The sequence below is a fragment of the Kitasatospora sp. NPDC022856 genome (assembly GCF_055561235.1).
In genome coordinates, this window is sequence record NZ_JBVHHE010000001.1 from 283,235 (window position 1) to 339,965 (window position 56,731).

Genomic DNA, 56,731 nt, shown 5'->3' on the forward strand with positions numbered 1-56,731 from the left:
GGAGCCGGCAGCGGGGTGGGGCGCGCCGTGGCCGTGGAGCTGGCCGCCGCCGGGTGGCTGCCCGTGCTCGCCGGACGGCGGGAGGAGCCGCTGCGCGGGACGGCCGAACTCTGCGCGGCGGCCGGACCGGGCGGCGGGGCGGCCGTCGTGGTGCCGACCGACGTCACCGACCCGGCGGCGGTGGACGCGCTCTTCGCGGCGGCCGCCGAGCCGTTCGGCCGGGTCGACCTGCTGTTCAACAACGCCGGGACGTTCGGCGCGCCCGCCGCGGTGGACGAGCTGGACATCGCCGAATGGCGGGCGGTGGTCGACCTCAACCTGACCGGCGCCTTCCTCTGCGCCCGGGCCGCGTTCCGGCGGATGAAGGCCCAGGACCCGCGGGGCGGCCGGATCATCAACAACGGCTCGATCTCCGCGCACGTGCCGAGGCCGCACTCGATCGCGTACACCGCGACGAAGCACGCCGTCACCGGGCTGACCAAGTCGCTGTCGCTGGACGGGCGTCCGTACCGGATCGCCTGCGGGCAGATCGACATCGGCAACGCGGCGACCGAGATGACGGCGGCGATGAGCACCGGCGTGCGGCAGGCGGACGGGCGGATCGCGGTGGAGCCGACCATGGACGTCGCGGACGTGGCCCGCACCGTGCGGCACATGGCGGAGCTGCCGCTGGAGGCCAATGTGCAGTTCGCCACGGTGATGGCGACCGCGATGCCGTACATCGGACGCGGCTGACCCGGGCCGCAGGGGCACCCGGCCGACGCGGGCCGCGGGGCACCCGGCGCTACTCGTCGTGGGAGTGGCGGTAGCGCCGTCGGCCGCCGGTCTCGTCCAGCCGGTAGACGCTGGTGGTCGGCCAGTACTCGCCGGCCTCCGCGGCGGGCAGTTCGGCCCGCAGCACCATCCGCAGCGAGGGCGGCGGAGCCGCGGCGTGGACCCGCTTGCGGTGACCGTCCCAGCGGCCGCCGCACAGTTCGACGTCCAGGACGGCGGGGGTGGTTCTCATCCCGTGATGCTGACAGCGTTCACCCGCACCGGGGCGGCGAAGCGGCGGGATCCACTCGCCCGGGGTAGTTGCCGGGCGGCGCGCTGACGGCCGCCCGGGGAGGGTGGCACGCTGACGGCCGCCGCCCTCCCCGACGCAGGGCGGAGGGTGGCGGCCGTCGGCGCGGGTCAGCCGCGCCAGGTGTCGTTCAGGACCAGGCCGCCGGAGGCCGGCACCGTCGCCGTGCGGTTGGCGCCGGACTCCCAGGTCACGGCCCCGGAGGCGTCCTTCCGGACGTACTTGTACTCGAAGGACGTGCCCGCCGGCATCGTCACGTCCAGCTTCCAGACCGGGTACGCGGCCGAGGAGAGCGGCAGCGCCCGGGCCGGGTCCCAGCCTCCGAGCGCGGCCGTGCCGCCGACCACGAAGATGTTCTGCCCGGGCACGGTGGTCGCGTTGACCGCGAAGGAGGCGCCGCCGCTCACCGGCGTCCCGCCGCCGGAACCGCTGGAACCGCCCGAACTGCCCGCGCCGCCGGGAGCGCCCACGTACAGCGCCACCGCGTCGCCCGCGCCGACGGTCGCGGTGAAGCGGCCGTCCGAGCCGACGGTGTAGGACGGGCCGCCGCAGCCGCCCGCCGCCGGGTCGCCGTGCTGGACGTCGCAGTAGGAGCCGGCCGGCAGCGAGGTCTGGAAGGTCTGGGTGACCGGCCCGCTCTCGCGGTTGATCGCCACGAAGCCCTTGCCGCCGCGCCCGAAGGCGATCGCGTTGTTGCCGTTGGACCACCAGTTGGTGATCCCGGTACCCGCCACCGCGTTGCGGAAGCCCACCATGTTGGCGACCTGCCGCCAGGCGTGGGTGCAGTTCCAGCCGTCGCTGTAGCAGGCGTTGACGGTGCCGCCGTTGGGCGGGCCGTCGTCGTGGCCGGAGAAGGCGTAGCCGGAGTAGACGTTGGGCGAGCCGTAGGGGTCGGCCAGCATGAAGACGTTGGCCAGGGTGTAGGCGGAGCCGTCCTTGTAGGTCAGCGTGGAGCCGTTGCGCTCGGTGTCCCAGTTGTCGACGAAGGTCCGGGCCTTGTCGCCCGGCAGCAGACCGGAGCCCCAGGAGGCGAGGTCGGCGATCCGGCCGCCCTGGAAGGCGCTCTTCAGCCAGGTGCCGGAGCGGAACTCGTCGACGTCGCCGGTGCCGGTGTACTCGGTGGGCTGGATCGGCTCGCCCGCGCCGTAGATGACCTCCTGCACCCAGTACGCGTTGGGGTTGGCGGTCTTCGCCTTGATCGCGGCGAGGTCGGCGGCGGCGATGTGCTTGGCCGCGTCGATCCGGTAGCCGTCGACGCCGAGCGAGGCCAGGTCGTTCAGGTAGCCGGCGATGGTCTGCTGGACGTAGGAGCTGCCGGTGTTCAGGTCGGAGAGGTTGACCAGTTCGCAGTTCTGCACGTTCGAGCGGTCGGCGTAGTTGCTGATCGCGGTGCGGCAGGAGTGGAAGTCCTGGTCCTGGTAGTACCCGGGGTAGGTGTACTTGCTGTAGTTGGTTCCACCGGTGCCGGTCCCGGAGCCGGCCGACATGTGGTTGATCACCGAGTCGGCGATCACCTTGACGCCCGCCGCGTGGCAGGTGTCGATCATGCTCTTGAAGGACGCCCGGTCGCCGAGGCGCCCGGCTATCCGGTAGCTCACCGGCTGGTAGGACGTCCACCACTGGCCGCCCTGGATGTGCTCCTGGGGCGGCGAGACCTCGACGAAGCCGTAGCCCTTCGGGCCGAGGGTGTCGGTGCAGGCCTTGGCGACGGAGTCGAAGCGCCACTCGAAGAGGGTGGCCGTGACGTCCTTGCCGTTGCCGGGTGGGGCGGCCTGGGCGGTGGGGGCCGCGGCGAAGGCGGCGGTGAGCGAGAGCGCGAACGCCGCGGAGGCGGCGAGCGCGCCGGCCGTCCGGGCAGGCCGGCGGACGGGGGCGGTGGTGACCACGATGTCTCCTGGGGGCTGGGGTGGGGCAGCCTGGGGTACCGCGCGTGAAAGGTTGCTGAAACTTGCAGGAAACTTGCAGCGCTGAACCTAAGGTCACACTGAGAGCCCGTCAAGGCCTTGGGAACAACGTTTCCGCAGCCCCGGAAACCTCGTATGCGACCTTCCACTCGTCTCGCGGCGCGGCGATGCCCCCGCGCGGTCTCGCACGGGGGCATCACCGTAGTGTCTCCAGGGCCGCTCAGGGCCGCTCAGGGCCACTCAGCGCCGCTCAGGACGGCGGGGCGGGCCTCAGACGGCGTCCGGCCCGCGCTCGCCGGTGCGGACCCGGACGACGGTCTCCACCGGCACCGCCCAGACCTTGCCGTCGCCGATCTTCCCGGTCCGGGCGGCCCGGACGATCTCCTCGATCACCTGGTCCGCGTCGGCGTCCTCGACCACCACCTCGATCCGGGCCTTGGGGACCAGGTCGATCCGGTACTCGGCACCCCGGTAGACCTCGGTGTGCCCGTGCTGGCGCCCGTACCCGCTGGCCTCGGTGACGGTCAGTCCGTGCACCCCGATGGCCTGCAGGGCGTTCTTGACCTCGTCCAGCTTGAACGGCTTGACGATCGCGGTGATCAGCTTCATGCGGAGGGGGTCCTGTCGGAGGAGTGCGTGAGCACGGTGGTGGCATGGGCGGTCGTACCGTGGCCCAGGACGCCGTGATCGTACGCGGTCTCGGCGTGCACGGCGAGGTCCAGGCCGGTGAGTTCGTGCTCCTCGTCGGCACGGAAGCCCATCACCCGGTCGACCGCCCGCCCGATCCCGTACGTCATGGCGAACGCGTAGACGGCGACGACGGCCACCGCGGCCAGCTGCTTGCCGAGTTGGCCGAGGCCGCCGCCGTGCAGCAGCCCGACCGGGCCGCCGGTCATCGCGGCGCTGGCGAAGAGGCCGATCAGCGCGGTGCCGATGACCCCGGCGACGAAGTGCACACCCACCACGTCCAGCGAGTCGTCGAAGCCGAAGCGGAACTTCCAGCTGACCGCGTACGAGCAGACCACGCCCGCCGCCAGCCCGATCACCAGCGCACCGAGCAGGTCGACGCTCCCGCAGGAGGGGGTGATGGCGACCAGGCCGGCCACCGCGCCGGAAGCGGCGCCCAGGGTGGTGGCGTGGCCGTCCCGGCGCTTCTCGACCAGCAGCCAGCCGAGCAGCCCGGTGCAGCCGGCCGCCTGGGTGTTGAGCAGCGCGGACGCGGCCAGGCCGTTGGCGCCCAGCGCCGAGCCCGCGTTGAAGCCGAACCAGCCGAACCAGAGCAGGCCCGCGCCGAGCAGCACCAGGGGCAGGTTGTGCGGGCGCATCGCCTCCTTGCGGAAGCCGATCCGGGGGCCGAGCAGCAGGGCCAGGGCCAGTCCGCTGGCCCCGCAGTTGACCTCGACCACCGTGCCGCCGGCGAAGTCGAGCGCGCCGAGCTTCGACAGGATCCACCCGCCGGGCGCGAACACCCAGTGCGCCACCGGGACGTAGACCAGCAGCGTCCAGACGGCGGTGAAGGCGACCCAGGAACCGAACCGCGCGCGGTCCGCGATGGCGCCGCTGATCAGCGCGGCGGTGATGATCGCGAAGGTCAGCTGGAAGGTGGCGAACAGCACGGTGGGGACGTGGCCGGTGAGCGAGGAGGGGGTGATTCCGGCCATCCCGAGGTGGTCCAGGCCGCCGATCAGCCCCCAGCCGCCGACGTCCGGGCCGAACGCGAGCGAGTAGCCGGCCAGCAGCCAGACCACGGTGACCACGGCGATGGAGACGAAGCTCATCATGATCATGTTGAGCACGCTCTTGGTGCGGACCATGCCGCCGTAGAACAGCGCCAGGCCGGGGGTCATCAGCAGGACGAGTGCGGTACTGGCCAGCAGCCAGGCGGTGTCTCCGGTGTCGAGGCCGGGCGACGGGTCAGCCAGGAACATAGGGGCGTGCCTTCCCACGGGCCCGCGCCAGGGAGGAGCGCGGGTCGGTTGGGAGAGTGTCGCGAGGGCGGATTTCTGGTTGCGGACGGACACGTTTCGCCCGTGTTTCGTGTTGCCAGGCGGTTGCCCCGCGGTTGCCGGTCCGTTTCCGGAAGCTCACGCCCCGTGCCCGCCGGGCGGGCCCCCGGACGGGCCGCCCGCCGCACCCACGACGCAGGGCCCGGCAGCCGTGGCTGCCGGGCCCTGCTCCCTGTCCTACTTGGTTCTACTGACCGCCGGAGCGGGTCAGCTGGTGGCGATCGAGGTGTCGTCGATCACGAAGCTGGTCTGCAGCGAGGCGTCCTCGGTGCCGGCGAACTTCAGGGTGACCGTCTGGCCCGCGTAGGACGAGAGGTCGAAGGTGCGGAGCTGGTAGCCCGCGGCGGCGTCCACGTTCGAGTAGGTCTTCAGCGCGGTGCCGTTGACCGTGACCGCCAGCTTGTCGTACACCGTCGAGCCGGTCTCGGCCGTGTCGATGTGCAGGTAGAAGCTGAGCGAGGCCTTGCAGCCGGCCGGGATGGTCACCGTCTGCGAGAGGTTGTCCGAGTGGGCGGAGCCGTAGCCGTTCAGCCAGGCCTTCCAGGTGCCGCCGTGCGCGGCCTGCGAGGCGCTGTTGTCCACGACACCGCTGGAGGCGGTCCACGGGGCGGCGCTGCCGGTCTCGAAGCCGGCGTTGCCGAGCAGCTGCGCCGGGGTGCAGCTGCCGCCGCCGCCGGAGACGGTCCAGGTGAAGCTGGTGGAACCGGTCTTGTTGGCGGCGTCCTTCGCGGTCACGGTCACGTTGTACGTGCCCGCGGTCGTGGCGGTGCCGGTGATCTTGCCGCTGGAGCTGATCGACAGGCCGGTCGGCAGGCCGGTGGCCGTGAAGGTCAGCGGGGCGGTGCCGCCGGTGGCGGCGATCTGCAGGTTGACCGAGCCGTTGAGCGCGGTGCTCTGGTTGCCCGGGCTGGTGACGGTGACGCCACCCGGGTTCGGAGCGGTGCCCACGTTGACGCCCGCCCAGGCGGTGCTGACCGCGTTGAGCTCGGCGCTGCCGGCGCCGTACAGGTCGGTGGCCGCCTTCTCCGTCGCGGTGCGCGCCGCGGCGTAGTTGGTGGTGGAGGTCATGTAGGTGGTCAGCGCGCGGTACCAGACCGCCGCCGCCTTGTCCCGGCCGATGCCGCTGACGGCGATGTTGCCCTGGGTCGGCGAGTTGTAGCTGACGCCGTTGATCACCTTCGCGCCGCTGCCCTCGGACAGCAGGTAGAAGAAGTGGTTGGCGACACCGGACGAGTAGTGGACGTCCTTGTTGCCGACCGTGGAGGACCAGTAGTCGGCCGAGCCGCCGTCCTTGGAGGGCTTGTCCATGTAGCGCAGCGGGGTGCCGTCCCCGTTGATGTTGATCAACTCACCGATCAGGTAGTCGGGGTTGTCGGTCGGGATGTTGGCGTAGAACTCCACCATGGTGCCGAAGATGTCCGAGGTGGCCTCGTTCAGGCCGCCGGACTCACCCGAGTAGTTCAGGTTGGCGGTGGCCGCGGTGACGCCGTGGCTCATCTCGTGGCCCGCGACGTCGAGCTCGGTGAGCGGGTGGGTGTTGCTGTCACCGTCGCCGTAGGTCATGCAGAAGCAGGAGTCGTCCCAGAAGGCGTTCACGTAGTTGTTGCCGTAGTGGACGCGGCTGTAGGCGCCGACACCGTCGTTGCGGATGCCGTTGCGGCCGAAGGTGTTCTTGTAGTAGTCCCAGGTGGCCGCGACGCCGTAGTGGGCGTCGACCGCGGCCGACTCGCTGTTGGCGACGGTGCCGTCGCCCCAGCTGTCGGTCGACTTGGTGTACAGGGTGCCGGTGCCCGAGGTCCCGTGGTTCAGGTTCGTGGTGTACATCCCACCGCGAGCCCCGTCCTTCATCTGGTACGAGGAACCCGACTGGGTCGTACCGATGGTGACGTTGCCGACGAAGACGCCCTTGCCGGTGCCGGTCTGGATGCCCTCGAACTTCTGGATGACCTGGCCGGAGGTCGCGTCGGTGACCACGTGCAGCTTGCTCGGGGTGCCGTCGGCCTCGGTGGAGGAGACGACCGTCTCCCACGCGAGGCGCGGGCTGTTGTCGGCGGCCCAGACCACCAGGCGGGGCGCGGACTCCAGCGCGGCGCCCGACTCGGCGGCCAGCGCGGCGGACTGCGCGGCCGGCGCGGCCAGCTTCGGCGTGGTGCTCACGCCGGTCAGCGGGGCGGTGCTGGCGCGGTCCACACCCTTGGTCGCACCCGTGGCGCTCTGGTGCACGACCAGGTCGCCGCCGAGAACCGGAAGGCCGTTCAGCGTGCGCTCGTACCGCAGGTGGCGGGTACCGTCGGCGTCCTGGGAGACGTCCTTGGTGACCAGCTTCTCCTCGCTGCCCAGGCCCAGGGTCTGGGCGAGGGCGGCGGTCTGCCCGGTCGCCGAGGCGATCAGCTGGGCACGGCTCGCCTGCTGGGCGGCGACCGCGGCCGGCGCGTCCGGGGTGGCGGCCTGCGCGATGACGGGGATGCCGGTCACCAGAAGCGCGGTGGAGGCGGCCATGACAACCGCTGCCTTCCGAGCCTGGGTGTAACGGGACATGCGGACTCCTTTTCCGACCGACGCGGGGTGCGCGTGCGGTGGAGAGAACCTGGCCGCAGGGTTGCGGCGCAGTGGGGGCCCCCGCCGCCGGGTGCGCGGCGCGGGTGCGGTTGCGGAGCAAAGACCGAGCAGTTGCTGGCAGGAAGAGGCGCTGAACCTGACCTGGGACAGCCGCACCGGGGGGTGGGGCCCCCTCGTCTGCAGCCGGGGGAATCGTGGCAGTAAACGAGCCGTGAATGACAGATGCATGCCACTGATTGGCCGATTAGCTACCGGGACCGTTCATCCGTCGGACCCCCGTCCGTGTTACAGGCGCGGGAACTACCGACGACGGTTTTCATCGCCACCCGAAAGGTTCGATCACTTCCGGCGGGCACTGACCAGCGCTCAGGGCCCGCTCGGCGTCAGCATGGCGGACCTCACTGCCGGGCGGATCCGTCACCTCACCTTTCCGGCCGTGCCAACGACGGTTTTCGGCCACTCGCGCGCCGGGCACCGGCGGGAAATACCACGGCCCCGCGCCGCCCGAGGGCGGTGCGGGGCCGGGTACGGCGGAGCGTCAGTTCTGGACGAAGACCGCCACGGTGCGGCCCGGCACGGTGAAGGTGCCGGTGGCGGCGGCGAAACCGGACTGCCGGACCACCGGATCGGCCCCGCCCGCCTGGACCGGGTGCAGCGCCTGCGCCGTCCCCTTCAGGGCGGCCACGGTCTGGCTCTGCGCGGTGGGCGTGGCGTTGAACACCACGGTGACGCCCTTCTGCGCGCCGGCCAGCCCGGTGCCGTCCAGGTGCAGCGTGATCACCCCGGGCGTCTCGCCGGGCGTGCCGGAGAGCGGGTAGGAGAGCCGCTGCTGGACGGCGGCCAGGGTGGGCAGCGAGAACAGCGGCGAGCCCTGCTTGATCCGCAGGAACTGCTGGTACTGCGCGGTGGTCGCCCGGATGTCGGCGGCCCCCATCGCCAGCTTCGGATCGGCCAGCAGCGACTTGGCGGCCGGCCACATCTCCTTGTTGTCGGCCGCCGTCGGCACGCCGCGGCCCCAGCCGTTGCCCTGCGCCGGGTCCCACTGGATCGCGTTGAACCAGTCGCCCGAGTCGTAGGAGTTGGCGTCCAGCGACTTGGAACGCAGCAGGTCGGTGCCGGCCTGGACGAAGCCCGGCCCCTGGGTGAGCGCGGTCAGCGAGAGCGCGAGCGCCTGCATCCGGGCCCGGTCGGCGGGCGCGGTGGCGGCGGGCAGCTTGTAGGCCAGCGCGTCGAACAGGTCGGTGTTGTCGTGCGCGTCCACGTACTCCACCGCCTCGCCCGGCACGGCCGCGTACCCGGTCGGGGCGCCGTTGTAGTCGACGCCCGCGCCCGTGACGGCCCGGCCCGCGCTGTCGGTGAACGCGTAGCCGGCCAGGTTGCCGGTGAGCGCCACCTTGAGCTGGTCCATCTGCTTGAGCAGCCGGTCCTTCTGCTCCTGCGGCGTGCCGTTGGCCGGCGAGCCGTTGGGGTCGGAGTACAGGCCCGAGGCGAAGCCCTGCTGCGGGGCCGAGGAGAGCTGGAAGTTGCCGCCGCGCGCCGCGTCCCGGATCCGGTCGTCGAAGGTGGCGATGCCGGTGCCGGCCATGTTCAGCTGGGTGGCCTGCGCGAAGCGGGCGTCATTGGCCACGACGCCGAAGTTCCAGCCCTCGCCGTAGAGGAAGACGTTCTTCCCGTCGACGCCGTCCGAGTCCGGTGTCATCCTGCGCAGTGCGGCCTGCACGTCCAGCATGGTGGACCTGGGATCCAGGCCCATCAGGTCGAAGCGGAAGCCGTCGACCTTGTACTCACGCGCCCAGGTGGTCACCGAGTCCACCACCAGGCGGTTCATCATGGCGTGCTCGGGCGCGGTGTCGGCGCAGCAACTGTCGGTCGTCACCTTGCCGTTGGCGTCGAGCCGCTGGTAGTAGCCGGGGACGACCCGGTCCAGCACCGAGTGCTCGGCCTGGCCGGCGGCGGCGGTGTGGTTGTAGACCACGTCCAGCACCACGCGCAGCCCGGCCTGGTGGATCGCCTGCACCATCTGCCGGAACTGCACCGTCCGGGCGGTGCCCTCCGGGTCGGTGGCGTACGAGCCCTCCGGCACGTTGTAGTGCAGCGGGTCGTAGCCCCAGTTGTAGGCGTCCTCGGCGGCGACGGCCGCCACGCACTCCTGCTGCCGCTCGCTGTCCGCCGCCAGGGCCTTGAGGTCGCAGGCCGGCAGCTTCTGCTGGGCCCGGTTCTCCCGGATGGTGGCGATGTCGAAGGTCGGCAGCAGGTGCACGGTGGTGACGCCGGCCTGGGCCAGCTCCCGCAGGTGCCGCATGCCGGCCGACTGGGACTCGGTGAAGGCCAGGTAGGTGCCGCGCTCGGCGGCCGGCACCGTGCCGTCCTCGACCGAGAAGTCCCGGACGTGCAGCTCCTGGATCTGCTGCTGCGCCGGCGGGACGGCCTTCGGGACGGTGTGGTCGTCCCAGCCCTTGGGCTTCAGCGCCTTGGCGGCGAGGTCGGCGACCAGGCTCCGCCCGGAGTCGGCGGACAGCGCCACCGAGTACGGGTCGGTGACGGTGTTGACCACCAGCTGCTGGACGGACGGCGCCCAGACCTTCACCTGGTACAGGTAGTACTTGCCGTCCAACTCGGCCTTGTCACGGACGAGTTCCCAGACACCGGTCTCGTCGTCCAGCTTCAGCGGGACGGTCTTCGGGGTGCCGCCGGCCGGTCCGTCGAAGAGCTGGACGGAGACCTCCCGCGCGGTCGGCGCCCAGACCGACAGCGCCACCTTGCCGTTGTAGTAGGCCGGTCCGAAGTCCACCCGGCCGGCGCGGCGGGCGTACAGGTCGTCCAGCACGCCGGGGGTCTGCACCCCGGTCGCGGCCAGCGCGGCGCCGCTGGGCAGGTGCTCGGTGAAGAGCAGCTGGCTGCGGAGCGCGGCGGGCACCCGGGCCGCGTCGCGGGCGTCCACGGTGAAGGCCCGGTAGCCGGCCAGGTGCGGGAAGGCGGCCTTCTGGGCGTCGGTCAGCCCGGCGGCGGGGGTCAGCCGGATCCACTGCCCGGCCTTGCTCAGCACGCCCTTCTCGGCGCGGATGCCGCCCTCGGGGTCGTACACCAGCTGGGCGCTGGTGCCGCCGGCCAGTGCGGCGTCGTTGGCGCCGTACCCGGCGGGCACCACGACCGTGCGGGCGTCGATCCACTGGGCCTTGGCGGAGCCGGGGTCCAGCTGCGAGGCGGCGGCGGCGTTCTGCGGGAGCAGGTAGCCCTCCCGGCCGCCCAGGATCCAGACCTCGTGGCCGTCGGCGGCGAGGTCCAGCGACTGGTCGGCCGGCAGGTCCTTGTCGTTGCCCCGGTGCAGGACGTAGCTGAGGCTGGTGGCTCCGGGGGCCAGCGGCACCTCGAAGACGGCACCGAAGGCGTCTCGGCGGACCGGCAGCAGCGGGTTGCCCCAGTCGGTCGGGGTGGCGGCGCCGGTCCAGTCGTGCAGGCCCCAGCCGGTGTAGTCGCCGTCGGCCCGGTGGTAGTGGATGACGGCGGTGCCGGCGGGCTGGGTGTTGGCGGGCCCGGGGTTCGCCGTCCGGACGGTCGGGTCACCCTCCTTGAGCCAGACCTCGCCGGTCGCGCCGACGTCGAGGTGGCGGTCGGTGTCGACGTCCTTGACGCCGTCCTTCTCGACGACGAAGCCGACGTCCGAGGCCCCTTCCTTCAGCTTCACGTAGGCGAAGGCGCCGTAGGCGTCCCGGCCGGTGAAGCCGTGCCCGGCGGGCCAGGGGGTGGCCTCGCCGTCCGCGAGGTCGCCCCAGGCGTAGAGGTTCCAGCCGTCGTAGTCGCCGTCCTCGCGCTGGTAGTGCACGACGGCGTACGGGCGGGCGGTGGCGCTGGGCGCCGGGGCGGGGGCGGGGGTGCCGGTGGTGAAGCTGCCGGTGGCCGAGCGCAGGTGGCCGCTGGAGTCCTGGACCACGGCCTTGTAGCGGACCACCGTGCCGGGCTGCACGGCGCCGAGGTCCTGGGTGACCCGGTACGTCCCGTTGTCGGCGGTGCCGAGGGTCCGCCAGGGCGCGTCGCCGATCTGCGCGGCGAAGGTGACCCGGTCGAAGCCGCCGCCGTCGACGTCCGCGCCGACGGTGGCGGTGCCGGTGGAGCCGTCGGCCGGCGTCCGCAGCGCGAGCTTCGGCGCGGCCGCGACCGGCGCCAGCTTCCCGGCGGCCTTGAACACCACCGAGGAGAGCGCGGGCACGGTGACGGTGACCGCGCGGTCCGCGCCACTGGTCAGCCGCTCCCCCGCGGCCGGGTAGATCCGGTCGAAGCCCTGGCCGGCCGAGAAGGTGTCCAGGGTGACGGTCTTCGCCTCGGCCGCGTTGTTGACCGCGACCAGGTACTCGACCTGCTGCCCGGCGTCGATCCGGGAGAAGGCGTAGACGCCCGCGCCGTCGGCGGCGTGCCGCTCGATCTGGGCGCCGTCGGCGAGGGCCGGGTGGTCCCGCCGCAGCGCGGCCAGCCCGGCGATGCCCCGGTAGAGCTCGCCGTCGCGCCCGTAGCGGTCGGCGGAGCCGGAGGGGCCGCCGAGCACCCGGTCCGTGTTGTAGGAGGGGGTCCGCGAGGCGAAGAGGTCCTGCCGGGCGTCCTTGTCGCCGCCGGCGCCGGTGAAGCCCTGCTCGTCGCCGTAGTAGACGACCGGCTGGCCCCGGGTGAGGAACTGCAGCTCGGAGGCGAGCCGGTCCTTCTTCAGCAGGGTGGCGTCGTCGGCGCCCGGGTTGTCGCCGAGCAGGAAGGACCCGAAGCGGCCCATGTCGTGGTTGCCGAGGAAGGTCGGCAGCTCGTAGGCGTCGGTGTCGGCGGTGGTGTAGCGGTAGTCCTGCCCGTACACGTCGGCCAGGCCGCGGGCCGAGCCGCCCTGCGAGACGTAGGAGCGGGCGGCGCTCTGGAACGGGAAGTCCAGGGTGGCCTGGAGCCGGCCCTTGGTGACGTACGGCGAGGTGACCGCCGGGTCGCTGGAGAGGACCTCGCCGAACATGAAGAACTTCTTGTTGCCCTGCTTGGCGGCGAAGTCCTTGAGCGCGGGCGCCCACTGCTGCCAGAAGGCCATGTTGACGTGCTTGACGGTGTCGACCCGGAAGCCGTCCACGCCGGCGTCCTTGACCCACTGCTGGTAGACCTTCTCGAAGCCCTGGACCACCTTGGGGTTCTGGGTGTCGAGGTCGTCCAGGCCGGAGAAGTCGCCCTCGGTGGCGGACTCGCCGACGAAGGTCGAGTCGCCCCGGTTGTGGTAGAGCGCGGGGTCGTTGAGCCAGGCCGGGGCCTTGGCGGCGGTGTCGGCGGGCTTGCGGAAGACCGGGCTGTAGGGGAACGAGTCCTTGGTCAGCTTCGGCCAGGCGGCCGGGGAGCCGGCGCCCGCGTCGGCGACGGCGGTCTCGTCGACCGGCCGGCCGTCGGCGTCCAGCACCGGGTAGGCCCCGGTGGAGCGGTAGCCGTACTGCTGCTGCGCGTAGTCGATGACGTCGGCGGTGTGGTTGGTGATGACGTCGAAGAAGACCTTGATGCCCTTGGCGTGCGCCTTGGCTATCAGCTCCTTGAGCTGCTCGTTGGTGCCGAAGTGCGGGTCGACCTGGGTGAAGTCGGTGATCCAGTAGCCGTGGTAACCGGCCGAGGCCTGGTCGCCGGCGCCCTGGACGGGCTTGTTCTTGAAGATCGGGGCCATCCAGATCGCGGTGGTGCCGAGGTCCTGGATGTAGTCGAGCCGCTGGAGCAGGCCCGCGAGGTCGCCCCCGTGGTAGAAGCCCTTGTCGGCCGGGTCGAGGCCGTGGTCCAGCCGGCTGCCGGTGATGCCCCCGGTGTCGTTGCCCGGGTCGCCGTTGGCGAAACGATCCGGCAGGACGAAGTAGAACTGCTCGCGGGAGAGGTCGTGCCGCCCGGCGGTGGCGGCCAGCGCGGCGTCCGAGGGCGGGCCGGGCGGGGACGCGGCGAAGGCCGCGGGAGCCGCGCCGCCCAGGGTGGCGGCGGTCAGCGCGGCGGCCAGCAGCACGGCCGTGCGGCCGGGTCTGCGGATCGGGGTGGTGCTCCGTCGGCGTGTGCGGCGGGGCGGGACATCGGCCACTGAGGGCTCCCTTGCGGGGGTAAGGGTGTCGAGTTGCCAGGACGCTAGCGGCCTGCAATCTGTTTCAGCAAGATGCAGAAAGGGTTTCGGTCCCGGAAATTTCGGGCCCCAGGCGTGCCGCTGCCCGACCCCGATTGCGCCACCCGAGGCACTCGGCGTGAGAATAGGACGTATGCCCGTCCCGCCGGTTCGTACCAGATCCCACAGCACCCCCTACCCCGGTGGGAGCAGTCCCCTAGCCCTCAAGGGGGACAGTCGGTGAAGAATCCACTTCCAGAGGATGAGCAGACGGCTACGGGCCGTCTGGCAGACTTCTCGTCCATGGGGGAACCGACCGAGATCCAGCAGACCGGCGCCGAGCGCGCCGCGGCGGCGCACGGTGGCGGTTCCGCAGCGGGCCCGGCCGGCTCCGGCCGAGTGCCCGACGGAGCCACCCGCGTCGCCCAGTCCCGCGCGGCCGCGCTGCGCGGCCGCATCCGTGACCAGCGGCGTTCACCGGCGCGACCGCGGATCTGGTTCGAGCTGGCGCTGATCGGGATCAGCTACTGGGTCTACTCCCTCGTCCGCAACGCCGTCCCGGAACAGGAAGCGATAGCCCAGAAGCACGCGGGCTGGATCTGGGACTTCGAGCAGAGCCTCGGCGTGGCCGTCGAGCGCTCGGTCAACCACGCGGTCGACAAGTTCTCGTGGCTGATCGTCGGGATGAACTACTACTACGCGACGCTGCACTTCATCATCACCATCGGCGTCCTGGTCTGGCTCTACCGGCGCCACCCGGGCCGCTACGCCGCGGCCCGCACGGTGCTGTTCGTCACCACCGGCATCGCCCTGGTCGGCTTCTACTTCTTCCCCCTCGCCCCGCCCCGGCTGATGACGGACGGCGGCTTCATCGACACCCTGAAGGTCCACAACACCTGGGGTTCGATGGCCTCCGGGCCGGCCACGCACGTCTCCAACCAGTACGCGGCGATGCCCTCGATGCACATCGGCTGGTCGCTCTGGTGCGGCCTGGCCATCTTCTTCCTGGCCCGCGCGGCCTGGGCCCGCGCGCTCGGCCTGCTCTACCCGGTGGCCACCCTGGTGGTGATCGTCTCGACCGCCAACCACTTCTGGATGGACGCCGTCGGCGGCGTCGCCTGCCTCACGGTCGGCTTCGTCGTGGCTCGGCTGATCTACCACGTCTGGGTCTACCGCCTGCCGAAGGTTCCGGCCCGGGGGGCGGCGGACGAGCCGATCACGGTGCCCGAGCAGTGGAGCGAGCCCGCGGTGAGCGCCGGACGGCGCTGAGACCGGTACGGCGAAGGGCCCGCGGAGCTTTCCGCGGGCCCTTCGCCGTACCCCGGGCCTTGCCCTTGCCCAGGGCCCCTTCGCCGGACCTCCGGGGGCCGGGGCTCAGCGTTCCTCCGGTGCCGGGGCGCAGCCGGTCGGGGATCAGCCGTAGAACAGCCGCTCCACCACCGCCCGGGCCCGCCGGGTGGTGCGCCGGTAGTCGTCCACCAGCTCGCCGCTGTGCCCGGCGCCGTACCCGAGGTAGCGGGCCACCGCGGCCAGCTCCCGGGCCTCCCCGGGGAAGCTGTCCCCGGGCCGGCCGCGGACCAGCATCACCGCGGAGCGCACCCGGGAGGCCAGCACCCAGGCGGCGTCCAGCACCGCCGCGTCCTCCGCCCCGACCAGCCCGGCCTCGGCGGCGGCCGCCAGCGCGGGCCTGGTCCGGGTGGTCCGCAGCGCCGGCAGCTCGTGCCCGTGCTGGAGCTGGAGGAGCTGGACGGTCCACTCCACGTCGGCCAGTCCGCCCCGGCCGATCTTGGTGTGGGTGGTCGGGTCGGCGCCGCGCGGCAGCCGCTCGGCCTCGATCCGGGCCTTGATCCGGCGGATCTCCACCACGTCCCGCTCCGGCACCCCGGAGCCCGGGTAGCGCAGCGGGTCGATCAGCTGCCGGAACCGCTCCCCCAGCTCCGCGTCCCCCGCCACCGGGTCGGCGCGCAGCAGTGCCTGGCTCTCCCAGGCGTGCGACCAGCGCCGGTAGTACGCCGCGTAGGAGGCGAGGGTGCGCACCAGCGGGCCGTTGCGGCCCTCCGGGCGCAGATCGGCGTCGACCACCAGCGGCGGCTCGGTGGACGGCCCGGAGAGCAGCGTGCGCAGCTCGTGGCAGACCGCCTGGGCGGCCCGGGCGGCGTCCTGGTCGAGCGAACCGAGCAGCGGCTCGTGGACGAAGAGGACGTCCGCGTCGGAGCCGTAGCCGAGCTCGTGCCCGCCGAACCGGCCCATCGCGATCACCGCGATCCGGGTCGGCAGCTCCCCGTGCCGGGCCTCCCAGCCGGCCGTGCAGGCGCGCAGCGCGCCCTGGAGGGTGGCCGCGTTGAGCGCGGTGAGCGCCTCGCCCGCGACGTCCAGGGCCTCGGCCGGGTCGTCACCGAGCCGCCCGAGGACATCGGCGGCGGCGGTCCGGAACAGTTCTCGGCGCCGCACCGAACGGGCGGCGGCGACGGCCGCGGGGGCGGAGTCGGCGCGGCCGACGGCGGCCAGTATCTCCTGCTCCAGGGCGGGCCGGCCGCGCGGCGCCAGGCCCTGCGGGTCGCCCAGCATGGCGACCGCCTCGGGGGCCCGCAGCAGCAGGTCGGGGGCGAGCCGGCCGGCCGAGAGGACCCGGGCCAGCTGCTCGGCGGCGGCGCTCTCGTCGCGCAGCAGCCGCAGGTACCAGGGGGTGCGGCCGAGCGCGTCGGAGACCTGGCGGAAGTTGAGCAGCCCGGCGTCCGGGTCGGCCGAGTCGGCGAACCAGCCCAGCAGCACCGGCAGCAGGGTCCGCTGGATGGCGGCCTTGCGGCTGACGCCGGAGGCCAGCGCGGTCAGGTGGCGCAGCGCGGCGGCCGGGTCGGCGTAGCCGAGCGCCTCCAGCCGGGCCCGGGCGGCGTCCGGGCTCAGCCCGGTCGCACCGGTCGGCAGCTCGGCGACGGCGTCCAGCAGCGGCCGGTAGAACAGCTTCTCGTGCAGCCGGCGGACCTCGACGGCGTGCCGCTTCCACTCCCGCTGGAGGGCGGCGACCGGGTCGGCCCGGGTGTCGTCGTTGATCAGCGGGGCGAGCGAGCGGGCCAGCCGGCGCTGGTCCTCCTCGCCGGTGGGCATCAGATGGGTGCGGCGCAGCCGGTGCAGCTGGATCCGGTGCTCCAGCGAGCGCAGGAAGCGGTAGGCGGTGTCCAGCGACGCGGCGTCGGCCCGGCCCACGTACCCGCCCCGGGAGAGCGCGCCGAGTGCCTCCAGGGTGTTGCCGCTGCGCAGCGCCGGGTCGGTGCGACCGTGCACCAGCTGGAGCAGCTGGACGGAGAACTCGACGTCGCGCAGGCCGCCCGGGCCCAGCTTGAGCTGGCGGTCGAGCTCGGTGACGGGGATCGAGTCGATCACCCGGCGGCGCATCTGCTGCACGTCGGTGACGAAGTTCTCCCGGGCGGCGGCCTGCCAGACCATCGGCTCCAGCGCCGCCAGGTAGGCGGCCCCGAGCTCGGCGTCCCCGGCGACCGGACGGGCCTTGAGCAGCGCCTGGAACTCCCAGGTCTTGGCCCAGCGCTGGTAGTAGGCCTGGTGGCTGGCCAGGGTGCGGACCAGCGGGCCGTTGCGGCCCTCGGGGCGCAGGTTGGCGTCCACCGGCCAGATGGTGCCCTCGCCGGTGGTGTCCGCGCAGAGCCGGGTGAGCGCGGCGGCCAGCCGGGTGGCGGCCTTGATCGCCTCCTGCTCCTCGACGCCCTCCCGCGGTTCGGCGACGAAGATGACGTCCACGTCGGAGACGTAGTTGAGTTCGCGCCCGCCGCACTTGCCCATGCCGATGACGGCGAGGCGGCAGGCGCCGGCGGCCTCCGGATCCTCCTCGGCGGCGATCTCCAGGGCGGTCTGCAGGGTGGCGCCGGCCAGGTCGGCCAGTTCGGCGGCGGTCTGCGCGAGGTCGGTGGTGCCGGTGAGGTCGCGGGCGGCGATGGCCAGCAGGCAGCGGCGGTAGGCGATCCGCAGCGCGTCCGCCGGGCTGACGGCGGCGTCCGCCCGCAGGCCCTCGCGCAGCGCGCGCCGGAAGTCCTCCGGGCCGGGGTGCATGTCGCGCAGTTCGAAGGTGACCAGGACGTGCCAGTCGTGCGGGTGCCGGGCCAGGTGGTCGGCGAGCGCGGTGGACGCGCCGAGCACGCCGAGCAGCCGGTCGCGCAGCGGCTTGGAGGTGGTGAGGGTGTCGCGCAGGGTGTGCCGCTCGGTCTCGTCGGCGCCCTCCAGCAGCCGGGCCAGGCCGAGCAGGGCGAGGTCCGGGTCGGCCGTGGCGCCGAGCGCGTCCAGCAGCACCGGGTCGTCGGCCAGTCCCTCCAGACCGGGCCCGGCGAGCAGCCGGACGGCCTGCGCCGGGTCGGTGAACCCGCGCCGGACCAGCCTGATCTCCGGCCGGCTCACCCGGCTCCCGGCCCGCTGCTCCTCCATGACCCCTCCATCCGCCCGTTCAGCAGGTTACGCGCCCGCACGGCGCCGCGCCGGGCGCGACCGCGGACCGGCCCCGCCCGGCCACGACCGGGAGCCTCACGGTCGGCCGGCGGACGGGCCCCGCCGCCGAGCGCCTTCACCGGCGCCGGTCGCCCCCGGCCCCGGCAGCCCTCCGGCCGGCAGCACGGACACCGCCGTCCTCTCCTCCTTCGAGGCGGACGGCGGCATCGGCTTCCTGTACGTCGAACGGGTGAAGGCCGGACGCAGAGCGCCGGGCGGCCGCTCACGGCGCACCGCCCTGTCGCCCGCAACGCCCGACCGGGTGCCCCGCCGGACGGTCACGCTGTCCGGCCCCGGCGCGCTGTCCGGCAGCCCGGGGGGACGGACCCGATCATGCGCGCCGTCGGCCGAGCCGCATCGCCGCCACACCCGCCGCGAGGAAAGCGGCCGAGAGGCCGATCAGGATCGGCGTCTCCCGGGAGCCCGTCTCGGCCAGCTCCCCGTGGGGGTGTTCGGCCGGGTGGTGCTCGCCCGCACCGTGCTGGCCGGACGCGTACCCCCCGCCCGAACCGTAGTGCCCGCCCCCGCCGTGCCCGGTCTGCTCGCCGTGCTCGCCGTGCTCTCCGTGCTCTCCGCCACCGTGGTGAGCCGACTTGCCCGGCGCCTGGCCCTTGGCGACGAGGGTCGCCTTGTTCAGGTTGTGCGAGGCCTGGTGGTTGGACTGGCTCTGCTGGTTGGAGAGGTTGTTGGCCTGCGAGGCCGACTGGTTGTTCTGCGCCGAGTTCTGCGCGCTGTTCTGCGCGGAGTTGTTCGAGTTGCTGGCGGCGCTGTTGTTCGCACTGTTGTTGAGGTTGTTCGTGACGACGTTCTGCACGTTGACGGTCACCTGGACGTGCTGGTCCTGACCCTGGTTCTGCGAGCCGCTCTGGCTCTGCCCCTGGTCCTGACCCTGGGCCTGGCCCTGCCCCTGACCCTGCTCGTTGCTCTGCCCTTGCCCCTGGCCCTGGCCCTGGCCTTGGCCCTGACCCTGGCCCTGCCCCTGGCCCTCGTGGCCACCGTGACCCTCGTGACCCTCGTGGCCCTCGTGGCCCTCGTGGTGCTCGTGGTGCTCGTGGTGCTCGGTGGAGCAGTCGCAGTCCGCGGCGCCGTGCTCCCCGGGCTGGCCGTGCCAGCCCTCTTCACAGTGCTCGCCACCGCGGGGCGACGAGCCCTCGGGGAACACGGACTCCGGCTCAGCCATCGGCCGACCGCGTCCGGGACCGCTCTCCTCCGACAGCGCGGGCTGCTCGGCGGCTTCGGCGTCGCCCGGCTCCGCGAGCTCCGACACCGGGCCGTCGTCGCCCCGGTGGGCCGGGCGAAGCCCCGGTGCGGAGTAGACGGTGCTTCGCCCGTTGAAGGTCCAGGTGCTGGCGGCGGAGCCGGTGTCCTCCTCGGCCAGACGCAGGAGGCTGTCGACCCACTCGCCCTGGGCCTCCGGCGATTCGGAGGCAACAGTGTGGTCGACGAGGGGCGAGGCGTAGGCCGTGCCGCCGGCGCCCAGGGCGAGGGCGGCCGAGGCCAGTCCGGACAGGACCAGGGTGGTGATTCGAGTACGCATGACACTCCAGGATGATCCGCAAAACGGATCTTCTGAATACGCTCCCGCGTCACCTGGTCACGGCTCGCACCGCTGCAGGGTAACCGCATTGGCCCAACGAATTAGCGTGCGCGGGGGACCCCTGCCCGGACGCCCGCACCGCCCGCTCCCGCCGGAGACCGACGGGAGCGGGCGGACCCGCACAACGGAACGGGCCTGCTCCGACCGGAGCAGGCCCACTCGCGCGGCTGACGGCCCGTCAGAGCACCTGGAGGTTCTTGCGCAGCTCGAAGGGGGTGACCTCGGAGCGGTACTCCTCCCACTCCTGGCGCTTGTTGCGGAGGAAGAAGTCGAACACGTGCTCGCCGAGGGTCTCGGCGACCAGCTCGCTGCGCTGCATCAGGTCGATGGCCTCGCCGAGGTTCTGCGGCATCGGCTGGATGCCGAGGGCGCGGCGCTCCGCGTCGGTGAGCGCCCAGACGTCGTCGTCCGCGCCGGGCGGGAGTTCGAGGCCCTCCTCGATGCCCTTGAGGCCGGCCGCGAGGGTGACGGCGTAGGCGAGGTAGGGGTTGCAGCCGGTGTCCAGCGAGCGGACCTCGATCCGGGTGGAACCCTGCTTGCCGGGCTTGTACATCGGGACGCGGATCAGGGCCGAGCGGTTGTTGTGGCCCCAGCAGATGTACGACGGCGCCTCGCCGCCGGCGCCCGCGGTGCGCTGCGAGCCGCCCCAGATCCGCTTGTAGGAGTTGACCCACTGGTTGGTGACGGCGGCCGTCTCGGCGGCGTACTTGAGCAGTCCGGCGATGAAGGACCGGCCGACCTTGGAGAGCTGGTACTCCGCGCCGGACTCGTGGAACGCGTTGCGGTCCCCCTCGAACAGCGAGAGGTGGGTGTGCATCCCCGAGCCGGGGTGGTCGGAGAACGGCTTCGGCATGAAGCTGGCGTGCACGCCCTGCTCCAGCGCGACCTCCTTCATGACCAGACGGAAGGTCATGATGTTGTCGGCGGTGGAGAGCGCGTCGGCGTAGCGCAGGTCGATCTCCTGCTGACCGGGCGCGCCCTCGTGGTGGGAGAACTCCACCGAGATGCCCATCGACTCCAGCATCGTGATCGCCTGGCGGCGGAAGTCGTGCCCCACCCCGCGCGGGGTGTGGTCGAAGTAGCCGGACTGGTCGGCGGGGATCGGCGCGGTGCCGTCGCCGGGCAGGTTCTTCAGCAGGAAGAACTCGATCTCGGGGTGGGTGTAGAAGGTGAACCCGAGCTCGGAGGCCTTCTCCAGGGTGCGCTTGAGCACGAACCGCGGGTCGGCGAAGGACGGGGAGCCGTCCGGCATCAGGATGTCGCAGAACATCCGGGCCGTCCCGGGCGTCTCCGAGCGCCAGGGCAGGATCTGGAAGGTGGTCGGGTCCGGCTTGGCGATCATGTCGGACTCGTAGACGCGGGCGAAGCCCTCGATCGCCGACCCGTCGAAGCCGATGCCCTCCTCGAAGGCCTGCTCCAACTCCGCCGGCGCCACCGCGACCGACTTCAGGAACCCGAGCACGTCGGTGAACCACAGTCGGACGAAACGGATGTCACGCTCTTCGAGCGTCCGGAGCACGAACTCCTGCTGCTTGCCCATGGGGACAGTCTCACCTCTGCTCTTTACGTTCGTGTTACGCCCGGAAACCACCCGAAAGCGACTGTCCCCATCATGGCGGATCGCGGCCGCCGAGGGCAGTGGCAACCCTCGGACGCGACATCGCGTCAGATCGACGATTAGACTCGCGGCATGCCCAATCTCCGTCTCGCCCTGTGCCAGACCGACCCCTGGGTCGGTGATCTCGACCGCAACGCGGACGAGGTGGTACGCCGGACGGCCCAGGCCGTCGAGGCCGGTGCCCGGCTGATCGCCTTCCCCGAGATGGCCCTGACCGGGTACCCGGTGGAGGACCTCGCCCTGCGCCGCTCCTTCGTCGAGGCCTCCCGGTCCGCGCTGGTCGCCCTGGCCGCGCGGCTGGCCGGCGAGGGGCTGGGCGAGGTGCCGGTCGTGGTCGGCTACCTGGGCCGGTCCGACCAGGCCTCGCCGCGGTTCGGCCGCCCGGCCGGGTCGCCGCAGAACTGCGCCGCGGTGCTGCACCGCGGCGGGGTGGTCACCCGGTTCGCCAAGCACCACCTGCCCAACTACGGGGTGTTCGACGAGTACCGCTGGTTCGTCCCCGGCGACCAGCTGCCGGTGCTGCGGCTGCACGGGGTGGACGTGGCGCTCGCGATCTGCGAGGACATCTGGCAGGACGGCGGCCGGGTGAGCGCCGCCCGCGAGGCGGGGGCCGGCCTGCTGCTGGTGCTCAACGGCTCGCCCTACGAGCGGAACAAGGACGACGCCCGGCTGGAACTGGTCCGGCGGCGCGCCGCCGAGGCGGGCTGCGCGCTGGCCTACGTCAACATGGTCGGCGGCCAGGACGAGCTGGTCTTCGACGGCGACTCGATCGTGGTCGGCGCGGACGGCGGGGTGCTGGGCCGCTCGCCGCAGTTCGCGGAGCACCTGCTCGTCCTCGACCTCGACCTGCCGGCCGCGAGCAGCGACCACACCGACGGGCTGCTGCTCGCCGACGGCCTGCACCTGGTCCGCCGCGAACTGGGCGGCGAGCCGCTGCCCGCGCCCGCCGCGCCGCTCCGGGCGGAGGTGGCGCCCAGGATCTCGGACGAGGCCGAGATCTGGGCCGCGCTGGTCTCCGGCACCGAGGCGTACGTGCGCAAGAACGGCTTCCGCTCGGTGCTGCTCGGCCTCTCCGGTGGCATCGACTCCGCGCTGGTGGCGGCCATCGCGGTGGACGCGCTGGGGGCCGGGAACGTGCACTGCGTCTCGATGCCGAGCCGGTACTCCTCCCAGCACTCCCGGGACGACGCCGCCGAGCTGGCCCGCCGGACCGGGCTGCACTTGCGGACGGTGTCGATCGCCCCGATGGTCGACGCCTACCTGGCGGCCACCGAGCTGACGGGCCTGGCCGAGGAGAACCTGCAGTCCCGACTGCGCGGCACGCTGCTGATGGCGATCTCCAACCAGGAGGGCCACCTGGTGCTCGCGCCGGGCAACAAGAGCGAGCTGGCGGTCGGCTACTCCACGCTGTACGGCGACTCGGTCGGCGCGTTCGGTCCGATCAAGGACGTCTACAAGTCGCTGGTCTTCCGGCTCGCCCGCTGGCGCAACGAGGAGGCCGCGCGGCGCGGCGAACCGGCGCCGATCCCGGAGCACACCATCGACAAGCCGCCGTCCGCCGAGCTGCGGCCGGACCAGGTGGACACCGACTCGCTGCCCGACTACGACCTGCTGGACACCGTGCTCAGCCGCTACATCGAGGGCGACGAGGGCCGGGACTCGATCGTGGCGGCGGGCTTCGACCCGGCGGTGGTCGACCGGGTGGTCCGGCTGGTCGACACCGCCGAGTACAAGCGCCGGCAGTACCCGCCGGGCCCGAAGATCTCCGCCAAGGGCTTCGGCCGGGACCGCCGGCTGCCGATCACCAACCGCTGGCGCCGGGGCTGACCAGCGACCGCCGGCACCGGCGCTGATCACCGGCCGGCGGTCGGCCGCCGGCGGTCACCCCTGGTAGCGGTAGGTGGCCGCGATCGCGAGGTGGTCGCTGCCGTCGTGGCCCAGGGTGCGGGAGTCGGTGGGCTTCAGACCGCCCTTGCTCATGATCTGGTCGATCCGGGCCATCGGGAAGGACGCCGGCCAGCTGAAGCCGAAGCCGTCACCGGCCGCGCCCTGGGCCGAGCGCATCTGCGAGGTGACCGGCGCCAGGCTGCGGTCGTTCATGGTGCCGTTGAGGTCACCGAGCAGCAGCACCTTCTTCAGCGACTCGGCCTCGATCGCGTCACCCAGGGCCTGGGCACTGGCGTCCCGCTGGTTGACGGTGAAGCCGCCCTCGGCCTTCAGCCGGACGGACGGCAGGTGCGCGACGTACACCGCGACCGGACCCTGCGGGGTGCCGACCTGGGCGCGGAAGGCCCTGGTCCAGCCCATCTTGATGTCCACCACCGAGACGCCGCTGATCGGGTACTTCGACCAGAGCCCGACCGTGCCCTCCACCGCGTGGTACGGGTAGCTGTCGGCCAGCCCGGTCTCGTAGGCGCGCAGCGGCCGGCCGGCCAGCTCCTGGAGCGCGACGATCTGGGCGCCCGAGTCCTTGAGCAGCTGCACCGTGCGCTGCGGATCGGTGTTGGCGGCGGCCACGTTGTGGCTGACCACCGTCCAGTCCCCGGCGCCGCCGCTCTTGTCGCTGAGCAGCCCGCCGAACATGTTGAACCAGATCACCACCGGCAGCAGCAGCGCGATCAGCGCGGTGGCGGAGCGGCGCAGCAGGGCCGGCACCAGCAGGACGGGTACGGCCAGGCCGACCCAGGGCAGGAAGGTCTCCAGCAGGCTGCCGAGGTTGCCGACGGTGTTGGGCACCTCGGCGTGGAAGGCCAGCAGGGCGGCGGCGAGCAGGGCGAGGGCGGCGAGGAGCAGGCCGCGCCGCCAGGGGTTGCTGCCCCGGGCGTCCCGGCCCCAGCCGCGCAGGCCGAGGAACCCGGCGCCGGAACCGGACCGGCCGGCACCCCCCGGACCACCGGGCCCGGGACCGCCGAGGCCACCGGGACCGCCGAGGCCGGGGCCGGGGCCGGGGCCGCCGAGGTCACCGGCGCCACCGGGGCTACCGGCGCCGTCCGGGCCGGTGCCGGTGCCGGTGCTCCCGGCGGTGGCCGGGGCCCCGCCTCCCGCCGCCGGTGCCGTCCGGTCCGTCCAGTCCGCCTGCGCCATCCCGTGGCTCCCGTTCGTTCGTGCCGTCTGCCGGTCCGACGCGCGACCCCGCCGGAGGGCGGGCACGGCGCCGGACTGGTGCCGGTTTGATCGGATTCCCGGCTCAGCCTATGCCGGGACAGACGCGGGCTCCGGGGAGCGGGTTCCGGCGTGGCCCGGTTTGGTGAGCCAGGCCACGCCGGGGAGCCGCACGGAGGCCCCCGCGGCAGGTCGGTCGCGGCAGGCCGGTCGCGACGGAGCGCGGCGGGGCGGGGCGGGTCAGTCGCGGGCGGCCGGGCCGGCCAGGCCCTGGAGCAGCGCGTCGATCATCGTGGTGGCGAGCTCGGGATCGTCGAGGTCGGACTCCTCCCACAGGATGCTGCGGGTGAGGATCGGACCGATCAGCAGGTCGGCGAGGAGTTCCTCGCCGAGGTCGCCCCGGAGCACGCCCTCGGCGACGCCCCGGCGGATCAGGTCGCGCGCCATCACCCGGCGCGGCCCGATCACCCGTTCCCGGTAGGCCGCGTGCAGCTCGGGCCAGCTGTGCATCTGGCTGAGCGCGGCCTTGAGCACCCAGCGGGAGCGCTTGGCGAGGCCGCGGATGCGCATGTACTCGACCATCGCGATCAGGTCGTCCCGGACGGCGCCGCCGGTGCTCTCCGGGACGGGCGCCTCCAGCCGGCTGACCATGTCGACCAGCAGGGCCTCCTTGTTGGGCCAGCGCCGGTAGATGGTGGCCTTGCCGACGCCGGCGGCGGTGGCGATGCCCTCGATGGTCAGCTCGGCCAGACTGCTGCCGGCCGCCATGAGCTCCTCGACGGCGGTGAAAATGGCCTGCTCGGCCGCCTCGCTGCGCGGGCGGCCCCGCCGCGGGCTCGTGCAGTCCGGCGCGACCGTGGTGTCCGTCTTCATCCCCGCTGGTCTCCCTCGATGGTCGCGGGCGCGCGGCGCCGTTCCAGTACCGATTGTCGTCCGCACTCCGGCCCGGTGGAAGCCGCCGTACGCACATGGCCCCGGCCGCCCGGACGGGTCCGGGCGGCCAGGGGCCCATTCTCGCTCAGCTCGGCCGCAGCTCAGCCGGGGTCCGGCCGGCCGCGACCGGTCAGGCGTCGGCCGCTTCGGTCTCCCGCACGGGGCCGGCCGCCTTCGCCGGGGCGGGTGCGCCCCCCGGCGCGCCGCCGGGGCCGCCCGCCGTGATCCGGCCGGGGAGCAGGAACCAGGCGAGCAGGGCGCCGACCAGGGTGACTCCGGCCGAGAGGCCGGCCACCACGTGCATGGCGTCGATGAAGGAGGCGTTCGCCGGGCCGATCAGCTCGGCGCCCTGCGGCCCGAGCCGGCCGGCCACGGCCATGGTGGCCTCCAGGGACTCACCGGCCTTCTCCCGCAGCGCGCCGGCCGGCAGCTTGTCCAGCTGGTCGGACATCCCGTTGCGGTAGACGGTGGAGAGCACCGCGCCGAGCACGGCCACCCCGAGCGAGCCGCCGACCTGGCGGAAGGTGTTGTTGATCGCCGAACCGGCACCGGCCTTCTCGCGCGGCAGCGAGCCCATGATCGCGACGGTGACCGGCGGCATCACGTGCGCCATGCCGCTGCCCATCAGCAGGCCGAGGACCACCAGCACCCAGATCGGCGTGTCGACGTCGAGCAGCAGGTAGCCGAGGAAGCCGATCGCGATCAGGGCCATGCCGCCGGCGCAGGTGGCGCGGACGCCGAAGCGGTCCACCACCAGCCGGGCCCGCGGGGCGAACAGCAGCTGGGCGGCGGCCAGCGGCAGCATCAGCATGCCGGCCTGCAGGGCGCTGTAGCCGCGCACGCTCTGGGTGTAGAAGACGCCGAAGAAGGAGACGCCCATCAGCGCGAAGAAGACCACGCCGACGACGACCACGGAGGCGCTGAACACCTTGTTGCGGAACCAGCTGATGTCCAGCGCCGGGTACGCGGTGCGGCGCTCGAACCAGACGAAGGCGACCAGCGCGACCACGCCGACCAGCACCGGCCCCCAGGCCTCCGGGGAGGTGAAGTCGGCCAGCTCGCCGCCCTTGATGATGCCGAAGATCAGCGCGACCAGGCCGATGATCGAGAGCAGCACGCCGATCGGGTCGAGCCGGCCCGGGTTCGGGTCCTTGGACTCGGGCACCAGCAGCACCATCGCGATCACGGCGACCACCACGATGGGGACGTTGATCAGGAAGACCGAGCCCCACCAGAAGTGCTCGATCAGCAGGCCTCCGGTGATCGGGCCGATCGCGATGGCCAGGCCGACCGCGCCGGCCCAGATGCCGATCGCCTTGGGCTGCTCGGCGCGCTCGAAGACGTTCATGATGATGGCGAGCGTGGCGGGCATCGCCAGCGCGCCGCCGACCCCCATCAGCGCGCGGTAGCCGATGAGTTCACCCGGCGAGGCGGCCATCGCGGAGAGCAGCGAGGCGATCCCGAAGACCACCATCCCGGCCAGCAGGGCGCGCTTGCGGCCGAACCGGTCACCGAGCAGGCCCGCCGTGAACAGCAGCCCGGCGAAGACCAGGGTGTACGAGTTGATCGACCATTCCAGGTCGCTCTGGCTGGCGCCGAGCCCGGTGGGCGCGGGTGACGCGATGGTCTTCATCGCGACGTTCAGGATCGAGTTGTCGAGGACGACGACGAGGAGGGCGAGCACCAGGGTGCACAGGATCGCCCAGCGTCGGCGGTGGATGGCTTCCGCCACCCGAGGTGGCGCGGCTGCGGTGGTCATTGCGGTCTTCCCGTCCGTGGTGGCGTGTCACTGGCGGGCATTTGCGAGTCGTATGCGTCTCGTAACCCCCGCGATCACCCTAGCGCGACTTTCGATACGAGACGAATCCGTTTCGTAAAGCTCGGGCAAAGGCTCGGCGCCGGGCCGGCGCGGTGAGCCGCACCGGGTCGGGCCGCGTCGGTCGGCCGGGCCGGGCCGCGTCGGTCGGCCGAGCCGGGTGCCGCACCGGGCGCCCGGCCGGTGTGCCCTAGATCGCAGCGCGGTCCGGGCACGCCTCTTTGCGCCCGCGCCGGGGCGTGCAAGCATGGAGGGGATCCGGGGACGCCACACGGCGCCACGAGACGACAACCCTTCAGGAGCCTGTTCGATGAACGCTTCTTCGCCTTCGCCTGCCCAGAACCAGGCGTCGACCGCGACCCTCTACGGCGGGGTCACCAACCGCCGCGTCACCGTCCGCGACCTCGCCGCCGCCAAGCAGCGCGGCGAGAAGTGGTCGATGCTCACCGCCTACGACGCCCTCACCGCGGGCGTCTTCGACGAGGCCGGCACCCCCGTCCTGCTGGTCGGCGACTCGGCGGCCAACTGCCACCTCGGCTACGAGACCACCGTGCCGGTGACCATGGATCAGATGGTGATGCTCTCCGCCGCCGTCGTCCGCGGCACCAAGCGCGCCATGATCGTCGCCGACCTGCCCTTCGGCTCCTACCAGGAGTCCCCCGCGCAGGCCATGCACAACGCCGTCCGGCTGATGAAGGACGCCGGGGTCGGCGCGGTCAAGCTGGAGGGCGGCGAGCGCAGCGCCCGGTCGATCGAGCTGCTGGTCGAGGCCGGCATCCCGGTGATGGCCCACATCGGCCTCACCCCGCAGTCCGTGCACGCCTTCGGCGGCTACCCCGTCCAGGGCCGCGGCGACGAGGCGGCGCACCGGATGCTGCGCGACGCCAAGGCCGTCCAGCAGGCCGGCGCCTTCGCCGTCGTCCTGGAGGCCGTCCCCGCCGAGCTGGCCGCCCAGGTCACCGAGCAGCTGGCGATCCCGACCGTCGGCATCGGCGCCGGGGTGGACACCGACGCGCAGGTGCTGGTCTGGACGGACATGGCCGGCATGACGGCGGGCCGGGTCCCGAAGTTCGTCAAGCAGTACGCCGACCTGCGGGCCGTCCTCGGCGAGGCCGCCCGCGAGTTCGCCGCCGACGTGCAGTCCGGCGCCTTCCCGGCCCCGGAGCACACCTTCCACTGACCGGCCGGTACGGGCCCCGCTCCGCTCGGAGCGGGGCCCCACCCGTGCCCGGGACGCCGCGCCGGGAGCGCCGCGACAGCGGGATGACAGCGGGCCGCCCGGGCCCGGGCACACCGTGACAGCAGACTGTCAGTGGGGGCGGACAGTCTGGGGGGCATGACACGAATCGCCACTGCCCCGAACGACCGGGGGCCCGCCGCGGGCAATGCCGTAGAGGTGCGCGGCATCGTCAAGCACTACGGCGCGACCAAGGCACTCGACGGTGTCGACCTCACCGTCCGCGAGGGCACCGTGCTCGGCGTGCTCGGCCCGAACGGCGCCGGCAAGACCACGCTCGTCCGGGTCCTCTCCACGCTGATCAAGCCGGACGCCGGCACGGCCTTCGTCGGCGGCTACGACGTGCTGCGCCAGCCCAAGCAACTACGCCGCACGATAGGCCTGACCGGCCAGTACGCCTCAGTCGACGAGATGCTCTCCGGCTACGAGAACCTCTACCTGATCGGCCGGCTGCTGGACCTCTCCCGCAAGGACGCCAAGGCCCGCGCCACCGAGCTGCTGGAGCGCTTCTCGCTCACCGAGGCCGCCAAGCGCGTCGCCAAGACCTACTCCGGCGGCATGCGCCGCCGCCTCGACCTGGCCGCCAGCATGATCGGCCGGCCCCGGGTCCTCTACTTGGACGAGCCCACCACCGGCCTGGACCCGCGCACCCGCAACGAGGTCTGGGACGAGGTGCAGCGGATGGTCGGCGAGGGCACCACCGTGCTGCTCACCACCCAGTACATGGAGGAGGCCGAGCAGCTCGCGAACGAGCTGACCGTGATCGACCGCGGCCGGGTGATCGCCTCCGGCGGGGTGGCCGAGCTCAAGGCCCAGGTCGGCGGCCAGACCCTGCAGGTCCGCCCGGCGCACCCGGGCGAGCTCTCCGAGATGGCCCGCTGCCTGCGCGAGAGCGGCATCGCCGGGGCCACCGTCTCGGCCGACACCGGCCTGCTGTCGGTCCCGATCACCGACGAGGCGCAGCTGACCGCCGTGGTCGGGGTGCTCGGTTCCCGCGGTTTCGCCATCGCCGGCATCGACACCCTGGTCCCCAGCCTGGACGAGGTCTTCCTCACCATCACCGGCAAGCCCGCGACCGTCGCGGCCGCCGCCCCGAGCCTCGCCAAGGAGCCCGTCGCATGACCACCGCAACGCTCGCCCCCGCCCGGGTGGAGGACACCCGGATCGGCCTGGCCGGCACCTTCCGGCACATCGGGGCGCTGACCCGCCGCAACCTGATGCGGATCAAGGCGGACCCGGAGTCGATGTTCGACGCGGTGCTGATGCCGATCATCTTCACCGTGCTCTTCGTCTACGTCTTCGGCGGGGCGATCTCCGGCGGCCAGGACGCGTACAAGCAGTACATGATCCCCGGTCTGCTCGGGCAGACCGGCCTCACCCTGGCGATGGCCGTCGGCACCGGTCTGAACAGCGACTTCCAGACCGGGGTGATGGACCGCTTCCGCACCCTGCCGATCGGACGCTCCGCCGTCCTGCTCTCCAAGATCGCCGCGGAGACCTGCCGGGCGCTGGTCTCCTTCGCCATCCTGATCGGCTTCGCGCTGATCCTCGGCTTCGAGGTGAAGACCGGACCGCTGGAGGCGCTGGCCGCGGTCGGCCTCTCGCTGGTCTTCGGCATGTCGATCGTCTGGATCTCGATGCTGCTCGGCATGGCGATGAAGAGCGCCCAGGCCGTCCAGGGAGTGTCCATGCTCGTCCTGATGCCGATGCAGTTCGGCAGCTCGATCTTCGCGCCGACCGACACCATGCCGGGCTGGCTGCAGTCCTTCACCAAGGTGAACCCGCTCTCGGCGCTCGCCGACGCCTGCCGCGCGCTGCTCAACGGCGAGGGCGCGGTGGCCCACCCGGTGCTCATCGTGCTCGGCTGGTCGATCGGCATCACCGCGGTCTTCGCGCCGCTCGCGGTGGCCCGGTTCCGCAAGCGGACCTGAGGGCCCGCACCACCTGGTCCGCCGGCCGGCCGACCCCTGGGACGGGGGGTCAGCCGGCCGGCCAGTCGATCATCCGCTCCAGCAGCGCGTTCGCCTCGGCGATCGAGCGGCAGGCGCCCAGCGCGCGGGCCTCGGCGAAGGCGTCCTCACCCAGCCGGGCCCGCAGGCCCGCCTCGGTCCGCTCGCTCTCCACCCGCTCCAGGTAGCCGCCCTTGGGCCCGGTCAGACCGACGTGCGCGCCGAGCAGGACCGCCGCCCGGCGGGCCGCCTCGTCGTCGTCGTCCCGCTCGGCGTAGGCCCACAGGACACCGACCGCCGGGAGCACCATCATCACGGACATCTGCTCCGCGAAACCGCTCGTGGTGTCCGTCAGCTCGCGCAGCAACCGCCGCCCCTCCCGTAGGAGTTCCATCCCGCGGTCCGGATCCCCGGAACGGGCCACCATCCAGCCCCGGGTGACCGTCAGCAGCCCGCCGACCAGGCCGGGGGCGAAGCCGCCCACCTTGGTCCCGCTCAGCTGGTCCAGCTCGCGCAGCGCGGCGTCGAACTCACCGCGCTGGGCGTGCACCGCGCAGAGCATCAGGTGCCCGAAGAGCAGCGCGCCGTTGGCCGCGTGGCTCTCGCCCGGCTCGACCGAGGCCAGGGCCTCCCGGATGCGCCGCTCGCCGGCGTCGAGGTCGATGCCGAGCATCGCACCGCCGAGCTGTACCTGCAGCATCGGCACCTCCTGCGGGGCGCCCAGCAGTTCGGCCAGCTCGATGGCGCGCTCGTAAGCGACGACGGCCTCCTCGGACCGGCCCTCGTTGGACATCGACTCGCCGCGGGCCGCGTAGGCCTGGGACATCCCCCACCGGTCGCCGCAGCGCCGGAACAGCTCCAGCGACTCCTCGCCGTCGCGCAGGGACTGCTCCATCCCGCCGGGCCAGTCGTTCATCATCTTGGCCCGGATCTGCAGGATGAACGCCAGGTCGTTGTCGCTGCCGTGCACGCGGCAGCCGTCCACCGCGTCGTTCAGCAGGTCGCGCAGCAGCTCCAGCTTGCCGGCCAGGAACGCCCCGAACACCCGCATCAGGCCCGGGAACCGGTAGGCCTGCGGGAGGTCCGGGGTGTACGCGTCGAGCAGGTTCCGGGAGAGCCGCAGCGCCTCCGGGTCGCCGAGCACCTCCAGGTTGCCCTCGAAGAGCCCGACCAGCCGGTACATCACCACCTCGCGGCGGGCCTCCTCGGCCACCCTCGGCGGCAGCGGCATGCCGTACTCCAGCACCGGCCGCTCCAGCGGCCGCAGCGGCAGGGTGGCCGGGTCGAACGGGTCCGGGCCGAGCGCGGCCACCGCCTCGTACCACTCCCGGGCCTCCAGTCCGAAGCCGCGCAGCGACCAGTACCAGCTCATGCCGAGCACGAGGACCAGTGCCTCGTGCTCGTCGCCGCGGTCGACCGCCCGCCGCAGCGCCGCCCGGATGTTCTCCTGCTCCCGCTCCAGCACCGCCAGCCAGGTCAGCTGCTCCGGTCCGTGCAGGCGCAGTTCGGCGGTCCGGACCAGCTCGCGGAAGTGCTCGACGTGCCGGCGCCCGGTCTCGCTCCGCTCGGCCGCCTCGGCCAGCCGCTCGGTGGCGTACTCGTGGATGGTCTCCAGCATCCGGTAGCGGGGCAGGCCCTCGCCGCCCAGGTCGGCCACCAGCAGCGACTTGTCGACCAGCGAGAGCAGGGCGTCCGCGACCTCCTCGCGGGGCACCTCGGCCTCGTCGGCGCAGATCGCCTCGGCGTCCTCCAGCCGCCAGCCGCCGGCGAAGACCGAGAGCCGGCGCAGCACCGCCCGCTCCTGCTTGCCCAGCAGGTCCCAGCTCCAGTCGACCACCGCGCGCAGGGTCTGCTGACGGGGCAGCAGGGTGCGGCTGCCGCCGGTGAGCAGCGCGAAGCGGCCGTCCAGCCGGTCGGCGATCTGGCGGGCCGTCATCACCCGCAGCCGGGCGGCGGCCAGTTCGATGGCGAGCGGCAGGCCGTCCAGCCGGCGGCAGATCTCGGCACAGGCGGCCGGATCGCTCTGCGGGTCGAAGCCCGGGCGGGCGGCGGCGGCGCGCTCGACGAGCAGCCGCAGCGCGACCGGGTCGGGCAGCGGTTCGACCGGCAGGACGCTCTCCCCGGGGACACCGAGCGGTTCGCGGCTGGTGGCGAGGACGGTGAGGCCGGGGCACTCGGCGAGCAGCTGGTCGGTGAGGTCGGCGGCGGCCTGGATCAGGTGCTCGCAGTTGTCCAGCACGAGCAGCATCCGGCGGTGGCCGCAGTACTCGACCAGCCGGCGGAGCGGATCCTCCGCGCGGCTCTCCAGCGCCTCGGCGACCAGGCTGCCGGTGTGCAGCAGCGTCTCGCGCAGCCCGAGCGCGGAGACCACCGCGGCCGGGACGGCGAGCGGGCTCTCCAGCGGGGCGAGTTCGGCCAGCCAGACGCCGTCCGGCCAGTGGCCGGCGGCCTGCTCGACGCGGCCGGCCTCGATCGAGAGCCTGGTCTTGCCGGAGCCGCCGGGGCCGGTCAGGGTGACCAACCGGCTGCCGGCCAGGGCGGTGCGCAGCGCGCCGAGGTCGTCCTCCCGGCCGACGAAGCTGGTGAGCCGGCCGCGCAGATTGCCCGCGCCGCGGGTCGGCGCCGCCGGCGGTGCCTGCTCGGGAGCCGGCGGCGGCCCGGACGGCCTTGGCGCCCCGACCGGGGCCAGCAATTCGGCGTGCAGGTCCTGGAGGCGGCGGCCCGGATCGGCGCCGAGCTCGTCCGCCAGGGCCTGCCTGGTCCGCTCGTAGTGACGCAGCGCCTCGGCGGTGCGCCCGCTCTCGTGCAGGGACCGGATCATCAGGTACTGCAGGGGCTCGTCCAGCGGCTGCCGCTCGCAGAGTTCGGCGAGTTCGGCGGTGAGTTCGGCGGCCCGGCCGAGGCCGAGGTCGGCGGCGATCCGGTGCCGGCGGGCCTCGTCCCGCTGGGCCTCCAGCCGGGTGGCGGGGCCGCCGCGGTCGGGGAGGTCGGCGAGGGCCGGTCCGCGCCAGAGCGCCAGGGCGGCGCGCAGCCGCTCGGCGGCCAGCGCGTGGTCGGCCTCCTCCAGCGCCCGGCGGCCCTCGCCGGCCAGCCGCTGGAAGTCGCCGAGGTCCGTCCGCGGCTCGGTCAGCCAGTAGCCGGCCGGGCCGGAGCCGACCTGGTCGCGGCCGACGGTGCGGCGCAGCCGGCCGACCAGGGTCTGCAGCGCGGCGGAGGAGTCCTGCGGTGGCTCGGTGTCCCACACCTCGTCCACCAGGAGGTCGGCCGGCACCGGCCGTCCCTGCCGCAGGACCAGCGCGGCGAGCAGCGCCCGCAGCCGGGCACCGCCGAGCGGGACCGGCGTGCCGTCGTCGTGGTGGGCGGTGGTGGTACCGAGGATGCCGTAGTGCACCCGCCCATTCTGGTCGATGAAGGGTCGTGCCACGCACGCATTTCCGGGCCGGGCCCGGAGACCGGAACCGGGACCGCCGCTCCGGACGTTCACCGGGGACGGCTTGTCCGGCAACGGGCCCGCCGGGCATGATCGGTCCCCTGCCCGCACCCCAGACCCCCGGAGCGACCACGTCATGACCTTCGCCGCAACGCAGCGCTCGCGCCGCGAGGACCGACGGATCAGCCCGGTGTTCTGGGCCATGCTGGCCACCCTCGCGACCTCCGGCTGGGCGGTCTACGCGGGCTACGGCAACGCCCGGTTCGGGATCTTCCTGTTCGTGGTGGCAGGCTGGATGGTCTCGCTCTGCCTGCACGAGTACGCGCACGCCCGCACCGCCCTGCACGGCGGCGACATCACCGTCGGCGCCAAGGGCTACCTCACGCTCAACCCGCTCAAGTACGCGAACGCGCTGCTCAGCTTCGTGCTGCCGATCGTCTTCGTGCTGCTCGGCGGCATCGGCCTGCCCGGCGGGGCGGTCTGGATCGAGCGGCACCGGATCAACGGGCGGCTCAAGCACAGCCTGGTCTCGGCGGCCGGCCCGCTGGTGAACCTGGCCGCCGCGGTGCTGATCCTGGTCCCGGTGGGCGCCGGCTGGCTGGACGGCACCGAGGTGCACGCGGTCTGGAACGGCTACGAGCTGAGCGTGTCGCCGCTGGCGCTGGCCCTGGGCTTCCTCGGCATGCTGCAGCTCAGCGCGACCCTGCTGAACCTGCTGCCGGTGCCGGGTCTGGACGGCTACGGGATCATCGAGCCCTGGCTGTCCCACAAGGCCCGCCGGGCGGTCGAGCCGTTCGCCCCGTACGGGATGCTGGCGATCTTCGCGCTGCTCTGGCAGCCCGAGGTGAACCACTACTTCTTCGAGGCCGTCTACGGCGTGATGGACCTGCTCGGCGTCGACCGGCTGTACGCCCAGGTCGGCCACGACCTGTTCACCTTCTGGAAGAACTAGCCGGCCGGCTTCAGGAGGCCGCGGCGCGCTCGGCCGCGGCCTTCGCCAGCTTCGCCCGGCGCAGGTTCAGCCAGAGGACGTTGCTGGCCACGCCGGCCAGCGGGATCCAGACCAGGCCCACCCAGTCGCCCCGCACCAGGGAGACCACGGCTGCGGCCAGCGCGAGGACGACGACGATCGAGGCGAAGAGGGACGTGCGGGGCATGGCGGGGGGCTCCTAGGGCCGGGTGACGGACGGCCCCATTCTCGCCGATCTCACCCCCGGGCCGGGCCCGGGGGTGAGATCGGCGCGCCCCGGCGCCGGTCAGACGTCGGTGATCCGCAGGCCCGCGTGGGCCTTGTAACGGCGGTTGACCGAGATCAGGTTGGCGACCAGGGACTCCACCTGGTGGGCGTTGCGCAGCCGGCCGGCGAAGATGCCGCGCATCCCGGGGATCCGGGCGGCCAGCGCCTGGACCAGGTCGGTGGCGGCCCGCTCGTCGCCCAGCACCATCACGTCGGTGTCGATCCGCTCGACCGACTCGTCCTGGAGCAGCACCGCCGAGAGGTGGTGGAAGGCGGCGGTGACCCGGGAGTCCGGCAGCAGCGCGGCGGCCTGCTGGGCGGCACTGCCCTCCTCCGGCACCAGCGCGTACGCGCCCTGCTTGTCGAAGCCGAGCGGGTTGACGCAGTCCACCACGATCTTCCCGGCCAGCTCCTCGCGGAGGGCGGTGAGGGTGGCGGCGTGCCCGTCCCAGGGCACCGCGACGATCACGATGTCGCTCTCGCGCGCGGTGGTCGCGTTGTCGGCGCCGCGCACGCCGAGGCCGAGTTCGGCCGCCGAGGCCTCGGCGCGGGCCGCGTCACGGGAACCGATGATCACCTGCTGGCCGGCCTTGGCGAGCCGGTGGGCGAGCCCCCGCCCCTGGTCGCCGGTGCCACCGAGGACACCGACCACCAGCTGCGAGACGTCCGGCAGCTCGTGGGCCGGGTTTGTCGCTGAATCGAGGGAAGTCATGGGCCGATCCTGCCAAACGCCCGGCCCGCCGCGACATTCTGTGGCCCATGGACGAGGTGAGAGTTTCGGCACTCCGCGAGCGGCTGACCGGCACGGGCTGGCTGGAGGCGGTCGGCGGCTTCGCCGGCTCGCTGCGCCACGCCGTCTCCCGGCGCGGGGCGGGCGCGCTGCTGCTGGTCGGCACCGAGGAGTACGAGCCCTGGCACCTGGCCGCCCATCTGGACGACGAGGCGGCCTGGTCCGACGTCCCCCGGCTGGCGCCGACCCTGCTGCGGCACCGGGTGCCCGCTCGGGCGCCGGCCCATCTGGCGCACGGCCTGCGGCGGCTGACCGAGGCCGGGCGCGGGGCGACGGTGCTGGTGGTGGCGCCCACGGCGGCCGGGGCGCCGCTGCTCGAACGGGTCCACGACGCGCGACGGGGCGGGGCGACCGTGCTCGCCCTGGACGGCCCCGCCGAGCGGGGCGAGCTGGCGGGCCTGGCGCACGAGCGGCTGGCGGTCGGCACCGGCGAGGAGGAACCGTTCGACCTCGCGCAGCACCTGGTCAGCGCCGCCGCCGGGCAGGCGCCGGCCCGGCGCGGCGCGCTCGGCCGGCTGGCGGCGCTGGCCGGGCGGCTCGGCTCGGGGCCGGGGCTCAGCCGCTGGTAGCGGCGGGCGGGGCAGACGGCACCCGAGGCGGTGGGACGGGCGAAAATCCGTTGCGGCCCCGAGGGGGCGGCGCCGAGGATGGTCGTTCGTGAACGACGCCGAACCACCTCCGTCCGGGCGAGTCCGGACACTGCTGACCTCCCTGCGCCCCGACCTGGCACCCTGGCACTCCTCCCGGGACTTCCGGCTGCTCTGGCTCTCGGGCTGCATCACCAGCCTCGGCAGCTTCCTCACCTACGTCGCCGTGCCGATGCAGATCAAGGACCTCACCGGCTCCTCCTTCGCGGTCGGCCTGGTCGGCGCCTTCGAGCTGGTGCCGCTGATCGTCTTCGGCCTCTGGGGCGGCGCCCTGGCCGACGCGCTGGACCGGCGCAAGCTGGTGCTGTTCTCGGAGGCCGGGCTCGGCCTGCTCACCGGTCTGCTGCTGATCAACGCGCTGCTGCCGACACCGGTGCTCTGGCCGGTCTACCTGGTGGCCGCCCTGGTCGCCGCGACCGACGGCCTGCAGCGCCCGGCCCTGGACTCGCTGACCCCGCGGATCGTCCCGCACGACCAGCTGACCGCCGCTTTCGCGCTCAACTCGCTCTACCGCAACGCCGGTTCGGTGGCCGGCCCGGCGCTGGCCGGGATCATCGTGGCCTTCGCCGGGGTCCAGACCGCCTACGCGCTGGACGTGCTCACCTTCGGCGCCTCGCTGCTGCTGCTCGCCCGGATCCGCGCGGTGCCGCCGCCCACCGGCGCCGAGAAGCCGTCCGTGCGGGCCGTCCTGACCGGGGTCCGCTACGCCTGGAGCCGCAAGGACCTGCTGGGCACCTACGCGATCGACGTCTGCGCGATGCTGTTCGCCTTCCCGGTGGCGATCTTCCCCTTCCTCGCCTCGGAGCTGGGCGCCGACTGGGCGCTCGGCCCGATGTACGCGGCCTCGGCGGTGGGCGCGCTGGCGGTCTCGGCGACCAGCGGCTGGACGTCCCGGGTCCACCGGCACGGCCGGCTGCTGGTGGTGGCCGCGCTCGGCTGGGGCGCGGCGATGGCCCTGGCCGGTCTCTGCGGCGCCGTCTGGCCGGTGCTGCTCTGCCTCGCCCTGGCCGGCGGGGCCGACCAGATCAGCGGGATCGCCCGCTCGACCATGTGGAACCAGTCCATCCCCGACGAGGTGCGCGGCCGGATGGCCGGCGTCGAGCTGCTCAGCTACTCGGTCGGCCCGCAGCTCGGCCAGGTCCGGGCGGGCGGGATGGCCGGTCTGGTCGGCGTCCGGGCCTCGGTCTGGGCCGGCGGTGTGGCCTGCGTGGTCGGCGTGCTGGCGCTCGCCGCCGCGCTGCCCCGGCTGCTCTCGTACGACGACCGCACCGACCCGCACGCGGCGGCGGTGCGCGCCGAGCACGCGAAGGCCGAGGAGGCACGGGCCCGGGCGGCGGTCTGACCGGCCCGGTCCGGTGCCACGCCCCGAGAAAGTAAGTGACACAGATGGCTTGAGACTATTACCCTGGACTCCGTTGACGTCCGGCGAGCGGAGGGTGGCCATGCTGGAGATCACGGCGGAGAACGTCGTACGGAGCTGGGTGGACGGCTGGGTCGTGTCGCGGTCGGCCGCGCCGCCGATCGTGGAGCCCTGGGGCTACACCGTCGACGTCGGCCTCACCGACCACGTGACCCGGCACGTCCTGGACGCCACCGGGGACGCCGTACGGGAGGCCGACGTCCGCAAGGTCGCCGGCGCGGTGCGTGCCCGGGGGACGTGGCTCAAGGTCTTCGCGGAGCCCGCCGTCATCGCCCCCTGGCTCGGACCCGACTGGTGGGTCGACGACGAGCCGGCCTTCCTGATGACCGTCCGGCTGGCCCCCGCCCCCGGGCTCACCGCCCCCGCGGGCTACCGCCTGCGCACCTGGGCCCGCGGCGAGGTCGTCCGCGCCCTGGTCACCGCCGAGGACGGCGCACTGGCGGCCCGCGGCCAGATCGGCGTCTGCGGCGCGACCGCCGTCGCGGACCAGATCGAGACCTCCGCCGAGCACCGCCGCAAGGGCCTCGGCTCGCTGGTCATGCGGGCGCTGGCGGGCGCGGCGCACGACCGGGGCGCCCAGACCGGGGTGCTGGCCGGGACGCCGGACGGGCGCGCGCTGTACAGCACGCTGGGCTGGCGGGTGCTCGCCCCGCTGACCAGCGCCAAGTACGTCGGCCCGCAGGGCGCCTGACACGGCGCCGCCCCTGCCCCGCCGCGGTGGCGGGCCAGGGGCGGGGCAGCGCCGGTCGCGGGGTCAGCCCTCGGTCGGCCGTCCGTCGAAGCGCTCGTCGTCGTTCTTCCACTCCCGGTTGCGCTCCTCGGCGGTCTCCAGCGCGTGGGCCGCCTCCTCACGGCTGGCGTACGGGCCGAGACGGTCCTTGGCGGGGCACTCCGGCCCCTCCTCCACCTTGGCGTGCTTGATGCAGTAGAACCACTCGCCCGGCAGTCCGGTCGGCTTGCGGTGGAATCCCAGGGGCATGGCGGTCTCTCCCGTTCGATGGGCCTGTCGTCACTGATCATCGCGCGCGGCCGCCCGTCCCGCACACCCCCGGAGGGCCGGGGACCGGCGGATAGACTCGCGACCATGGCTCTCGTACCCGGCATCCAGTCCCCCACCCGCAAGGTCCCGGCGCACATCGCTCGCCCCGAGTACGTCGGACGGCCCGCGCCGGCGCCGTACACCGGGCCCGAGGTGCAGACCGCCGAGACCATCGAGAAGATGCGGATCGCGAGCCGGATCGCCGCCCGGGCGATGGCGGAGGCCGCCAAGCTGATCGCGCCGGGCGTCACCACCGACGCGCTGGACGCCGTCGCCCACACCTACATGTGCGACCACGGGGCCTACCCGTCCGACCTCGGCTACCGGGGCTTCCCCAAGTCGATCTGCACCTCGATCAACGAGGTGATCTGCCACGGCATCCCCGACTCGACCGTGCTGCAGGACGGGGACATCGTCAACATCGACGCCACCGCGTACATCCACGGGGTGCACGGCGACCTCAACGCCACCTACCTCTGCGGCGACGTGGACGAGGAGTCCCGGCTGCTGGTGGAGCGCACCCGGGAGTCGCTCGCCCGGGCGATCAAGGCGGTCAAGCCCGGCCGGCAGATCAACGTGATCGGCCGGGTCATCGAGTCCTACGCGAAGCGCTTCGACTACGGCGTGGTGCGGGACTTCACCGGGCACGGCATCAACACGTCGTTCCACTCCGGCCTGATCGTCCCGCACTACGACAGCGAGCGGGCCACCGAGGTGATCAAGCCGGGGATGACCTTCACCATCGAGCCGATGCTGACCCTGGGCACCTACGACTACGAGATCTGGGCCGACGGCTGGACGGTCGTCACCAAGGACCGCAAGCGGACCGCCCAGTTCGAGCACACGCTGGTCGTCACCGCCGACGGCGCCGAGGTCCTCACCCTGCCGTAGCCCGCTCCCCCGGGTGGGCGCGCTAGCCGATCAGCCACTGCTCCTCGGCGACCGCGCCCACCTCGGTGCAGGCGTCGGTGAGCACGTCCAGGACGCGCAGCGGATCCGGCAGCGGCTGCTCGGGCCCGCGGAGCCAGCGCACCTGCGAGCCGTCCGGCAGCGCGGCCGGCGGCAGCAGGGTGTACGAGCCGCGGCAGTGCCAGCGCAGACCGGGGTGCTCGGACATGGTGTCCGGCGTGGAGTCCAGCGCGCTCGGCCACCACTCGTCCTCGTCCACCGGGGTGCCCCTGGTGGCGGTGAAGAAGAGGTAGCGGTCCTCGCCGACGGCGGCCACCGGACCCTCGACGCCCAGCGCCGCGAGCCGCTCCAGCGCCAGCCGGCCGGCCTCGGCCGGGACGTCCAGGACGTCGTGGGCGCGGCCGGTGGCGGTGATGAAGTTGGCCAGTGGGTCCCGCGAGAGCCAGCGGGCGACCTGCTCCGGCTCGGTGGTCGCCTGGCTCTGCCAGGCGAAGGAGACCGGGTGCTGCGCGGGGGCCGGACAGGCCACCCGGTCGCAGGAACAGCGGTAGCCGGCCGGATGGGCGGCGGGTGCGAGCGGGAAGCCGGCGCGCACGGCGCCCAGCAGCTGATCCAGTCTGGCGGCGGGGCTGTCCGCGTCGGCCGACCGGGCCCGCTGACGTTCACGCTTCTGCCACCAGGTCGTCCACCTGCTGCCGGCTTCCATCGGGCCCCTTCCGCGCATTGCCGTGCCTGGTGTGACACAGCATTCGACGTACCACTCCGACGCAACGCACAGCGCCCCCCGCTGCTTCCCGGGACGGTGCTCGGCCCTGCTGTCCGCGCCCCGTCGGCCGGAGCCGGGGTTGCCGGACGGCCGACGCCCGGGTCACGGCACGGAGTCGCGGCAGTACAGAGACTGCGGCTCGGCGGCCCGGCGGGCACACCGCTGTGCGCCTCACCCGGCCCGTACGGGGCCCGCTGACCCGGGTGAACCCCGAGGGCGTAACAGGAAGGATAAGGGTGCGCGGGCCCTTCGGATGACCGGGGGCGGTGCCTCTCCGGTCACACTCCCGGCACCCGGCCCTCACAGTGCCTCCCCGCGCCGCCGTACCGCCCCGCCCGCGGTCGGCCACCGGTCGCCCGCCGGTCCGCCGCGGCGGGGTGAGACCCTGGTGGGGTGAAGAGCGCGGACACCGAATTCGTCGGCGGCCCCCTGGACGGCCGGATCCTCCCGATCCCGTTGGGGCCGATGTACGGCGTGCCCAAGACCTACAAGGTGCCGGTCCCCGCGCACGGGGAGACTCCCGCGCGCACACTGGTGTACGTCCGGGTCAAGGAGCAGCGGGGCCTCCGCTGGTTCTGGCGCTACGAGTACGACGAGACGGCCACCGCCCGCACCTCCGGGTGACGGCCGCTCCCCCCGGGAGGACGGCGATGGCGAAGACCGTACGGACCCGCACCCGGCGCCGGCCGCAGGCCGTGACGCAGCACAACCGGCAGGTCGCGGTGGTCACCGCCGCCCTGCTGGTGGTGGTCAGCCTCTACAGCGCGGCGCTCGGGCCGAACGCCTGGCTCTGGTTCGGCTGGACGGTGCTGCTGCTCGCCTGCGTGGCACTGTTCGCCGTCCGCGGCTGAGCGGCGGCACCGTCCGCCGTCCCCGCCCCCCTCGGGCGGTCAGGCATCCTCGGCGAGGATCAGGTAGAGCTTCTTGCGGGCCTCGTTGAGCACCGCGAGGCCCTTGGCGCGCTGCGCCTCCGTCCCCGTCGCCATCACCTGCCGGATCGCCTGGTCGACCGCGCCGAGCGCCTGGCCCACCTCGTGGACGGCCTCCCAGTCGACCTCCCGGCCGGCCTCCGCCCACGGCTCGGCGGGCCCGGCCTCGGCCTCGGCCCGGCCGGACTCGGTCAGCGAGACCAGTCGCTTGCCGCCCACCTCCTCGGCGGTGATCAGGCCCTCCTCCTCCAGCAGTTGGAGGTTGGGGTAGATCGAGCCCGGGCTCGGCCGCCAGGCCCCGCCCGTCCTCTCGGCGATCTCCGCGATCATCTCGTAGCCGTGCATCGGCCGTTCCTTGAGCAGCGCGAGCAGCGAGGCCCGCACGTCCCCGCGCCGGGCCCGCCCGCCGCGCCGGCCGCGCGGACCGTGCCCGCGCCCGCCGTGCCCCCCGAAGCCGTGGCCGAACGGCCCGCCCGGCGGCCGCCCGGGACCGCCGCCGAACGGCGGCCCGAACGCGCCGAACGCCCCACGGCCCTCTCCGCCCTCACCGGGGAACTCCCCGAACTCCGGGCCCCGCCCGCGGCGCCGACCGCCGCGCGGACCCTCTTTCCCGTATCGCGTTCCAGAGCGCATCGCGCTCACCTCCTGTGGATCGGACAGCATTCACGTCACTGCCTCAATAGCTCGACGATATATCGCTGACTATCGCTCGTCAATCGTTGCCGAGTGGGTCGCGCGTGTTTCCGGCCGGCGGGGACGGACCACCGCCGCCGGGACGCCTCCCGGCGCGCTGACGACCGGTCGCCGTGGGGCCGCGCCGGACCGGGCCGGTGAACGGGCCGGTGAACGGACGGCACTGTCACGGGAGTCGGGGCGGCCGGTACCGGTCGCGGGCGGCCCGCCGGTGGTGAACCCGGGCCGGTGCGGGGGCCGTCAACCGTGGTGTCGGCCCTCCGGGCCGGCCGGTTCGGCCCCGCTCGCCGTGGGCGCGCGGGGCCGAACGACGGCTCACCCCGGTCAGACGGCTGACCGATGCCCAGGAGGTCCGCGCATGGCACCGAAGAAACCCGTGAAGGTCCTGCTCGGAAGCACGACGCTGGCCTGTCTCGGCGCCGGCGTGATCGCGGTCGCCGGCGTGGCGTCCGGGACGGAGGGGACGGGGGCGACCGCCTCCGTCGCGGCGGTCGGCAAGGCCCGCCCGGCCCTGACGTTCAGCAGCCTGGACGGCCCCGTCACCCCGGAGGAGATCAAGTCCTTCACCGCGTACATCAAGACGCTCACGCCGGCCGCCGACAACATCGGCAACCAGTGGGCCCAGGGCCACAGCGGCGAGGACACCAAGGCGATGGGCCTGGTGTACGAGGTCTCCGCCGACCGCGCGATCCTCGACCGGATGATCGTCTTCTGCGACGCCGTCCTCTCCGAGCGCAACGACCTGGCCAAGCGCCCGGTCGGGCAGCACGTGCTCTGGACCGGCAAGGTCGACCCCGCCTGGCCCAACGACGTCACCACCAAGCCCGTCGGCACCGGCGGCGAGCAGGGCGACCCGGTGGGCCACCTCGCCAACTGCGCCCGGCTGATCCTGCGGACGCCGGCGCTCTGGCAGACGCCGGTGACCACCGGCGACCCGCACGGGTACGGCGCCACCTACCTCGACCGGGCCAAGCGGTTCGTCGCCGAGGCGGACACCGCCGTCGACCGGCACATCCTCGCCCGGCTGCTGGACGTCTCCAAGGGCAACCGCCAGTACTTCGCCGCGGACTCGCCCTACAAGGGCGGCCAGCCGGTGCCGTGGAACCAGCAGATGATGTTCGACTACGCCTTCCAGAACCTGGCGATCGCCCACCAGCTCCTCGGCGACGACCCGAAGCGGGTCAAGCGGTACGACGCCCTGGTGCAGAGCAGCGTCGACTGGTTCTTCTCCTCGGTGCGCACCTACACCGACCACGCCGGCAGGCCCGCCTACGACTGGGGGTACGCCCCGGCGACCAACGGCAAGGAGGACAACAACCACGGCAGCCTGGACTGCGCGGGCCTGTACCGGGCCTACCTGTCCGGCCGCTACAAGATCACCCCGGCCATGCTGGCCCCGCTCGCGAACACCTTCGTGGACGTGATGATCAAGCCGCCGCACCACTACGCGGGCAAGATCGACGGCACCGACGGCGCCGGGAACAGCGCGCCCACCGACTACGTCCGCAGCGGCTGGCTGCTGATGGCCGAGTTCCGGCCCGACGCCTACCAGAAGCTGATGAACGCCAACTTCCCCAAGCGGACCACCACGGCGGACGACCAGTTCTCGCGCGCCCTGATGCTCAAGAGCCGGCGCCACAAGACGCAGGGCTGACCGGGGGCCGGGCCCGGGCACCGACACGCCGCGACGGCGGGCCGGTGCCCGCCCCCCAGCCGTTACGGTGGCGGGCATGGCCGGAGAACGAGATCTTGCGACCCTGCTGCGCGGCATGCGCCCGCGGCTCAACCCGGGGCGCTACGTGTACTGCACGCTGCCCGCGAAGGTGCCCGCCGGAATGCGGCCGGTGGTGACGGTCGCCGAACCCGAGGGGGTGACGGTGGTGGTCGCGCAGGAGGAGGCCGACGCGCTCGGCCTGCGTTACGAGTACGTGGCGGCCTGGATCACCCTGCACATCCACTCGGCGCTGGAGGCCGTCGGCCTGACCGCCGCCGTGGCGGTGCGGCTCGCCGAGGAGGGGATCAGCTGCAACGTGGTGGCCGGCTTCCACCACGACCACCTGTTCGTCGGCGCCGACGACGCCGACCGCGCGGTGCGCGCCCTGGAGGAGCTGTCCGCCCGGTCCGCCTGACCGGGTGCGCCGAGTGGCCGCTCCCCCCGGGGGCTCCGAGACTGGGAGGGCTGAGCGCCCGCCAGGTCGGTCAGCCCCCCGACAGGAAGGGAGACGGCCCCATGGCGGTCTGCGACGTCTGCTCCAACGACTACTGGCTGTCCTTCGAGATCAAGACGATCACCGGCGACGTGTACACCTTCGACAGCTTCGAGTGCGCGATGGAGAAGCTCGCCCCGCGCTGTGAGCACTGCCAGGTCCGGATCGTCGGCCACGGCGTCGAGGTCGCCGGCCGGTTCTTCTGCTGCGCGCACTGCGCCCGGGTCAACGGCGGCCTGGGCGAACAGATCCGCGACGCGGTCGGGGCCCACCCGGCCTGAGCGGCGCACGGACCGGTCGCTCCCGGCACGGGCGGGCGCTGCCCGCGCCCGTGCCGGGGCGGGCGGGAGCGGAGAGGAGAGGGGCGGAAGAGTCGGCCTGTACGCCGGGTTCTGTCTCCTGGGCTGCTCGCGCGGCCCGGGGAGGCGGTCATCCATCTAGGACTGCCGTTGCCGACAGCCTCGTGCGGTCTACCCGCGGACTCGGGCGAGCAGCCCTCGAACATCCGCGCACGGTGCCCGGGGGCACCGATCTTGACCTTGCTCCAGGTGGGGTTTACCGAGCCGGCCGAGTCACCCCGGTCGCTGGTGGTCTCTTACACCACCGTTTCACCCTTACCCGCCGCCGAAGCGGTGGGCGGTCTGTTTTCTGTGGCACTGTCCCGCGGGTCACCCCGGGTGGGCGTTACCCACCACCCTGCTCTGTGGAGCCCGGACGTTCCTCGGCGGGCCCTGAGGACCCGTCGCGACCGCCCGGCCGACTCTTCCGCCGTAGTGGTCATCGTAACCGCTCGGGCGGGGCGTCCCGTACCCCGGCCCGGACGAGGGGCGGGTCGCCGCCGAGGCGGGCGGCCACCCGGGTGGCGGTGCCGGTGGCCCAGGCCGTGGTGGTGACCAGCCCGAGGAGGAGGATCGCGAGGCCCAGCCCGGTCACGATCCACCAGCCGGCGTGGCTGGCCGGGGCGAAGCCGGTGGCGACCGGACCCACGACGGCCGAGGTGACCACCGTGCCGATCACCGCGACGCCGAGCGACTGGCCGACCTGGCGGCTGGTCGAGGCGACCGCCGCCGCCACCCCCGCCTGGGCGCGCGGCATCCCGGAGACGGCGGCATTGGTGATCGGCGCGTTGACCATGCCGAAGCCGAAGCCGAACAGCGCGTAGGCGGCCAGCAGCAGGCCCGGCGGGGAGTCGGCGGTGAGCCGGGTGAGCAGCAGCCCGCTGGCGGCGAGGCCGAGACCCGCCGCGACCAGCGGGCCGCGCGGCCCCCGGCCGCCGACGATCCGGCCCGAGAGCGGCGCGCAGACCAGCATCATCCCGGCCATCGGCAGCGTCCACAGGCCCGCCTCGACCGGGCTGTAGTGCCGGACGTTCTGCAGGTACAGGGTGTTGAGGAAGAGGAAGCCGCCGAGCGCGGCGAAGGCGCAGACGGCGGTGACGGTGGCTCCGGTGAACGGCGCGCTGCGGAAGAACCGCGGGTCGACCAGCGGCTCGGTCACCCGCAGCTCCCAGAACGGGAAGGCCACCAGCGCGGCCAGCGCGGCCGCGCCGAGCCCGAGGATCAGCGGGGACGTCCAGCCGTGCTCGGGGCCCTCGATGATCGCGGCGGTGCCGCAGCCGAGCAGCACCACCATCAGCACCTGGCCGACCGGGTCCAGCCGGCGGGGCCGGGGCGAGCGCGACTCGGGGACGTAACGGGCGGTCAGCAGGCAGGCGACCAGCCCGACCGGGACGTTGATCAGGAAGATCGCCGGCCAGCCGGCGATGTCCACCAGGAACCCGCCGAGCAGCGGGCCGAGCGCCATCGAGATGCCGACCACCCCGCCCCAGACGCCGATCGCCCGGGCCCGCTCGCGCGGTTCGGTGAAGGTGTTGGTGATGATCGACATCGCCACCGGGTTCAGCATCGAACCGCCGACGGCCTGCACCGCCCGGAACACCACCAGCCACTCCAGGCTGGGGGCCAGGCTGCAGAGCAGCGAGCCGAGCACGAAGAGCAGCAGACCGGTCTGGAACACCCGGCGGCGGCCGAAGCGGTCGGCCACCGAGCCGAACAGCATCAGCAGCGAGGCCAGCACCAGGGTGTAGGCATCGATGATCCACTGCAGGCCGGAGGCCGGGGCGTCGAAGTCCTGCTGGATCGCCGGGAGGGCCATGTTCACCACGGTGTTGTCGAGCCCGACGATGAACAGGCTCAGGCAGCAGATCCCGAGGATCAGCAGCCTGCGGCGCCGGCCCGGGTCGGCGGACGGCGCGGGGAGGGAGGTCGGTTCGGCCACGGGTCGATCCTCCCACCCGGGCGCCCCGGAGCGGCGGTGGATCGGCCCGTCCGGGTGGCGCGGCCCCGGACGGTCCGGGCGGTCCGGGCGGAGGCCCGGGCGCGGGGGGTCCGGCGCGGGGGGCCGGCGCGGGGGGCGTCGGAACGCGCGTCAGAACGCCTCAGAGCGCGGCGAAGCGGACGGTGCGGGTGGCCGGGTCGGCCTGCGTCAGGCGGGCGACGATCCGGCCGCCGAGCGGGAGCACCGCCCCGCCCGCCGCCTCGCAGCGCGCCCGGACGGCGGGTTCGCGCAGCTGTACGGTGCCGCGCGCGGGCCGCTGCTCGTCCACGTCGATGACCACCGCGGGGAAGTCCTCGCCCTCCCGGCCGGACAGCAGCTCCGCCTCGACCAGGTCCACGCAGGCCCGTTCGACCTCGGCCGAGCGGCGGTCCCCGGCCTCCATCAGGGCGGGGACGCCGGGCAGTGCTTCCCGGACCCAGTCCGGCACCTCCTCGCCGGCGGCCACGGCCGCGCAGACCTCCTGGGCGAAGCGGTCGCCGAGCCGGCGCAGCGGCGCGGTGCAGTGCGCGTACGGGGCGGCCAGCGCGGCGTGCACCGGGTCGGCCGGGGCGGGCAGGCCCCGGGCTTCGTCGAAGGCCCGGTAGCCGGCCCCGCGCAGCAGTCCGGTGCACTCGTTGAGGAAGGCCGCGTGCAGCGGGGCCCCGGGGTCGAGCGAGCGGACGAGGTCCGGGTAGGAAAGGTCGTCCGGCCAGGTGATGTCGAGCGCGCGGGCGGTGCGGCGCAGCCGCTCGTACGCGGCGGCGGGCGCGGCGGGCAGGGTGCGCAGCAGGCCGACGCCGGCGTCCAGCATCAGGTCCGCCGCGGCGGTCCCGGTGAGCAGGGAGATCTGGGCGTTCCAGCCGTCGGCGGGACCGAGCGCGCGGTAGCCGAGGACGTACCCGTGCAGGGTCTCCTCGATCTCCTGCTCGGGGACGAGCAGGCTGATCCCGCCGCGGGCCCGCTCCTGCTCCTCGCGGAGCCGGCCGACGGCGGCGAGCAGGGCGAGCTGCTCGTCGGCGCCGCCGGCGTCCACGGCCCGCTGGACGTCGTCGTAGTCGAGCCGGCGGTGCGAGCGGACCAGCGCGCGGCGCAGGTCGGCGAGGACGACGGCGCCGTCGGTGTCCAGGTCGAGCTGCCAGAGCAGGGCCGGGCGGGTCTCGCCGGGCAGCAGGCTGGCGGCGTCCTCGCTGAGCCGGGCCGGGTGCAGCGGGACGCGGTGGTCGGGGAAGTAGAGGGTCTGGACGCGGCGGCGGGCCTCGGCGTCGATCGCGCCGCCGGGGCGGACGAAGGCGGCGACGTCGGCGATCGCGTAGTGCACCCGGTAGCCGCCGCCGGGCCGGCGGGCCAGGTGCATGGCCTGGTCGAGGTCGCGGGAGCCGGGCGGGTCGACGGTGAAGAGCGGGAGGTCGGTCGCGTCGTACTCCGGCAGCCGCGGCGACTCGGCGGCCCGCTCGGCCTCCGCGAGCACGGCCTCCGGCCACTCGGTACGGATCTCCAGGCGGGCGCGCAGCTCGGCCAGTTCGGCGTTGATCCGGGCCGAGTCGGCGGCTTTGACGCGCAGTTTTCGGCGTGGCATGCAGGCAGCGTAGGGCGAATCGGGTGATTCCGGGCGGACGTCGGCGGCAGGGCGCGCCGACGTCCGCCCGGGCCGCCGCGCCGGCCGGGCCCGCCCCCGCTCAGCGGCCGAGCAGGGCCCTGAGGTCCTTGGCGGCGAGGGCCACCGCGTCGTCGTCGCCGGGCACCAGGTCCAGGGGGCGCATGGTCATCTCGTCACTCTCCTTCGGTGCCACCGTATGCCGCGGCCGGGCGGCGGCCCAACGGGTTCTCCGTAAGCGCTCGTAGGGTGGCCTCATCGATCGGACGCGGGAGGGGGCTCGGCGGATGGACGCGGTACGGGTGACGGGGGCGGCGGTGGCCGGGGGGCTGGCGGTGACGGGGGCGCTGCACGCGCTCTGGACGGTGACGCCGTGGCCGGCGCGGTCGCCGCAGGAGTTCGCGGACACCGTGATCGGCACCGGCGGGGGCGTGCCGCCGGCGGCGGCCTGCCTGGCGGTGGCGGGGCTGCTGGGCACGGCGGCCTACCTGGTCGGCGCGGAGGCCGGGGCGCTGCCGGCGGTCGGGCCGCGCGGGGTGCGCCGGGCCGGCGTCCGGACGGTCGCGGGGGTCCTGCTGGCGCGCGGGGCGGCCGGGCCGCTGGTCTTCGGCGTGCTGAACGAACGGACGGAGCGCTTCAGGCGGCTGAACGCGCGCTACTACTCGCCGCTCTGCCTGGCGCTCGGCGCCGGGGCGGCGCTGGTCGCGGCGGCGGCCCCGCGGCCCGGGCGGTAGCGGGGTTACCCGCGGCCGGGCCGGCTTGCGTAGGGTGGCGGGGTTCGCCCGCCACAAAATGTTGAGGAGTCCGCTGTGCTGGTGCTGTTGCCGCCCTCGGAGGGCAAGGCCGCGTCCGGGGACGGCGTTCCGGTGGCGCTCGACACGCTGTCGCTGCCCGGGCTGACGGCGGCGCGGGCGCGGGTGCTGGAGGCCCTGGTCGGCCTCTGCCGGGGGGACGAGGAGGCCGCCGCCGGGGTGCTCGGCCTGAGCCCCGGGCTGCGCGGCGAGGTGGCCCGGAACGCGGGGCTGCCGACGGCCGGTGCGCGGCCCGCCGGCGAGGTGTACACCGGCGTGCTCTTCGACAACCTCGGTCTGGCCACCCTGGACGAGGCCGCGTACGACCGGGCCGCGCGCTCGCTGCTGGTCTTCTCCGGCCTCTGGGGCGCCGTCCGGATCGGGGACCGGATCCCGCCCTACCGCTGCTCGATGGGTGTGAAGCTGCCCGGCCCGGGCGCCCTCGGCCCGTACTGGCGCGCCGCGACGGCGTCCGTGCTGCCGGAGGTGGCCGACGGCCTGGTGCTGGACCTGCGCAGTTCCGCGTACGCGGCGGCCTGGAAGCCGGCCGGTGAGCTGGTGACCCGGACGGCCACCGTGCGGGTGCTCCAGGAGCGCGACGGCAAGCGCTCGGTGGTGAGCCACTTCAACAAGGCCACCAAGGGCCGGCTGGTCCGTGACCTGCTGGTGGCGGGGGCCGAGCCGAAGACGCCCGGCGAACTGGTGGACGCGCTGCTCGGACTGGGGCACCGGGTGGAGGTCGCGGCCGAGGGCACCGCCCGCAAGCCCTGGCAGCTGGACGTGGTGGTCACCGAGGTGCACTGAGCCGCGCCGAACGGCGCCGGCGGCGGGCCCCGGTGGGCCCGCCGCCGGGGCGTCAGCGCAGGTGCCCGGTGTCGTTGAGCAGCCGCACCGAGGCGTTGCCGTCCGCGTAGTACTGGACGGCGCAGAGCGAGGCGGCGGACAGCTCCATCCGGTAGAGCGAGTCCGGCGGGGCGCCGAGCGCCAGCCGCACCAGGGTCTTGATCGGGCTGACGTGCGACACCACCAGGACGGTCCGGCCGTGGTGGCGGGCCAGGATCTTGTCCCGGGCGACGCCGATCCGGTGGGTGAGCGCGGTGAAGCTCTCGCCGCCGCCGGTCGGCTTGGCCTTCGCCGAGCCGAGCCAGGCGTTGAGGTCCTCCGGGTGGCGCTCCTGCACCTCGGCGAAGGTCAGCCCCTCCCAGGCGCCGAAGTCCACCTCGCGCAGGCCGTCCTCGTAGCGGACCTCCAGGCCGAGGCGGGCGGCGACGGTCTCGGCGGTCTGCCGGGTACGGAGCATCGGCGAGCTGACCACGGCCTGGACCGAACCGCGGGAGGCCAGCGCCTCGGCCGCCCGCTCGGCCTGCCAGCGGCCCTTCTCGGAGAGCTCCGGATCGCTGCCGCCGCTGCCGGAGAAGCGCTTCTCCGGGGTGAGGTGGGTCTCGCCGTGGCGGAGCAGGACGAAGGTGGTCGGCGTGCCGAGGTCGGCGGCGGCCGCCCAGCCGGCCTTGGGCGCGGCGGTCTCCAGCGGGGGCTCGTCGGCGACGGCGGGCCGCTCGGCCCCGGCCGCCCTGGGCTCCCACTGCCGGCCGGCCTTGCCCGCGTCCATCGCCTCGTTGGCCAGCCGGTCGGCGTCCTTGTTCCGCTCGCGCGGGATCCAGGTGTACTTGACCTGGCCGCGCGGCAGCACCGCCCGGGCCTCGGCGGCGAGCGGCTGCATGTCGGGGTGCTTGATCTTCCAGCGCCCGGACATCTGCTCGACCACCAGCTTGGAGTCCATCCGGACGTCCACCGAGGCGTCCGGGTCCAGCTCCCGGGCCGCCTTCAGACCGGCGATCAGGCCCTTGTACTCGGCCACGTTGTTGGTCGCGTGGCCGATGAACTCGGCAGCCTCGGCGATGATCAGACCGGTGTCGCCGTCCCGGACCACCGCGCCGTAGCCGGCCGGCCCCGGGTTGCCCCGGGAGCCTCCGTCGGCCTCGACGACGAACCTGCGCCCCGCCATCGGCTCAGATGCCCGAATCGGCGGTGCGCACCAGGATGCGGCCGCAGTTGTCGCAGCGGACGACCGCGTCCTTGGGCTCGGCCTTGATGGCGTTCAGGTCGGAGACGGCGAACTCGACCCGGCAGCCCTCGCAGCGGCGCTGGTAGAGACGGGCCGCGCCGACGCCGCCCTGCTGCTCGCGCAGCCGGGTGTAGAGCTTCAGCAGGTCGGCCGGGACGACGGCGACGACGGCCTCGCGGTCGCGCTTGACCTTGTCGGCCTCGGCGTCGATCTCGGCGAAGGCGGCGTCCCGGCGGGCCTCGGCCTCGGTCAGCACGACGGTGGAGTGCTCCAGGCGCGCGGTCAGCTCGGTGACCCGGGTCTGGGCGGACTCCAGGCGCTCCATGATCTCCAGGACGACGTCCTCCAGGTCCCCCTGGCGCTTGGCGAGCGAGCCGATCTCGTGCTGGAGGTTCTCCAGGTCCTTCGGCGAGGTGATCGCGCCGGAGTCCAGGCGCTGCTGGTTGCGGGAGGAGCGGCTGCGGACCTGCTCGACGTCCTGCTCGGCCTTGGTCAGCTCGCGGGTGGTGTCGCCCTGCTGGGCCTGGGCGGCCACCACGAGGTCCTTGAGCGCGGTGTGGTCGGCGGTGGCCTTGTCGATCTCGGCGTGCTCGGGCAGGCTGCGACGCCGGTGGGCCAGCTGGTCGAGCTTCGAGTCGATGGCCTGGAGGTCGAGCAGGCGGATCTGGTCGGCGGGCGCGGCGTTCAAGCGGAGAGCTCCTGTGAATCGGGTCAGGCGGTGAAGGACATGGGGGCGTGCGCGGTCCACGGGTCGGTGACCCGGTGGGAGACCTTCGTCTCCACGGCCCAGCCCCGCTGCTCGGCGGCGCCGTGCAGCGCCCGCTCGGCCAGGGTGAGCCAGGGCCACTCGGTGGCCCAGTGCGCGGCGTCGACCAGTGCGACCGGCGCCGCCTCGGCGGCCTCGGACGCCGGGTGGTGGCGCAGGTCGGCGGTGACGTACGCGTCGACACCGGCCTCGCGCGCCTGCGCGAGGAAGCTGTCGCCGGCGCCGCCGCACACCGCGACCCGGCCGATCAGGCGGTCCGGGTCACCGGAGACGCGGACGCCGGCGGCGGTGGCCGGCAGGCCCCCGGCGACCTTGGCGGCGAACGCGGCGAGGGTCAGCGGCGGCTCCAGCAGGCCGATCCGCCCGCTGCCGCGCCGGCCCAGCGGGTCCGTCGGGTCCGGCACCAGCGGGCCGGTGACGCGCAGGCCGACGGCCTCGGCCAGCGCGTCCGAGACGCCCGGGTCGGCGTGGTCGGCGTTGGTGTGCGCCACGTGCAGGGCGATGCCGGCGCGGATCAGCGTGTGCACCACCCGGCCCTTGGGCGTGGTGGCCGCGACGCCGGTGGTGCCGCGCAGGTAGAGGGGATGGTGCGTGACCACGAGGTCGGCGCCCCACTCGACGGCCTCGTCGACCACCGTCTGCACGGGGTCGACGGCGAAGAGCACGCGGCGGACCTCGGCCCGAGGGTCTCCGCAGACCAGGCCGACGGCGTCCCAGGACTCCGCCCACTGCGGCGGATAGATCTCTTCGAGCGCGGTGATGACGTCGGACAGTTTCGGCACCTGTCGAGACTACCGTGCGCGCGGGGGCGCCCGGGCCGCCCGGGGCCCGGCCCGGGGGTCCGCGGCCCGGCGTCAACCTGCGGTTCCGGGCGTTCGAGCGGCCGCCGGGGCGCCGTCGGGGGGCTCGTTCGGAGCGCTCGGGGCGCCCGCGGGCTCGGTCGCGGGCCGGGACACGGGCCGTGCGGGCGCCGTGGCCGCCCGGCCACGCGGGGGCACCGCACACATCGGCCGGCTCGCACATATTCGAAACCACGCCCAGATCACCCTTACGAGTGAAGTGACCAGCTACGCGTTGAGCCCGTCCGGAAACCGAAAGTAACTTCACTTCTGCGAACGGGAGTTGCCTCGGCCAGGGAGCCGGACGGGCACCCGGCCGGGATGCGGGCCAGGTCGGACCGGCCCGCGGCGGACGCGGCAGGGCCGCGCTCCCGTACTTCCGAGAAACCGATCAGGCCGCCGGCGTGCGTCGAGCGGTGCCGGAGCAGTGGGCACCGGCGGGCGCCGGCCGAGACGAAGGGATGTGAATGCGGATGGGGGCGGGCACATCGCTGCGTACGGCCGGGGGGAACGGATCGGCGGGCCACCGGCCGGATGCGGCCGGCGGGTGGCCGGAGGTGGCGCGGGCGGCACTGGCCGGCGCCGGGGGCCGGGGAGGCGACGGGGACTGGGAGGTCACCGTCGAGGGCTTCTGGTGCACGGCCGGGCCGGCCGCGGCGGAACTGGCCGACGAGGGCTGGAAGATCCATGTCAGCGCGGCGTCGGCGGTCGGCCGCGCCGTCCTGACCGCCGTCACCGGGGTACTGGCCGGTGACCCGTGCACCTTCAAGTTCGCCGCCGGACCGGAGCAGCTGCACGAGATCAACTCGCGCAACAGCGAACGGGGTTCGGCGGGCAAGTTCATCACCGTCTATCCGGCGGACGCGGAGCAGTTCCGGCGGCTGGCCGCCGCGCTGCACCGGGCCACCGACGGCCTGCCCGGGCCGGTGGTGCTCTCCGACCGCCCCTACCGGCCGGGCAGCCGGGTGCACTACCGCTACGGCGCCTTCGCGGCCCGCGCCGAGCTGGGGAACGACGGCGGCTACCGGTCGATGCTGCGCGGGCCGGGCGGCGAGCGGGTCGAGGACGTGCGCGGAGCCTCGTACCGCTGCCCGCCGTGGGCGCGCGACCCGCTGGCCGAGGGGCCGGCGGCTCCCCCGCGGGACGGCACGGCGCCGGGGCGCGGACCCGGGGCGACCCGGCCGGCGGCGCCCCGGCGCGGCACCGGCGGGGTGCTGCTGGCCGGGCGGTACGCCGTCACCGGGGCGATCCGGCACAGCGCCAAGGGCGGCGTCTTCCTGGGCCGGGACACCGACGGCGGCGCCGAGGTGGTGGTCAAGCAGGCCCGCGCGCACATCGAGGTGGACCGGGCCGGCACCGACGCCCGGGCGGCGCTGCGGCACGAGGCCGCGCTGCTGACGCGGCTGGAGGGGCAGGGCCTGGCGCCGCGACCGGTCGAGCTGATCGAGCAGGACGACTCGCTGTTCCTGGTGCAGGAGCGCATCACCGGGCAGCCGCTCGGCAGCTGGGTGGCGGCCCGGCTGCGCCGGGACGGCAGCCCCGACGTGGACTGGGCCGAGGCCGGACCGCTGGCGCACGCCCTGCTCGACCTGGTCGAGCGGGTGCACGGGCTGGGGCTGGTCCTGCGCGACCTCTCCCCCGGCAACGTGCTGGTACGGCCGGACGGGTCGCTGCGGCTGGTCGACCTGGAGCTCGCCGCCGAGGCGGGCCGGGCGGCGGGCTCGGCCGGCACCCCCGGCTACCGGGCCCCCGAACAGGGGCCGGGGCGCCTCGCCCTGGTCCCGGGCTCCTTCGACCCGGCGGGCGCGGGCCGGTCGCGGCGGGACGCGCTCGGCGGGGACCCGCTCGGCAGGGACGCCCCGGGCGCCGGCCGCACCGTCCGGGAGGGCACCTGCGTGGCCGAGCCGGCGGTCGACCTGTACGCGCTCGGCGGGCTGTTCTTCCTGCTCGCCACCGGTCACGACCCGCTGCTGCCCGAGGACCTGCCGCGGGCCCGGCCGGTCGCCGACCGTCTCGGCCGCTGGCTGGCCCTCGCCGCCCGCTCGGGCGCCACCGCGCGGCGGCTCGCGCCGGTGGTGCTCGGGCTGCGGGCGCAGGAGCCGGAGCGGCGCTGGAGCCTCTCCCGGGTGCGGTACGCCCTGGCGGGCGCCCCGGACGACCCGGGCGCGGGGAGCACGGCCGCTGCGGGACCGGCGGGCGCGGGCGACGTGACGGGCGCGGCCGACGCGCCGGCGGACCGGGGCGCCGCAGCCTCTGCGGACGACGCGGTGGACGGCCCGGCGGACGGCCCGGCGGACGGCCGCACCGGCCCCACCGCCCTGGTCGACCGGGTGCTGCACGACGGGCTGCGCCACCTCGCCCTCACCGCCACCCCGCTGCGGCGGGACCGGCTCTGGCCCGCCGTACCCGCCGGGCAGTGGTCCGACCCGTGCAACGTGCAGCACGGCGCCGCCGGCGTCCTCGCCCTGCTCGCCCGGGCCGCCGTGGCGGACGGCCTGCCCGCGGAGGTCCGCGAGGAGTCCCGCCGGACGGCGCGGACGGCCGTCGAGTGGATCGAGCGCCGGTGCGCCGCCGAGCCGGTCGTGCTGCCGGGTCTGCACTTCGGGCGCTCGGGCGCCGCCTGGGCCCTGCTGGACGCCGCCGAGGCACTGGCCGACGACGCCCTCGCCGGACGCGCCGCCGGGCTCGCCCGCCGGATAGCCGTCGAGTGGCCGAACCCGGACGTGTGCCACGGCGCGGCCGGCGCGGGCTTCCTCCAGCTGCGCTTCGCCGCCGACCCCCGGACGGCCGCACCCGAGGCGGCCGGGGAGTTCCTCGCCCGGGCCGCCCGCTGCGGGCACGGCCTGCTGGCCGCCGCCCGGCCCACGCCGGAGGGGGTGGTCTGGCCGGTGCCGAAGGAGTTCGACTCGGCGCTCGCCGGGATCACCCACCTCGGGTTCGCCCACGGGGTCGCGGGCGTCGGCGCCTTCCTGCTGGCCGCCGCCGGGGCCACCGGCGACCGGGCTCTGCTCGACGGCGCGGCCGAGGCCGGGCGCACGCTCGCCGCCACCGTCCGCCGGGAGCACGGCGGACGGTACGGCGGACAGCACCGCGGGCCGTTCGACGGACCGAACGACGGGTGGTACGGCGAGGCGGCGGCGGCCGGGAACGGTGACCGGGCCGACATCCGCCCGACGGCCTGGTGGCCACAGGGCGCGGGCGACCCGGAGCACGTCCGGCTGGCGCACTGGTGCAGCGGATCCTCCGGCGCGGGGACGTTCCTGCTCCGGCTCTGGCAGGCCACCGGTGACGAGACCGCGCACGAACTCGCGCTCGCCGCCGGCCGGGCCGTGCTGGCCGGGCGCTGGCACTGCGGCGTCAGCGCCTGCCACGGCCTGGCCGGCAACGGCGAGTACCTGCTGGACCTGGCCGCCGCCACCGGCGAGCCGGAATTCCGCTCCGGGGCCGAGGAGTTGGCCCAGCTGATCGCCGCCAGATCGGCGCTCCGCGACGGGCTCCTGGTGCTGCCCGACGAGACCGGCACCGGCTGCGCGGCCGCGTACGGCACCGGGACGGCGGGCGCGCTGGCCTTCCTGCTGCGCCTGCGGCACGGCGGCCCCCGGCTCTGGGTGGACCCGGTGCCGCCCACCCGGGCCGGCGGACCGCCCCCCGGATCCGACGGGGTGAGCACCTCGTGAACGTGGCCGTCCGCTCCGCGACGCAGGCCCTGCGCCGCCTCAGCTTCACCTTCGCCACCGATGGCAGCCACGCCGCCTGCCTGGCCTCCGCGGCCGACGGCGGCTGGTACGCCGAGAGCTGGTCCCTGCCGGCCTCCGGTCCGGCCGCACCGACCGCCCTGACCCTGCCCGGCAACCGCGCCGAGAGCCTGCGCTGCCAGCTGGTCGCCCTGCCGGACGGTTCGGTGCTGGTCTGCCGGCACGACGGCGAGCGGCACGA

General features: G+C 74.0%; 43 protein-coding genes and 1 other RNA gene (2 of these 44 cut by a window edge). 20 read left to right on the forward strand and 24 right to left on the reverse strand.

What is annotated here, in order from left to right; translation table 11 throughout:
• Positions 1-735 carry the 3' portion of an SDR family oxidoreductase gene (locus tag ACZ34W_RS01285; protein WP_329487363.1) on the forward strand. The gene continues 27 nt to the left of window position 1, outside the view, so the window shows 735 of its 762 coding nt (coding positions 28-762); the start codon falls outside the window, past its left edge; its stop codon occupies positions 733-735.
• 49 nt (positions 736-784) lie between these two features.
• Here ACZ34W_RS01285 and ACZ34W_RS01290 read toward each other — a convergent pair whose 3' ends face one another.
• From ACZ34W_RS01290 to pulA, 6 genes are all read right to left on the reverse strand, one after another.
• Positions 785-1,006, reverse strand: a complete 222-nt coding sequence (locus ACZ34W_RS01290) for a hypothetical protein (protein WP_329487364.1) — start codon at positions 1,004-1,006, stop codon at positions 785-787.
• A gap of 167 nt (positions 1,007-1,173) precedes the next feature.
• Positions 1,174-2,949: a carbohydrate-binding module family 20 domain-containing protein gene (locus ACZ34W_RS01295; protein ID WP_465600569.1), complete on the reverse strand. Its 1,776-nt coding sequence runs from the start codon at positions 2,947-2,949 to the stop codon at positions 1,174-1,176.
• 288 nt (positions 2,950-3,237) lie between these two features.
• A complete protein-coding gene (locus ACZ34W_RS01300) occupies positions 3,238-3,576 on the reverse strand; it encodes a P-II family nitrogen regulator (RefSeq protein ID WP_329487365.1) in 339 nt (112 codons plus the stop codon).
• A complete protein-coding gene (locus ACZ34W_RS01305) occupies positions 3,573-4,895 on the reverse strand; it encodes an ammonium transporter (protein ID WP_465600572.1) in 1,323 nt (440 codons plus the stop codon). The genes ACZ34W_RS01300 and ACZ34W_RS01305 overlap by 4 nt, the downstream gene beginning before the upstream one ends.
• 285 nt (positions 4,896-5,180) lie before the next feature.
• Positions 5,181-7,511: a M4 family metallopeptidase gene (locus ACZ34W_RS01310; protein ID WP_359838225.1), complete on the reverse strand. Its 2,331-nt coding sequence runs from the start codon at positions 7,509-7,511 to the stop codon at positions 5,181-5,183.
• Positions 7,512-8,070: 559 nt separating this feature from the next.
• The gene (gene pulA / locus ACZ34W_RS01315) at positions 8,071-13,596 is read right to left on the reverse strand and encodes a pullulanase-type alpha-1,6-glucosidase (protein ID WP_465600576.1); all 5,526 of its coding nucleotides are present in this window, start codon (positions 13,594-13,596) and stop codon (positions 8,071-8,073) included.
• A 321-nt stretch (positions 13,597-13,917) separates the two neighbouring features.
• Here pulA and ACZ34W_RS01320 point away from each other — a divergent pair, with 321 nt between their 5' ends.
• On the forward strand, positions 13,918-14,883 hold the full coding sequence (locus tag ACZ34W_RS01320) for a phosphatase PAP2 family protein (RefSeq protein ID WP_329487368.1): 966 nt from the start codon (positions 13,918-13,920) through the stop codon (positions 14,881-14,883).
• 144 nt (positions 14,884-15,027) lie between these two features.
• On the opposite strand, the gene ACZ34W_RS01325 is transcribed toward ACZ34W_RS01320, so the two are convergent.
• From ACZ34W_RS01325 to glnA, 3 genes are all read right to left on the reverse strand, one after another.
• Positions 15,028-18,045, reverse strand: coding sequence for a bifunctional [glutamine synthetase] adenylyltransferase/[glutamine synthetase]-adenylyl-L-tyrosine phosphorylase (locus tag ACZ34W_RS01325; protein WP_465600580.1), 3,018 nt, complete (start codon positions 18,043-18,045; stop codon positions 15,028-15,030).
• A gap of 391 nt (positions 18,046-18,436) precedes the next feature.
• Positions 18,437-19,642, reverse strand: coding sequence for a hypothetical protein (locus ACZ34W_RS01330; RefSeq protein WP_465600583.1), 1,206 nt, complete (start codon positions 19,640-19,642; stop codon positions 18,437-18,439).
• 238 nt (positions 19,643-19,880) lie between these two features.
• A complete protein-coding gene (gene glnA, locus ACZ34W_RS01335; protein ID WP_329487371.1) occupies positions 19,881-21,242 on the reverse strand; it encodes a type I glutamate--ammonia ligase in 1,362 nt (453 codons plus the stop codon).
• Between the two features lie 150 nt (positions 21,243-21,392).
• Here glnA and ACZ34W_RS01340 point away from each other — a divergent pair, with 150 nt between their 5' ends.
• Positions 21,393-23,147 (forward strand): NAD+ synthase, encoded by a 1,755-nt coding sequence (locus tag ACZ34W_RS01340; RefSeq protein ID WP_329487372.1) that lies wholly within the window; start codon positions 21,393-21,395, stop codon positions 23,145-23,147.
• Between the two features lie 54 nt (positions 23,148-23,201).
• On the opposite strand, the gene ACZ34W_RS01345 is transcribed toward ACZ34W_RS01340, so the two are convergent.
• The 3 genes from ACZ34W_RS01345 to ACZ34W_RS01355 all read right to left on the reverse strand — a co-directional run bounded on the left by ACZ34W_RS01345 (position 23,202) and on the right by ACZ34W_RS01355 (position 27,114).
• Positions 23,202-24,164 (reverse strand): endonuclease/exonuclease/phosphatase family protein, encoded by a 963-nt coding sequence (locus ACZ34W_RS01345; protein WP_396487118.1) that lies wholly within the window; start codon positions 24,162-24,164, stop codon positions 23,202-23,204.
• A 498-nt stretch (positions 24,165-24,662) separates the two neighbouring features.
• The gene (locus ACZ34W_RS01350; protein ID WP_396486935.1) at positions 24,663-25,295 is read right to left on the reverse strand and encodes a TetR/AcrR family transcriptional regulator; all 633 of its coding nucleotides are present in this window, start codon (positions 25,293-25,295) and stop codon (positions 24,663-24,665) included.
• A gap of 190 nt (positions 25,296-25,485) precedes the next feature.
• Positions 25,486-27,114 (reverse strand): MFS transporter, encoded by a 1,629-nt coding sequence (locus ACZ34W_RS01355; RefSeq protein ID WP_465600587.1) that lies wholly within the window; start codon positions 27,112-27,114, stop codon positions 25,486-25,488.
• 367 nt (positions 27,115-27,481) lie between these two features.
• Here ACZ34W_RS01355 and panB point away from each other — a divergent pair, with 367 nt between their 5' ends.
• From panB to ACZ34W_RS01370, 3 genes are all read left to right on the forward strand, one after another.
• On the forward strand, positions 27,482-28,351 hold the full coding sequence (gene panB, locus ACZ34W_RS01360) for a 3-methyl-2-oxobutanoate hydroxymethyltransferase (protein WP_329487377.1): 870 nt from the start codon (positions 27,482-27,484) through the stop codon (positions 28,349-28,351).
• Positions 28,352-28,507: 156 nt separating this feature from the next.
• Positions 28,508-29,530: an ATP-binding cassette domain-containing protein gene (locus ACZ34W_RS01365; RefSeq protein WP_465600589.1), complete on the forward strand. Its 1,023-nt coding sequence runs from the start codon at positions 28,508-28,510 to the stop codon at positions 29,528-29,530.
• A complete protein-coding gene (locus ACZ34W_RS01370; RefSeq protein ID WP_329487379.1) occupies positions 29,527-30,339 on the forward strand; it encodes an ABC transporter permease in 813 nt (270 codons plus the stop codon). Before ACZ34W_RS01365 ends, ACZ34W_RS01370 begins: the two co-directional genes overlap by 4 nt.
• A gap of 49 nt (positions 30,340-30,388) precedes the next feature.
• Here the strand turns inward: ACZ34W_RS01370 and ACZ34W_RS01375 are convergent, their stop codons facing one another.
• Entirely contained in the window at positions 30,389-33,781 is a 3,393-nt protein-coding gene (locus ACZ34W_RS01375; protein ID WP_465600593.1) for an AfsR/SARP family transcriptional regulator, read from the reverse strand.
• Between the two features lie 142 nt (positions 33,782-33,923).
• Between ACZ34W_RS01375 and ACZ34W_RS01380 the strand changes: the two genes are divergently transcribed.
• A complete protein-coding gene (locus ACZ34W_RS01380) occupies positions 33,924-34,739 on the forward strand; it encodes a site-2 protease family protein (RefSeq protein ID WP_465600596.1) in 816 nt (271 codons plus the stop codon).
• A 10-nt stretch (positions 34,740-34,749) separates the two neighbouring features.
• On the opposite strand, the gene ACZ34W_RS01385 is transcribed toward ACZ34W_RS01380, so the two are convergent.
• Positions 34,750-34,944 (reverse strand): hypothetical protein, encoded by a 195-nt coding sequence (locus ACZ34W_RS01385; protein WP_329487383.1) that lies wholly within the window; start codon positions 34,942-34,944, stop codon positions 34,750-34,752.
• A gap of 99 nt (positions 34,945-35,043) precedes the next feature.
• Positions 35,044-35,736 carry an NADPH-dependent F420 reductase gene (npdG, locus tag ACZ34W_RS01390; protein WP_329487384.1) on the reverse strand — a complete coding sequence of 231 codons (693 nt, stop codon included), beginning with the start codon at positions 35,734-35,736 and terminating at the stop codon, positions 35,044-35,046.
• A 47-nt stretch (positions 35,737-35,783) separates the two neighbouring features.
• Between npdG and ACZ34W_RS01395 the strand changes: the two genes are divergently transcribed.
• From ACZ34W_RS01395 to ACZ34W_RS01405, 3 genes are all read left to right on the forward strand, one after another.
• Positions 35,784-36,383: a hypothetical protein gene (locus ACZ34W_RS01395; RefSeq protein ID WP_329487386.1), complete on the forward strand. Its 600-nt coding sequence runs from the start codon at positions 35,784-35,786 to the stop codon at positions 36,381-36,383.
• An 88-nt stretch (positions 36,384-36,471) separates the two neighbouring features.
• Positions 36,472-37,803, forward strand: a complete 1,332-nt coding sequence (locus tag ACZ34W_RS01400) for an MFS transporter (protein WP_329487387.1) — start codon at positions 36,472-36,474, stop codon at positions 37,801-37,803.
• A 100-nt stretch (positions 37,804-37,903) separates the two neighbouring features.
• Positions 37,904-38,572: a GNAT family N-acetyltransferase gene (locus tag ACZ34W_RS01405; protein ID WP_465600602.1), complete on the forward strand. Its 669-nt coding sequence runs from the start codon at positions 37,904-37,906 to the stop codon at positions 38,570-38,572.
• A 63-nt stretch (positions 38,573-38,635) separates the two neighbouring features.
• Here the strand turns inward: ACZ34W_RS01405 and ACZ34W_RS01410 are convergent, their stop codons facing one another.
• On the reverse strand, positions 38,636-38,860 hold the full coding sequence (locus ACZ34W_RS01410; RefSeq protein ID WP_329487389.1) for a hypothetical protein: 225 nt from the start codon (positions 38,858-38,860) through the stop codon (positions 38,636-38,638).
• A 105-nt stretch (positions 38,861-38,965) separates the two neighbouring features.
• Between ACZ34W_RS01410 and map the strand changes: the two genes are divergently transcribed.
• Entirely contained in the window at positions 38,966-39,811 is an 846-nt protein-coding gene (gene map, locus ACZ34W_RS01415; protein WP_329487390.1) for a type I methionyl aminopeptidase, read from the forward strand.
• Positions 39,812-39,833: 22 nt separating this feature from the next.
• Here the strand turns inward: map and ACZ34W_RS01420 are convergent, their stop codons facing one another.
• Positions 39,834-40,535, reverse strand: coding sequence for a bifunctional DNA primase/polymerase (locus ACZ34W_RS01420; RefSeq protein ID WP_465600607.1), 702 nt, complete (start codon positions 40,533-40,535; stop codon positions 39,834-39,836).
• A 453-nt stretch (positions 40,536-40,988) separates the two neighbouring features.
• On the opposite strand from ACZ34W_RS01420, the gene ACZ34W_RS01425 reads away from it, so the two are divergent.
• Positions 40,989-41,219, forward strand: coding sequence for a hypothetical protein (locus ACZ34W_RS01425; RefSeq protein WP_329487392.1), 231 nt, complete (start codon positions 40,989-40,991; stop codon positions 41,217-41,219).
• A gap of 26 nt (positions 41,220-41,245) precedes the next feature.
• The gene (locus tag ACZ34W_RS01430) at positions 41,246-41,446 is read left to right on the forward strand and encodes a hypothetical protein (protein WP_329487393.1); all 201 of its coding nucleotides are present in this window, start codon (positions 41,246-41,248) and stop codon (positions 41,444-41,446) included.
• A gap of 39 nt (positions 41,447-41,485) precedes the next feature.
• Here ACZ34W_RS01430 and ACZ34W_RS01435 read toward each other — a convergent pair whose 3' ends face one another.
• On the reverse strand, positions 41,486-42,157 hold the full coding sequence (locus tag ACZ34W_RS01435) for a PadR family transcriptional regulator (protein WP_396486941.1): 672 nt from the start codon (positions 42,155-42,157) through the stop codon (positions 41,486-41,488).
• Positions 42,158-42,575: 418 nt separating this feature from the next.
• Here ACZ34W_RS01435 and ACZ34W_RS01440 point away from each other — a divergent pair, with 418 nt between their 5' ends.
• The 3 genes from ACZ34W_RS01440 to ACZ34W_RS01450 all read left to right on the forward strand — a co-directional run bounded on the left by ACZ34W_RS01440 (position 42,576) and on the right by ACZ34W_RS01450 (position 44,705).
• A complete protein-coding gene (locus tag ACZ34W_RS01440) occupies positions 42,576-43,871 on the forward strand; it encodes a hypothetical protein (RefSeq protein WP_465600612.1) in 1,296 nt (431 codons plus the stop codon).
• A 76-nt stretch (positions 43,872-43,947) separates the two neighbouring features.
• On the forward strand, positions 43,948-44,346 hold the full coding sequence (locus ACZ34W_RS01445; RefSeq protein ID WP_329487396.1) for an ACT domain-containing protein: 399 nt from the start codon (positions 43,948-43,950) through the stop codon (positions 44,344-44,346).
• A 101-nt stretch (positions 44,347-44,447) separates the two neighbouring features.
• Complete coding sequence (locus tag ACZ34W_RS01450; protein WP_329487397.1) at positions 44,448-44,705, forward strand: Prokaryotic metallothionein; 258 nt, start codon at positions 44,448-44,450, stop codon at positions 44,703-44,705.
• An 84-nt stretch (positions 44,706-44,789) separates the two neighbouring features.
• Here ACZ34W_RS01450 and rnpB read toward each other — a convergent pair.
• From rnpB to ACZ34W_RS01465, 3 genes are all read right to left on the reverse strand, one after another.
• An RNA gene (gene rnpB / locus ACZ34W_RS01455) (RNase P RNA component class A) lies at positions 44,790-45,188 on the reverse strand.
• Between the two features lie 13 nt (positions 45,189-45,201).
• Positions 45,202-46,701: a DHA2 family efflux MFS transporter permease subunit gene (locus ACZ34W_RS01460; RefSeq protein WP_465600617.1), complete on the reverse strand. Its 1,500-nt coding sequence runs from the start codon at positions 46,699-46,701 to the stop codon at positions 45,202-45,204.
• 160 nt (positions 46,702-46,861) lie between these two features.
• Complete coding sequence (locus tag ACZ34W_RS01465) at positions 46,862-48,316, reverse strand: RNB domain-containing ribonuclease (protein WP_465600620.1); 1,455 nt, start codon at positions 48,314-48,316, stop codon at positions 46,862-46,864.
• Between the two features lie 305 nt (positions 48,317-48,621).
• On the opposite strand from ACZ34W_RS01465, the gene ACZ34W_RS01470 reads away from it, so the two are divergent.
• The gene (locus tag ACZ34W_RS01470) at positions 48,622-49,068 is read left to right on the forward strand and encodes a DUF3995 domain-containing protein (protein ID WP_465600624.1); all 447 of its coding nucleotides are present in this window, start codon (positions 48,622-48,624) and stop codon (positions 49,066-49,068) included.
• A gap of 75 nt (positions 49,069-49,143) precedes the next feature.
• A complete protein-coding gene (gene yaaA, locus ACZ34W_RS01475; protein ID WP_465600627.1) occupies positions 49,144-49,929 on the forward strand; it encodes a peroxide stress protein YaaA in 786 nt (261 codons plus the stop codon).
• A gap of 52 nt (positions 49,930-49,981) precedes the next feature.
• On the opposite strand, the gene ACZ34W_RS01480 is transcribed toward yaaA, so the two are convergent.
• Genes ACZ34W_RS01480 through ACZ34W_RS01490 form a run of 3 tightly spaced genes read right to left on the reverse strand, consistent with a single transcriptional unit; the run spans position 49,982 to position 52,738 of the window.
• Complete coding sequence (locus ACZ34W_RS01480; RefSeq protein WP_329487402.1) at positions 49,982-51,130, reverse strand: bifunctional RNase H/acid phosphatase; 1,149 nt, start codon at positions 51,128-51,130, stop codon at positions 49,982-49,984.
• Positions 51,131-51,134: 4 nt separating this feature from the next.
• Positions 51,135-51,878 (reverse strand): zinc ribbon domain-containing protein, encoded by a 744-nt coding sequence (locus ACZ34W_RS01485; protein ID WP_465600630.1) that lies wholly within the window; start codon positions 51,876-51,878, stop codon positions 51,135-51,137.
• A 23-nt stretch (positions 51,879-51,901) separates the two neighbouring features.
• Complete coding sequence (locus ACZ34W_RS01490) at positions 51,902-52,738, reverse strand: Nif3-like dinuclear metal center hexameric protein (RefSeq protein ID WP_359802822.1); 837 nt, start codon at positions 52,736-52,738, stop codon at positions 51,902-51,904.
• A 614-nt stretch (positions 52,739-53,352) separates the two neighbouring features.
• Here ACZ34W_RS01490 and ACZ34W_RS01495 point away from each other — a divergent pair.
• Both ACZ34W_RS01495 and ACZ34W_RS01500 read left to right on the forward strand, forming a co-directional pair.
• On the forward strand, positions 53,353-56,472 hold the full coding sequence (locus ACZ34W_RS01495; protein WP_465600635.1) for a class III lanthionine synthetase LanKC N-terminal domain-containing protein: 3,120 nt from the start codon (positions 53,353-53,355) through the stop codon (positions 56,470-56,472).
• Positions 56,469-56,731 carry the 5' portion of a S9 family peptidase gene (locus tag ACZ34W_RS01500; protein ID WP_465600638.1) on the forward strand. The gene runs 1,741 nt beyond the window's last position, so 263 of the gene's 2,004 nt are visible here — the first part of the coding sequence; it begins with the start codon at positions 56,469-56,471; its stop codon lies beyond the right edge, outside the window. Before ACZ34W_RS01495 ends, ACZ34W_RS01500 begins: the two co-directional genes overlap by 4 nt.

What these genes read in the sequence shown, in the direction of transcription:
- ACZ34W_RS01290 (WP_329487364.1), bottom strand. Translation starts at nt 1,006, where the DNA reads ATGAGAACCACCCCCGCCGTCCTGGACGTCGAACTGTGCGGCGGCCGC.
- ACZ34W_RS01300 (WP_329487365.1), bottom strand. Translation starts at nt 3,576, where the DNA reads ATGAAGCTGATCACCGCGATCGTCAAGCCGTTCAAGCTGGACGAGGTC.
- ACZ34W_RS01305 (WP_465600572.1), bottom strand. Translation starts at nt 4,895, where the DNA reads ATGTTCCTGGCTGACCCGTCGCCCGGCCTCGACACCGGAGACACCGCC.
- ACZ34W_RS01310 (WP_359838225.1), bottom strand. Translation starts at nt 7,511, where the DNA reads ATGTCCCGTTACACCCAGGCTCGGAAGGCAGCGGTTGTCATGGCCGCC.
- ACZ34W_RS01320 (WP_329487368.1), top strand. Translation starts at nt 13,918, where the DNA reads ATGGGGGAACCGACCGAGATCCAGCAGACCGGCGCCGAGCGCGCCGCG.
- ACZ34W_RS01325 (WP_465600580.1), bottom strand. Translation starts at nt 18,045, where the DNA reads ATGGAGGAGCAGCGGGCCGGGAGCCGGGTGAGCCGGCCGGAGATCAGG.
- ACZ34W_RS01330 (WP_465600583.1), bottom strand. Translation starts at nt 19,642, where the DNA reads ATGCGTACTCGAATCACCACCCTGGTCCTGTCCGGACTGGCCTCGGCC.
- glnA (WP_329487371.1), bottom strand. Translation starts at nt 21,242, where the DNA reads ATGGGCAAGCAGCAGGAGTTCGTGCTCCGGACGCTCGAAGAGCGTGAC.
- ACZ34W_RS01340 (WP_329487372.1), top strand. Translation starts at nt 21,393, where the DNA reads ATGCCCAATCTCCGTCTCGCCCTGTGCCAGACCGACCCCTGGGTCGGT.
- ACZ34W_RS01350 (WP_396486935.1), bottom strand. Translation starts at nt 25,295, where the DNA reads ATGAAGACGGACACCACGGTCGCGCCGGACTGCACGAGCCCGCGGCGG.
- ACZ34W_RS01355 (WP_465600587.1), bottom strand. Translation starts at nt 27,114, where the DNA reads ATGACCACCGCAGCCGCGCCACCTCGGGTGGCGGAAGCCATCCACCGC.
- panB (WP_329487377.1), top strand. Translation starts at nt 27,482, where the DNA reads ATGAACGCTTCTTCGCCTTCGCCTGCCCAGAACCAGGCGTCGACCGCG.
- ACZ34W_RS01365 (WP_465600589.1), top strand. Translation starts at nt 28,508, where the DNA reads ATGACACGAATCGCCACTGCCCCGAACGACCGGGGGCCCGCCGCGGGC.
- ACZ34W_RS01370 (WP_329487379.1), top strand. Translation starts at nt 29,527, where the DNA reads ATGACCACCGCAACGCTCGCCCCCGCCCGGGTGGAGGACACCCGGATC.
- ACZ34W_RS01380 (WP_465600596.1), top strand. Translation starts at nt 33,924, where the DNA reads ATGACCTTCGCCGCAACGCAGCGCTCGCGCCGCGAGGACCGACGGATC.
- ACZ34W_RS01385 (WP_329487383.1), bottom strand. Translation starts at nt 34,944, where the DNA reads ATGCCCCGCACGTCCCTCTTCGCCTCGATCGTCGTCGTCCTCGCGCTG.
- npdG (WP_329487384.1), bottom strand. Translation starts at nt 35,736, where the DNA reads ATGACTTCCCTCGATTCAGCGACAAACCCGGCCCACGAGCTGCCGGAC.
- ACZ34W_RS01395 (WP_329487386.1), top strand. Translation starts at nt 35,784, where the DNA reads ATGGACGAGGTGAGAGTTTCGGCACTCCGCGAGCGGCTGACCGGCACG.
- ACZ34W_RS01405 (WP_465600602.1), top strand. Translation starts at nt 37,904, where the DNA reads ATGCTGGAGATCACGGCGGAGAACGTCGTACGGAGCTGGGTGGACGGC.
- ACZ34W_RS01410 (WP_329487389.1), bottom strand. Translation starts at nt 38,860, where the DNA reads ATGCCCCTGGGATTCCACCGCAAGCCGACCGGACTGCCGGGCGAGTGG.
- map (WP_329487390.1), top strand. Translation starts at nt 38,966, where the DNA reads ATGGCTCTCGTACCCGGCATCCAGTCCCCCACCCGCAAGGTCCCGGCG.
- ACZ34W_RS01420 (WP_465600607.1), bottom strand. Translation starts at nt 40,535, where the DNA reads ATGGAAGCCGGCAGCAGGTGGACGACCTGGTGGCAGAAGCGTGAACGT.
- ACZ34W_RS01430 (WP_329487393.1), top strand. Translation starts at nt 41,246, where the DNA reads ATGGCGAAGACCGTACGGACCCGCACCCGGCGCCGGCCGCAGGCCGTG.
- ACZ34W_RS01435 (WP_396486941.1), bottom strand. Translation starts at nt 42,157, where the DNA reads ATGCGCTCTGGAACGCGATACGGGAAAGAGGGTCCGCGCGGCGGTCGG.
- ACZ34W_RS01440 (WP_465600612.1), top strand. Translation starts at nt 42,576, where the DNA reads ATGGCACCGAAGAAACCCGTGAAGGTCCTGCTCGGAAGCACGACGCTG.
- ACZ34W_RS01445 (WP_329487396.1), top strand. Translation starts at nt 43,948, where the DNA reads ATGGCCGGAGAACGAGATCTTGCGACCCTGCTGCGCGGCATGCGCCCG.
- ACZ34W_RS01450 (WP_329487397.1), top strand. Translation starts at nt 44,448, where the DNA reads ATGGCGGTCTGCGACGTCTGCTCCAACGACTACTGGCTGTCCTTCGAG.
- ACZ34W_RS01465 (WP_465600620.1), bottom strand. Translation starts at nt 48,316, where the DNA reads ATGCCACGCCGAAAACTGCGCGTCAAAGCCGCCGACTCGGCCCGGATC.
- ACZ34W_RS01470 (WP_465600624.1), top strand. Translation starts at nt 48,622, where the DNA reads ATGGACGCGGTACGGGTGACGGGGGCGGCGGTGGCCGGGGGGCTGGCG.
- ACZ34W_RS01480 (WP_329487402.1), bottom strand. Translation starts at nt 51,130, where the DNA reads ATGGCGGGGCGCAGGTTCGTCGTCGAGGCCGACGGAGGCTCCCGGGGC.